This is a genomic window from Arthrobacter sp. QXT-31, assembly GCF_001969265.1.
In the GTDB taxonomy this organism is placed as follows: domain Bacteria; phylum Actinomycetota; class Actinomycetes; order Actinomycetales; family Micrococcaceae; genus Arthrobacter.
Window position 1 is genome coordinate 4,952,719 of record NZ_CP019304.1, and the last position, 57,671, is coordinate 5,010,389.

The following is a 57,671-nucleotide window of genomic DNA, read 5'->3' on the forward strand; positions in this document are numbered from 1 at the left end:
CCTTCGCGAGGGCATCCAGCAGGCTGTTACCACTCGGGAGGTCGCGAGCGTACGTCTCCACGATGCGGCGATGCACATCGTAAGACGGGGCGTCCGGGAACCTCCTTCCCGGTGCGGAATCGCTGTCCATACGTCCGAGACTAGACCCTTACCGCACCATCAGAGATCCCCGGGACCGGAGCCCCGACGCCTTGAGAGCCAGGCCCGGCCACAGGGGGCACAAGGCTGTAGAAAGAGACGCCTTCGGGGCCGTAGATGTGCTTGTCGCCGAACAGCGACGCCTTCCAGCCGCCAAACGAGTAGTAGGCCACCGGGACCGGCAGGGGCACGTTGATGCCGATCATTCCGACGTCCACGGAACGCTGGAACTTGCGGGCTGCCGCTCCGGAGGACGTGAAGATCGCGGTGCCGTTGCCGTAGGGGTTCGCATTGACCAGCTTGATGCCCTCTTCCAGGTCCTGGACACGCACCACCACGAGAACGGGTCCAAAGATCTCCTCCTGGTAGGCACTCACAGGCGCAGTCGGCCCTATACGCACTCTTACGTGTAGCAAGCACGGAGGGTCCTCTCCGCGCCTGGCTAGGCCTTCTTGACCACCGAAGACTTCAGCTGCATCGCGCCGACGCCGTCGATCCTGCAGTCGATGTCATGGTCCCCCACGCCGTCGACAAGTCGGATGTTCCGCACTTTGGTGCCGGCCTTGATGACGAGGGAGTTCCCCTTGACTTTGAGGTTCTTGATGACGGTGACGGTGTCGCCGTCGTTCAGCACGTTGCCCACCGCATCTTTGACCTCGTGCGAGCCCCCGGCAACATATTCCTCCACGCCGTCCGCCAGCGGCTCCCATTCATGGGCGCAGATGGGGCAAACCAGGAGAGCACCCGTCTCGTACGTGTACTCGCTGCCGCATTCGGGGCAAGGGGGAAGGCTATCGCTCACATAGTCAGGATACCGTCCCTCGCACGGGCGTCGGCGGCTGCACGCCTTCGGGTACGGAGCCCGCTCCGGCTGGTCGGCTGCCGTTCACCCCTCAGGCGACTGCCCCGGTCAAACGGGCTTAGGAGTGCGCCAGATTTGGGTTCCGAAAGCCCGTCCGCGGCTCCGGAGGTTTCGGTGACGGAGCTGCTGGCCGCAACCGGCCTGGAATCCTCACACTTGTCCCAGCACCTGTCCGTTCTGCGCCGGTATCAGCTGGTCAGGGGCGAGCGCCGGGCGCTGCAGATGTTCTACTCGCTGGCCCACCCGCAGGTCGCCGAACTCCTGTCGGTGGCAAGGCTGCTGTTGAACGACATGCTCCGCGCCACACAAGAACAGCTTGAGTCATCCGAGGCAGAGACCCCCGCGTCGGATGCAGGGGCCAGTGCGCGGTGAGGGCTCTGGAGGCGGGCCGGGCCCTGCTGCCCGGGAAGCAGGACTACTCCCAGCTGTCGCGAAGCTGGAAGGGTGACCTGGTCGCCGGCGTCACCGTAGGCATCGTGGCGCTGCCGCTGGCGTTGGCGTTCGGGGTCAGCTCCGGTGCAGGTGCGTCCAGCGGGTTGATTACGGCAATTGTCGCCGGGGTGATCGCCGCGGTATTCGGTGGTTCCAATATCCAGGTCTCCGGACCCACCGGGGCCATGGTCGTGGTGCTGGGACCGGTCATCGCTGCCCACGGACCCGGAGCGCTGGCCACGGTCTCGGTTCTGGCCGGACTGATCGTGCTCTTGGCGGGGTTGCTCAAACTCGGGCGAGTCGTGACGTTCCTGCCTTGGCCCGTGATCGAAGGCTTCACGGTGGGAATCGCGGTGATCATCTTCTTCCAACAAATCCCCTCCGCCATCGGGTCTGAGTCCGAAGCCGGCGGCAACGCCGCCATCTCTGCAGCGAACGCCCTCGGCGGGGCATCGCTGGATTCCGCCGTAGCCCCCGCGGCCATAGTGGCGCTGGTAGTGCTGATCATGGTGACCGGACCGCGAATCCATCCCCGGATTCCTGCCTCTCTCATCGCCATCGTTGTCGCCAGCCTCTCCGTTTCATGGCTGGACCTGCCCGTAGCCACGATCGGCGAGCTGCCCCGGTCCTTGCCTTCGCCTCTCCTGCCCTCCCTGGACTGGGTGACCCTGACGGCGCTGGCAGGACCCGCCGTCACGATCGCGGCCCTGGCGGCGATCGAGTCCCTGCTCTCGGCACGGGTTGCTGCATCAATATCCGATACCGGCCCTTACGATGCCGACCGTGAACTCCTTGGCCAAGGCCTGGCCTCTGTCGCATCCGGGATCTTCGGCGGCATGCCGGCCACCGGAGCCATCGCCCGCACTGCGGTGAACATCCGATCCGGTGGCAAGACACGCTTCGCCGCTGTCACCCACGCTCTTGTGCTGCTGGCGGTGGTGTATCTGGCCACCGGCCCGGTTTCACGCATCCCGCTTGCTGCGTTGGCGGGTGTGCTGATGGTTACTGCGACACGCATGGTCTCACCCGCCGCCTTGCGCGCGGTGATCGGTTCAACCCGGGCCGACAGTGCAGTGTTCTTCGTCACCGCGCTCATCACCGTGTCCTTCGACCTGATCGAAGCCGTCGAGATCGGTATCGCCGTCGCTGCATTCTTCGCCCTGCGGGCCATGGTCCGATCCAGCGGCGTCCACCGGGAGGAGATCCCCGGCCCGATCCACGAAGGAGACGAGCACATCGCACTCTTCCGTCTCGACGGGGCCCTCTTCTTCGGCACCGCCGAGCGTGTCCTGGAGCGCGTCAGTGCAATCCAGAACGTCGACGTCGTCATCATCCGCATGTCACAACTGCAGACCCTGGACGCGACCGGCGCCAGGGTCATCACAGACATCGTCAATGCCCTCGAACGCCGCGGGATCACCGTGCTCATAAAGGGCGTCCAGGACCGCCACCTTCGCCTTGTCACCCGGGTAGGGGTCCTGGAGTCCCTGCGCCACCACAAACACCTCTTCACTGAACTGGCCCCCGCAGCCGAACACGCCCGCAGCCACGTGGCCCGTGCCGCAAGCGCACGTGCCGCCCGAACACATGGCCCGGGCATGGATCCAATCCGTCGGCTGCTGCCGGACTCACCGACGAATGATGCCGACGGAAAAACACCTAATAAACATCCGGAACGCCTCCAAGGACTGAACGGACTTTCCCTCGGCCACGATCAAGCCGTGACAGACTGGTGCCATGCTGCTCGACGTGCTCGTGAGGACTTTGGAAGCCGTCGCGGCCACCCGCTCCCGGCTCGCCAAGGTCAACGAACTTGCAGACCTGCTGCTCCGGCTCGACCCCACAGAAATTCCGACGGCGGTCGGCCTCCTCACCGCTAAGCCTCGCCAGGGCCGGGTCGGGATCGGCTGGAGCGGCATGAGGGCGGCCATGGGCGAGTCCGCTCCTGGGCCGCATCTCACTATTGCCCACCTCGACGCTGCCTTGGACCGGCTGCAGGCAGCCGCAGGCGCTGGCTCGACCGTGGAACGCGCCGCCACCCTTCGGACTCTGATGACGGAAGCCACCGAACGAGAGCAGGCCTTCATCGCCGGCGTGCTGCTCGGAGAACTTCGTTCCGGTGCCCTCGAAGGCGTACTGACAGATGCGGTCGCCCGCGCCGCCGGCCGCCCGGTCGACGCCGTCCGCCGCGCAGCGATGCTCTCCGGCGATCTCGGCGGGACAGCCCTACTGGCGATCACGGGCACCCCGGCCCAGCTTGATGCTGTCGGCCTCGTCGTCGGCCGTCCCGTGCAGCCCATGCTCGCCGCAACCGCGGCCAGTGCCAGCGAGGCGCTGGAGGCGACGGGGGAAGCATCGGTGGAATACAAGCTCGACGGCGCACGCATCCAGGTGCACCGTGCCGGCGACGACGTGCGCATCTACACCCGCACTCTGGCCGAAGTGACCCATCGGCTGCCTGAGGTGGTGGAGGTGGTGCGCGGACTGCCCGTGCGCGATGTGATCCTCGACGGCGAGACTCTAGCCCTCGACGAGAACGGCGGCCCCCGGCCGTTCCAGGAAACCATGTCCCGGTTCGGGGCGAACGCGGCGCGCACCACACTGCTGCATCCGTGGTTTTTCGACGTGCTGCACATCGACGGGCGCGACCTGCTCGATGAGCCGCTGTCCACACGCATCGACGTGCTCGAGCGCATCGCCCCCGGTCACCGTATCCCGGGGAAAATCACTGCGGATACGGCTGTTGCCGAGAGCGTGTCGCGCGATGCGCTGGCCGCCGGCCATGAGGGTGTGGTCGTGAAGGCGGTGGGCTCGGCCTACGCAGCCGGGCGGCGGGGTTCGAACTGGATCAAGGTGAAGCCAGTGCTCACCTACGACCTGGTGGTGCTCGCCTGCGAATGGGGGTCAGGACGGCGCACCGGGCTGCTGTCGAACCTGCACCTCGGAGCCCTGGACCCTGTTGGCGAGTTCGGTGAACCCGGCGGCTATGTGATGGTGGGCAAGACTTTCAAGGGCCTCACCGACGCGCTGCTGCAATGGCAGACCGAAAGGTTCCAGGAGTTGGAGGTGCGGCGTACGGCAGGAACAGTCTGGACCGAGCCGGTCACCGTGGTCGAGATCGCCATCGACGGCGTCCAGCACTCTCCGCGCTATCCCGGTGGAATCGCCCTTCGGTTCGCACGCGTCAAGCGCTACCGTGACGACAAGACGGCCGCGGAGGCCGACACCATCCAGACGTTGCGCGCTCTGCTCCATGCCCCGCGGGGCAGCAAGGTATCGCCCGCGCCGGCGGAAGCAGACTCGGGAATCGACGCCCCACTCCCGTAAGACGCCCCACTCCCGTAAATGGATGGTTCGGCGTTTTCCGTGCGGGCGCGTGCACAGGAATCCTACGACCAAAATGGAGTTGATACTGGTAATCCCACCCCGGTCTGGATTCGAGTACTACAGTGGATGCATGGCTGCCAACCGCCATCCGCTCGACGACCTGCGCGAAACCATCGGCCATTTGGCCGATCAGCTCAAGCTGCCCAGTTCGGAGCGCGTCGACGAGCTGGTCGGCGATCTCATCGGTGCGAGGCCCGGGCCGGCCCGGCCGTTGTCCGAGGTGCAGGCTGAGCTCGACGCCCTGGTCGGACTGGAGACCGTGAAGGAACAGGTTCGGGCCCTCGTCGCACTGCTCCAGGTCCAGGCCCGCCGTAAGGCGCACGGCCTGCCGGAGGTGGCCACATCACAGCATCTGGTGTTCCTCGGAAACCCAGGCACGGGTAAGACCACCGTGGCGCGGCTCCTGGCCGAGATGTACCGCGCGGTCGGTCTGCTGCAGAAAGGCCACCTGGTCGAGGTCGACCGTTCGGGCCTGGTGGGGCAGTACGTCGGAGCGACCGCCATCAAGACGGACCGGGTGATCCGGCGTGCGCTGGACGGCGTGCTTTTCATCGACGAGGCCTACGCGCTGGCCCCGGAGGACGGTCGGACGGACTTCGGCCCCGAGGCGATCGAGGTCCTGCTCAAGCGGATGGAGGACCACCGCCACCGCCTGGTCGTGATCGTGGCCGGGTACCCGCGCCTGATGGAGTCCTTTTTGCTCTCGAACCCCGGACTTCGCTCCCGGTTCGCCCGCGAGATCACGTTCCCCGACTACTCCGTCGACGCACTCCAGACGATCTTCCACCAGATGCTGGCCCAGCACGAGTACACACTGGAGCCGGGCGCGGACCAGACGCTGCGCCGTATCCTCACCGGGCTCCACGCGGGCGAGGACTCCGGCAACGCACGGTTCGCCCGCACGCTGTTCGAGCAGGCGCTCAACCGCCAGTCGCTGCGGCTGTCGCTCGACGAGAAGCAGAGTCTCGACGCGCTCGATCGGGAGGCCGTCATGACGCTCACCGCGGACGACATCGTCGAGGCCGCGCAGGCCTTGGGCGAGGAGCCCGAGCCGGAACCGGAACCGACGCCTGAACCGCAACCTTCACGCTGGTGGCGCTGGCTGCTGGCCTGACCGGCTCTGCGGCCGCTGTCAGGCCAATGCCCGTCCCGCCCCAAGCGGAAAAAGCACAACTACACGACCCCGGTTGCGGCCATCCCGTCCGCGAGTGACCGCCCTTTTGGGCCTTCGGAATCCCTCTCCACCTCCGGCCACCGTGACATTCAATGTGACGACGCTGTTGGAAGCTACGGGCCCGCTGTCACATTCGGTTTCTTCGCCTTTTCATTGCGACGGACCTTACGCCAGATGTAATTTGGCTCACATCTTTCCTAATGCGGTACTCAATGTCCGCATTGCGGAAGTTGGTGCCGCTCAAGGGTGAGTGGTGGCTGCTGAGCTCAAAGGAGCAAATCTTGGAAGAACGAATTGCCGAGGCGGGGAACACGAAGACGTCCCTCGCCCAACAAATTGAAGGTGCTTACCACCGGATCGGCGTGACAGGGGCACACCGCCATATCGTGCTCATGATCCTGCTCGGCGTGTTTTTCGACGCGCTCGAGCAGAACGCTGTCGGCATTACCGGCCCGGTACTGCGCGAGTCCTGGGGCCTGGGCGCAGGCGACATCGGCCTGCTGAACACCATGACCTTCACGGCCACGGCTCTGGGACGCATCGCAACGGGACTGATCGTTGACAAGTACGGTCGGCGGAACATGCTGGTCATCAACCTGATCATCTTCGCTGGCGGATCGCTGCTGTGCGCGGTGGCACCGAACTATCCCGTCCTTGCCGCCGGACGGTTCATCGTCGGCTTCGGATTGGGTGGTGAAATCGCCGTCGCCGTGATCATGATGGCGGAATTCTTCGCCGCCAAACATCGTGGCACCGCAGTGGGCCTGATCAACGTCACGGCCGCGGGGCTGGGCAACATGCTCGCCCCCGCCTTCGGCATTCTGGTCTTCACGCTCTTTGACGGCCCGGACAAGTGGCGGTGGGTCTTCGGCCTGCTCTTCATCCCCGCCCTGCTCGTGATGTTCTTCCGCCGCTACGTCCCCGAAACACCCCGCTTCCTCGCCTCCAAAGGCCGGCTGGATGAAGCCAACCTCGTCATCACCCGCCTGGCCAGGGGCAAGCTCTCCGGACACATCGACGACCCGGAAGTCTTCATCACCGGCGTACCCGGCCCGGCCGTTACCGAATCCAAGGGGCACTGGAAAGACGCCCTCCGCGGCCGTCTCCTGAAGCGGACTGTCCTGCTCTGCGTCGCGGTCTGCATGTCCTACGCCGCCCAGATCTCCATGCTGACCCTGATGCCCACCATCCTGGTCTCCCGCGGCTACGCTGTGAACACCAGCCTCTGGTTCACCCTCATCATGCAGTCCGGATCCCTGATCGGCGCAGCAACCGCCGCCTTCCTCGCGAGCCGCCTCCCCCGCAAGAAAGTTCTCACCGGAGCCGCTATCCTGGGCTGCCTGGCAGGACTCGGAATGGCGTTCCTGGCAACCGACATCCTTGTCATCGTCCTCTGCGGAGTACTCTTCAACTTCTCGGTCATCATCCTGAACACCACTATCTGGCTGTTCGCCCCGGAACTATACCCCACGCGCACCCGCGGCTTCGGCACCTCCATCATCCTGGCCGCAGGCTCCCTCTCAGGCGGACTCTTCCCGCTCGTGTCGGGTGTCATCTTCGACGCCGCCGGCCTCACGGGAATGTTCGCCACACTCGCCGGCCTGTTCATCGTTCTCGCCATCGCGGTGCAGTTCCCACCGGAAACATTCGGACAGCCCCTTGAAGAGGACACCAGCGAAGACGAAGGAGCGATCTATGGCCACTGACACCACCCCGAGCCGGAGCCGGGTGCTCTTGATAAACCCCAACAGCAACCGTCGGACCACTGACCTGATGACCGGTATCGCCGAAAAGATCCTGGCCCCGGAAGGATTGGAAGTGGTGGGACTGACGGCCACCGAAGGCCCTGACATGATCATCGATCCTGTGGCCCTGCAGAGCTCAGTCAAGCACGTGCAAACCGCCGTGCATCACTATCTGGATGGGTCGGATGGCTCAGCTGTTGTGGCAGTAATTGTCGCGGCCATAGGCGATCCCGGCCGCGTTGAGCTCGCCCGAAACCTCAACATACCCGTTGTGGGTATAGGGCAAGGGGCTATCCGTGCAGCCGCAGGACCCGGGCGGCGGTTTGGCATGGCCACCAGCACTCCGCTACTCGCCGACTCCCTCGCCTCGCTGGTCGAGGAACACGGACAGACGCAATGGTTCACCGGAGTCAGGCTCACCCCATCCGAAGCACTGGTACTGGCCGCAGAACCTGAAAAGCAGTTCCAAGAGTTGCTCGAAGCAGTAAAGCAATCGAGCCGGGACGACGGGGCCCAGGCGGTCATCATCGCCGGCGGCCCGCTCAGCGAAACAGCACAACGGATAGCTGCGACAGGCACAGCTGAGATCATCCAACCCGTACCCAGCGCGTGCTCGCTGGTTCTGAACGCCATCAACAGACAACCGCTGGCCACCCACGGCGGCGAGTAAGGCAACTTCCAGCCGCTGCTGCGAGTCCAGGCCAGGGGCGCACCTCCGCAAGAAGGCGGGGGTGCACCCCTGGCCTTGATTGCATACCGAACGCCTCGAACGTCTGTCACCAGTGACTGTATGGCCTTAATCGTTGGGGGCTGAATCCACCGGCACCGCCGGAGATCGAAGGGTAGGAGAAGTACGTGCTGGACCTTCATGACGGCGGCCCCGCATGGGGTCCTGGAAGAAGTGAAGGACGACTAGGCCGGGCTCCCTACTCCGGCCGCCTGCCGATGGAAAAGGGACGCAGGGCCGCTCCCCCGGATGATGGAATCCCCCGTATTGCCGTTCAGCATCCCCGAAGATCATTATCGGCGCGCTCGTTCGATGATTCTGAGAACCTCAACAGCGTCGCTGGGATCGACAGGAGGAGCGCTCCCCGTTTGTACGGCATGCGCCAGCTGTGCATAGAACTGAGGATAGTCGCCCCGGCGTGTCGGCTCATCCCGAAAGGATCCAGGGACGCCTAACTTCCCCCATCTTTCCGGAGGTTCAATGCCGTATTCAAGATCGGTTGGGACCATACCCTCCCCCAGCGCCTTTTCCTGTCCATCAAGTCCCCATTTCGTGTAAGCGGCTTGGGAGCCAAGGACATGGAAGCGGGGACCTAACCGGGCAGCGTGGCCGTTCATCCACAGGCGCGATCGTGTGCCGGAGCGGTGCAGAAGCGAGAGGAAGGCATCCTGGTCTGCGTCGGACTTATTGGCATAGTCATATCGGGCGGTTTCCCCGTAGATTTCTGCGACCGGGCCAAACAATTGGATGGCCTGGTCGATCAGGTGGGCGCCGAGGTCGTGAAGAATCCCTCCGCCCTCGGCCAGCAGTGCTGTGTCCCGCCAGTTACGGAACCCACCCGGCATCCACCACTCGAAGCGGGATTCAAAGGTGCGGACTTTGCCAAGCTTTCCGTCGTGAATCAGCTGCTTGAGGGTAAGGAAATCACCGTCCCATCGGCGGTTCTGGAAGACCGTCAGGCACCGGCCGGCGTCAGTGGCCGCGGCAATAAGCTCTTCACCATCTTCAGAGCACGGGACGAACGGTTTGTCGACGACGACGTGGAGGCCTCGTTCGAGGGCTGCTTTAGCCAGTTGTTTGTGGTTGAGGGGAGGTGTGCCGATGACGACAACATCCAGGGCTAGTTCCCCTTCATCAACCTTGGCAAAGAGCTGCTCAGGGGTGGCAATGATCCGGGCATGCGGATAACTTGCCCGGGCAACTTTGACCCTTCCGGGGTCTGAAGTGACGATGGCTTCCAGAACATAAGCGTCGTCTGCCTGAATGAGCGGGGCGTGGAAAACCCGGCCGGATATCCCGAAGCCGATAATTGCGGCTCGTAGTGAAGGTCTGCCGTTTGCTCTTGCCACTTGCGGATGTGATTTGTGGTCTTCGCCGGTTAGCGCTGGCTGGCGGATCATTGGGCATCCTCTTCGGTCGGATGATGAACGCAGTTGAGTAAATGGAATTGGCCGGGGTCCACGAAACGTGTTCCCCGGCCAATTCCCTACGGCTAGGCCTCGTATAAGTCAGGCCTTGTAGCCAGACGGCGGCGTGAGAACACCGCGTTCGATCAGCCTCTCGATATTGGCAGCCCGTGTTGAGTCTTCCCGGGCCAGCCAGTCCTCGCTCGGTGGTGCGTCGAGGTACTGGTTCTTCGGGTAGATCGGGTTGTCGTAAATGACCCGGTACTGCTCTGTGCGCAGGTCCTTGAACTGGTTGTACAGGCCGTTCGAGACACGGGCACGGCGGAGCGCCTCGATGTCGATGGTGGTGCAGACGAACGAGTCGCCCGACGTCCAGCCCTGCTGCTTAGTCAGGATCTGGCCCCGGGGACCGACGATCATGGACTGCCCGCCGAACAGGTCCTGCATGCTCCCGTCGTCACGGACTTCGGGCCCCAGGTTCGGGGCGACGACGTACGCTGAGTTGAACATGGCGTGTGCCCGGTTCTGCAGTTCCCACATGCCGTTCTGCACAGCCGGCTCGATCAGGGTGCCCCGGATAATGATCTCGGCGCCGTTCATCGCGAGCCCACGCGCCACCTCGGGGTAGACACCCTCGTGACAGATGGCGTACCCGATATTGCCGATCTCGGTTTTCGCCACCGGGAAGATGGCGTCCATTGCATTGCCATTGCCCTTCTTTTCAATCCACTCGTCCCACACGTCGTGGGGGTTCATGTTGCCGAGCATGCCTCCTTCGTAGGCATCGCTGGTGGCCTTGTAGCGCTTGTAAATGATCTCGCCCTCCGGATCGATGATGAAGGCGACATTGAAATGGCGGTCGGGGAAGTCCTCATCCTTGACCATGTACAGCTCAGCAGCGATGTAGGTGTTGAGTTCCACGGCCTTTTTCGCCAGTTCGTCCGTCTCCGGACCAGGGATCGTCACGGCAAAGTGGCGCTCCCGTTCGCGGTTACCTGGCGTGTTGGCGATCATGCCCTGGATTGCCATTTCGGGCAGTACTACCAGCTTGACCGGAGAGCCCTCCCAGGCGCCGACCATGACTGCCGTGTCGATGAATTCGTTGATGCGCTTGACGTTCGCTACGCCGTCGCCGGGATTCTTCACATTGATTGTCCGCGGCGAAACCGCAACGACGACAAATGGATCGACCATTGTTCTTCTCTCTTTTCTCTTCTTCGAGTACCTGAGTTAGCGCTAACTCACGGTATTAGGGTTTTGCGGGGAATTGCAAGACCTGTGTCGTTGATTTTTCTAAAATGAGGCAGGAGCCCCTGGTCCCACGGTCTTGACTGCAGCCGTGGGTGCGCGTGCAGGCACGCGCGGGTAGTGTCAGCGCCGGCTGCGCGGCGATGCCGTGGTATCCCGCAGGATGAGGAGCGGTTCCAGCAGGGGGATATCCCCCTCCGCCTCCTCTTTGATCATGGCGAGGATGCGGCCCACAGCGATATGGCCGATGGCTTCGAAATCAAGCTTCACGGTCGTCAATGCGGGCCGGAAGAACGGTGCTTCCTTGACGTCGTCGAATCCCACCACGCTGACGTCGCCCGGCACGTTGCGTCCGGCGTCGTCCATGGCTTTGATCACTCCGAGCGCGAAAGGGTCGTTGGCGGCAAAGACCGCAGTGACGTCCTTCCGTGCGGCGAGTTCACGTCCGGCGCGGTATCCCTCCGCGGCGGACCAATCCGCGGTGGCGAGGGGCGTCGGAACGACACGTCCAGCCGCCCCCAGCTCCGCCGCCCAACCCTGGACCCGGGAGGACGTTGCCATCCAGCCCGGCGGGCCTTGAACGTGCCACACTGTTTCGTGCCCGAGGTCCAGCAGATGCCGCACCACCATCCGGGCACCCCGCACTTCGTCAACGGAAACGCTGGTCGGGCTCGGATGCGATCCTTGCTGGAAGGTCACCACCGGGACACCGATGTCGAGGCCCTCGAGCACCGTGATCGCATCCAGCAGGGGCGCGAGCACGATCACGCCGTCAACGGTGTCCGAGTTGATGGATTCGAATGCAGCCCGGATATCCCGCCGTTCCAGACTGGCCAGCGTGACTAAACGCGTCGCATAGCCATGTTGCCGGGCTTCCTCGGAAATACCGTACAGCGCCACCGTTGGTCCCAGGACCGACAGCTCGAAGCTGACAACACCGATCGTCATAGTCCGGTTGCTGGCGAGAGCCGCGGCCGCCGGGTTCCGCCGGTACCGCAGTTGTGCGATGGCGTGCTCCACGCGTTGACGGATGTCAGGGTCCACGTTGGTCGCTCCCCTGACAACCCGTGACACCGTCTGCTGGGACACCCCGGCCAGCCGGGCAACGTCGGACATCCGGGGAGCCTTTGACCTGGAGGCCAGGCGCTCCCCGCGCCCATTGGAGTTTCGGGCTTCTGAGGGGGCAGGGGTCGTGGACACCACTCCATTATCCCCGGCTACCCCCGACGAGCCCGGGAAGGCGACACCGGTCGGCGCGCCAGCTGTCAGGGGCGCCGGTACCGCAGGACTTCGGGATGCTGGTCGTACGGCCACTCCGCCCCCTCCACCATGTACTTACGGGTCGTGTAGCTGCCGTCCATCGTTGACGCCAGCGACGGGGGTCCGTCGAAGCCGATGACACCCCACCCGACGCGGTTCTCGTTGCCCCCGTACACCGGGTCGCCGTAAAACCCCTGGCGGGTGTTGAGCACCAGCAGCGGGAAGAACTCCAGAAAGTCCTCGTTGACCGGTTGGTTGCCTGCCGGCGCGCCTCCAAGGCCGGCCTCGGAGTGCTCCAGCGAGAATGCGTGTGGCTTCGCCGCACCGGATAGTGTCTCGAGCACCGCGTCCTGGTCCTCTGCCGGGAGGTCGAGGAATTCGACGTCGGCACGCTCTTTGGCCAGCCGGTCCAACTCCACGACGCCCTCGCGGTAAAACTCCCGGCGCTGCTTGATGCGCTCCTGCCACGCGGCCTCGTCGCGGCCCTCCATCCGGAGGAACCCGTTGCCGTCAGCAGCCGGGAAGATGAACTGTGTTCCCGCCAGCATCCGGTCGATGAAGCGTACGACCTTGGCCTCACGCGCGCCCGGATGGTGGTCGGTGGGGATGATCCGGGCGGTTGCGGCCTCGATCGTCTTCCACTCGTGATCGGTGAAGAAGACCGGCCCGTCGACGTCCCGTGTTGAGATGGGCACCGTAGCCCATTCCGCCTGTCCCATGTGAGATGTGTCCTTTCGTATCCTGTGAAGTGAGGGTCAGTTTTCGGACCAGCCGTGGCGGTCGACCTGGAGGATGCGGTCGGAGCACCGCCAGGCGTTCGCCATGATCGTCAGGGCCGGGTTGATGCCGGTCGCGGTCGGGAAGAAACTCGCGTCGAAAACGTAGAGGTTGGGTACCTCGTGGGAGCGGCACCAGCGGTCGACGACGGACGTTGCCGGATCGTCGCCCATGCGGGCGGTGCCCAGTTCGTGGGAGGTGTTGCCCGTGATCCGTTCCATGTTGACCGGAATGACCTTCTTCGCCCCCGCGGCCTCAAGGATTTCCCCGTTTTTGGCGACCTGCCAGCGTTCCTGGGCAAAGTCGTTGGAGTGGGGAGTATGGGTGATACGGGCCACCGGCAGACCCCAGGCGTCCTTGACGTTCGGGTCAAGATCGACCCGGTTGTCCTCAACCGGCAAATCATGCAGCAGGACCCCGATTTTCATGCTGTGGTTGAAAAACTCGCGGTCTGCGTCCTTCGCCGCCTGGCCCCATGTGGGCCGGCCGGGGAAGCTCCAGTTCACCGGGTGGCCGATCATCGACGGGAAGATCAGCGATCCGAGAATGTGGCCGCGGCTTTCGTCCGTCTCGTAGAAGTCGAACGAACACAGGCTCATGTAGTGGCCCGCCCACCCGAACAGCGGGTCGCTGACCTCACGGTCAAACAGGCCGACCGAGAAGGAGTACTGATGGAAGGTCGCGTTCTTGCCGACCATGCCGCTGCCGTTGCCGAGGCCGTCCGGGAAGAGCCCTGACTTGGACATGAGCAGCAGGCGCGGGGTCTCGATGCCGCCGCCGCAGACGATCACGGCTTTCGCGTGCTGGACGAACTCGTCGCCGTCTTCGTCCTGGTAGCGGACACCGGTGGCCCGGCCGTCCTTGCCGACGAGTATCTCGCTGACATAGGAGTCGGGGCGGAGGTCGTAACGGCCGGTGGCAATGGCGTCGGGAATGAAGCTGATCAGCGTGGAGGACTTGCCGTTGCCGGGGTCGGGATACTGCTGCCAGAAGCCGTTTTCGCTGAATGGCTGGCGCCCCCGGTAGGGTTCGGTGACCATGCCCTGCGGCATGGGGAACGTGCCATGGCCGAGCTTGGACATCGCGGTGGCAAAGGTCCGCCCGATCTGGCTCAGCGGTGACGGCTTGGTCGGGTAGCCGCGGCTGCGCCACGCCTCCCACTTGTTCGCCCCTGCCAGGCCCGATGTGCCGAACTCCCATTCGACCCGTGTGTAGTACGGCTCCAGCTCGTCATAGGAGATTGGCCAGTCGACCAGGCTCGCGCCCGGAACATCACCGTGCAGGCTGCGGAGCTTGAAGTCGCTCTCGGCCATGCGCGGAACCATGCCGCCCCAGTGGGTGGTGCCGCCGCCGACGACCTGCGGCGTGGCTGAGAAGTTGGTGATTTCCGCCTCGACCTTGTCGTTGGGGCGGTAGGTCCGGGGCTTGACCTTCGGATCTTGCCAGATGAAGTTCCGGTTGAGGAACTTGAGCTCGTCTCCTGAGGCGTGCTCGGGCTTCAGCCATGGCCCGCGCTCGAGGCCCACTACCTTCAGGCCAGCCTCGGACAGCACCTTTGCCGCGGTTGCCCCGCCCGCGCCTGCGCCGACGATGACGACGTCGACCGGCTCAGGCTGCTTCTTCCTAGTCATTGCTTCGTTTCCTTTCGTGAATTCCTGCTTCGCGCCCTGGTGCTCAGACCGTCGCGGCTTCGATGCCGTTCCGGCCCGCGCTGGCAAGAGGCAGCAGCTGGTCCCAGAGTTCCTGCGGGATGTCATGGTTTAGCAGCCGGAGGGTCTCTTCGACCCGGCTCGGGCGGGACATTCCAACGATGGTGGAGGCCACGCGCTCAGCGCGCACCGAGAATTGCAGGGCAGCAGCGGCCAGCGGGACGCCGTGCTGCCCGCACAGCGCTTCCATGCGCAAGACCCGGTCGAGGGTCGCCTGGTCAACGGGTGCGTAGCAGTAACGCGGAACGGCCCGCGGTCCCTTGACGAGCATCCCGCCGCCGAACGGGGCGGCGTTGACGAAGGCGACCCCGCGTCGGGCTGCGTCCTCGAGGAGCGGCTCGGCGGTCTGTTCGACGAGGGTGTAGCGGTTGTGGCTGATGACGGCGTCGAACGCGTCCGTCGCAAGGTACTGCAGTTCCAGATCGATGGGGCCGCCGGCGACGCCCAGGTGCTGGATAACACCCTGGTCCCGGAGGTCGATGAGGGCTTCGAGAGGGCCTCCCTTGGACACTCCCTCCTCGAACGAGATCTTCTCGGGGGCGTGCAGGTAGACGAGCTGGAGTTTATCGAGGCCAAGGCGCTCAAGGCTTTCCTCGACGGACCGGCGGACGCGGTCACCGGAGAAGTCGGTGCTGCCGGGAAGCGGGTCGACCTTGGTGGCGATGACGTATCCTTCGGGGATGCCGCCGCGCTCGGCGATCGCCCGGCCAATTCGCTCTTCACTGGCACCTCCGCCGTACTCGTTGGAGGTGTCGATAAAGGTGAAGGGTCCGTCGAAGACGCGGTGGATCGTGGCGACGGCGGTGTCCTCATCGACTTCATAGCCGTACTGGGCGGGAAAACTCCCGAGCGCACTCGTGCCGACACAGATATCGGAGACATTCAGGCCGGTGCGGCCTAAGGGGCGAATGGACATGATTCCTGCTTTCTGAAGCTGGATGGATTGGACGGTGGGTAGGCGGTTAAGCGGCCTGGGTTCAAGCAGCTTGGGTGCGCCGGAAATGTTTGGAGAAGAAGGCGGAGATCCTTTGGACGCCGCCTGCGCTGGAGAGAAAGACGGCGAGGATGATCACTGCGCCCTTGATTACCAGCTGCGGTTCGGAGGAGATCCCGACGAGGTTCATGATGTTGATGATGGTCGTCAGGATGAACACGCCGATCACTGCGTTCAGGGGGTCGCCCTTGCCGCCCATGAGGGAGGCGCCGCCCACGACGACGGCAGCGATGGCGTCGAGTTCGTAACCTACGCCAATGAGCGAGCTTCCCTGCCGTAGCTGGGCCGCGGCGACGAGGCCTGCCAGGCCGGCGAGCACGCCGGAGATGGTGTAGGTGACGATCAGGTTCCGCGCGACCGGCAGGCCCGAAAGCCGGGAGGCTTCAGGGTTGCCGCCGATCGCGTAGAGGGAGCGGCCGAACGTGGTGTACTTGGCCACCAGAGCCGCGATCACGGCAACGATGATGAAGATCAGGACGGGGTTGCGGATGCCGAGGAAGCTGCCGCGGGAGAAGGCCTGGATGAGCTCCTGATCGCGGATCTCGATCAGGCTTGTGGACTGGATGATGTAGCTGAAGCCCTTGACGGCGCTCATCATGGCGAGCGTTGCGATGAACGGGGGGATGTTCAACCAAACAACGAGGATGCCGTTGATCAGTCCGGCGACAGCGCAGCAGGCAAGCACGAACACCACTGACGCGCCGGCAGGCATGCCGGCCTGCAAGGTCAGTGCCGTAAGGACCGTGGACATCGCCAGGATTGACCCTACGGAGAGGTCGATGCCGCCCGTCAGGATGACAAAGTATTGACCGATCGCCAGCACGACGACGATTGACGCGGCCGTGATCACGTTTTCAGCGTTCCGGAACGTCAGGAAGTCGTCGGAGACGTAATAGCCCACCGCGATGATCGCGAGGAGCACAAGGATCAGGTAGCTCTTTGGCAGGGCGCGGAGGGCGCTGCCCCGCAGGCGGGAGCCGACGCCGGCGGATGGGGAGGGGACGCCACTCTTGGGAGGCAGGGGCGACAGGGTCCGGGACATGGTTGTTCTCCTGAATAGAAACTGGTCGAGGGGGCGGTCAGGCGAAGCGCTCAAGGATGGCGTTGCCGGAGGGGTCGATGTCGTCGTGGTCAAGTTCGGCGACCACTTGGCCGCGCGCCATCACGAGGACGCGGTCGCACATCATCGCCTCCGTGATCTCAGAGCTCGCCACCACGACGGTTCCTCCGGCCTGCGCGAACTCACGGATGAGCTCGTACATGTCTTCCTTGGCCCCGACATCCACACCGCGGGTTGGTTCGTCGCACACGAGGATGCGTGACTGGCGGACAAGCCAGCGGGCCAGGATGGCCTTCTGCTGGGTTCCGCCGCTCAGCGTCTTGAGCGGCTGGTTCACCCCGGACACCTTCATGCCGAGCCGGGTCACCATCTCCCCGGCCACGCTCCGCTCCCGCTTGGACTGGATCACGCTCAGACGGCTGAATTGCGGCAGGCTGGCCAGCGTAATGTTGCCGGCCACGCCCATGTCCGGGATGAAGCCGGCGGCTTTGCGGTCCTGCGGCAGCAGGCCGATCCCCCGGCGGATCGCGTCGCGGGGGGCACGGAAGTCCACCGCCTTCCCGTCGACGCGGATCTCGCCGGAGGTCCGCCGCCGTGCACCCGCGATGAGGCCAGCCAGTTCTGACTGACCGCTGCCGATGAGCCCCGAGATGCCTAGGACCTCGCCCTCGCGCAATTCGAACGACACCTTGTCCACGTATCCCTGCTCGCAGAGGTCGCGGGCGGAGAGGATGACGCTCTCGCGAGGGCCGGAGCCGAGGCTGGGCGAGCGTTCCCCGCGGAGGGCTGCGTCGGCAATGGACCCTTCGAGGCTCTTCCCAACCATTGCCGTGACGACGTCGGCGGGCCTGGAGTCCGCCGTCTTCAGATCAGCGGCGTTTACACCGTCGCGCAGCACGGTCACGGAGTCGCAGAGCGAGAAGAGCTCGTCCATGCGGTGCGAGATGTAAAGGAGCGTCACACCCTGCTCGGACAGCGAGCGGAGGACGGTGAACAGCCGCTCCACATCGGGCATCGGCAACGTGGACGTGGGCTCGTCCAGCAGCAGGACCCGCGCGTCCTTGTGCAGCGCCTTGGCAAGTTCCACTGCCTGCTGCTCTGCGGTGGAGTAGCTGCCGACGGGGCGACGCACGTCAAGGTCGAAGCCCACCCGGTCCAGGGCGGCCCGTGCCTGCGCCTGCATCCGCTGCCAGTCCACCGCGGCCCCGCCGCGAAGTGGCAGCTGGCCCAGGAAGATGTTTTCGGCTACGGACAGGGAAGGAACGAGCGAGAGTTCCTGATAGATGGTGTGAATACCGGCCTGCTGGGCGTCCATTGGATCCCGGAAACGCTGGAGCTCGCCACCCAGGCGGATGCTCCCGGAGTCCGGGGATTCGGCGCCGGAAAGGATCTTGACGAGCGTGGACTTGCCGGCCCCGTTTTGTCCGGCCAACGCGTGGATCGATCCGCGGCCGACACTGAAGCTGACGCCCTTCAGCGCCTTCACGCCAGGGTAAGACTTGGTGATGCCCTCGAGTTCGAGCTCTGGGGCACTTGAATGGGATTCCCCCGCGGTCCCGGTGGCTGATGTCACCGGGACGTGGTTGTTGGCGGACATAGATGTTCCTTATCTGGGACTTTCGGCGCCGAGCGGGCCGGCTGAAGATTGCTGTCCGGGCCGGCAGGCTTAGTCCTTGGCACGGACGTAGGTGTCTCCGGGGACGTAATATTTGGCCGCCTCAGCGGGCGTGACGACGGTCGTATCGATGTACTTCGTCTTGTCCGGGCACTGGGACTGGTCACCCTGGGCAGCGGCAACTGCCATGCGCACGGCTGCGGCTCCCTGGTCCCACGGCTGGTTGGACGCGTCCGCCTGGAGCGGTCCCTTTGGGTTGTCCACCATCTCCTTGATGGCTCCCATGCCGCCGTCATAGCTGGCCATGATGATCCCATCTCCCCACAGGCCGGCCTGCTGCAGGCCCTGGACGATGCCGCCATGCATGACATCGCTCATGCTGTAAATGACCTTGAGGTCGGGATTGGCGGTGGCGACGTCACGGATCGGGGCCAGGGCCTTGTCCGGCTTCCACTCCCCGTACTTGGTGTCAAGCTTCACGGTGGTGACACCGGGATGCTTCTCCATGACGCGGTTCCATCCGGCCATGAAACCGTTGAACCGAAGGTCGCTGAGCACATCTCCGGGGAAGCCGCCGATGCCTACGAGCTTGATCTGTCCCTGCTCGCCGTACTTCTCCAGCGCCCGCTTTGCAGCTACTTCGCCGGCTAGCGAGCCGGTGTGCTCCTGGTCCTCGGCGACGTAGCAGAACATGTCCGGTACCAGGGACTTGTCTACGCTTGAGTTGACTGTCACAACGGGTATGCCCGCATCCTTCAGCGCCTGAATTGACGGGCCGACCCCAATCGGATCATTTGGGTTCATAACGACCACGTCCACGCCCTTCGTGATCAGGGTCTGCACGTCGGCGTTTTGCCGCACCGTGTCACCGTTGGCGTCCAGCAATTCCAGGCGCGCCCCGATCTTGCCCGCCTCGGCCTGGCCGCCCTCAACGAGGGTCTTCCACCAGTCACTGCCGCTGATGCCGCGCTGGCTCCAACCGATGACCAGCCCCTCGCCGGAGGCCTTCTCACCTCCGCCGTCAGCGGCAGCACCGCCCTTGCAGCCAGCAAGCGCAAGCATCGCGACCGTCAGGACAGAAGCGCACTGAGCAGCCCTGCCAAGTTTCTTATTTCGACGAATACCAGTTGCAGTTCTCTTCATGAACAACACTCCCTTGTGTTCGTGACACCCCACCCTTGGGGTTACGTGAGCCACGTTACAGTCTGAGTTAGCGCACTATCAAGAGCTTCACGGAAATCTATTGAACTTTTTGAAACCACTGGAGTTTCGGCCAAAAATCGCCGAAAATAAGGGCAGCGGGGACGAGACCTCCGTTCAGAAGTGTTAGTAAGCCTGCTGATTTATCGCTAACTCGACTGCTATGGCAGGGATGCCCGCGAAGCGGCTCGCGGCAAACTAGGTAGGACAAATGTGCGCGGATCTTGACGAGAACCTTCCCCCGGAGCAACAGGGGCGATTGGAAAGTACAGACTGGATTCCCGCCCGTCGGCTCCGCGCGGACGGCCGGCCGAAAGGCGCGGTTGCCGGGCCTTCGAAGACAGCCATTAACCGTGTATCGATGGTGGACGTGGCGGTGTTGGCGGGGGTCTCGACCCAGACCGTGTCCCGGGTGGCGAACGGGAGCCGTGACGTGCGCGCTGCCACCAGGCGGCATGTCATTGCTGCGATGAATGAGCTGGGGTACCGGCCCAACAGTGCCGCACGGGCACTGAAGCGGGGCACTTTCCGGACCATCGGGGTGATCACGTTCCCGCTGTCTTCACAGGGGAACATGCGCACCCTGGAGGCTATTGCCCTTCACGCAGCCCGGCAAGACTTCGCTATCACGCTGATCCCGGTCACCGCCCCGACACAGGCCGGCATCCAGGGCGCGTTCTCGCGCCTGGGTGAACTTGCCGTTGACGCGGTGATCGCCATCATGGAGGTCCATCTGCTCGAGGCGGCCACGGTCACCTTGCCGCCGGGGGTAAAGATTGTCGTCGTCGATGCCGACGCCGGTGACCAGTACAGCGTGGTGGACATAGATCAGGCCGATGGCACCCGCAAGGCCGTCCAACACCTCCTGGACCTCGGCCACGAGACCGTCTGGCACGTCGCCGGCCCCAAGGAGTCCGTCACCAGCGAACGCCGCGCAGCCGCTTGGAGCACCACCCTCAGCGCCGCGGGCCGACCCGTCCCGCCCGTCATCCGCGGCGACTGGTCAGCGGACTCAGGCTACGCTGCCGGGCTGCGGCTCGCCGACGAAACCGGCTGCACAGCAGTGTTCGCCGCCAACGACCACATGGCCCTGGGCCTGCTTAGGGCCTTCCGCGAAAAAGGGAAAGCCGTCCCCGAAGACATCAGCGTGGTCGGCTTCGACGACGTCCCCGACGCCTCCTCCTACCCTCCCCCGCTTACCACCGTCCACCAGGACTTTGCCGCCGTCGGCAGGCAATGCGTCGACAACGTCCTCCGGCAGATCCACACCAACACCATCGAACCGCGCGTCACCCTCGACCCCGCCCGACTCGTGATCCGACAAAGCACCGCAGCTCCCCTGGCCGCCTCCCGCGCAACCATCCAGCAGCGCTGCTAAGGCGCCAGCGCTCCGAAACGGCCCCAATCAAGACAGTCCTCGGGCGCAGCATTTTTGCAGCACTTCACACGAACCCCCCCCTGTTGCCTCATTGCAATACCTCCGGGAAGGGTAATACGTTGCCTCATGTGAAATCCTCCGGATGCGTGGCTTCGTTGCCTCGTTGAAAAGCCTCCGGATGGTTCAGCCGTTCCAGGCGCGGTTGACGGGTTTGCTGGGTGCAGGTTTCTTGGCCAGGGCGAGTGTTTCAAGCTCGGCCGTCAGGGCCAGGATCTGGCGCGAGAGGGCGCCGGGTTTGATGCGTTTGAAGGCTGCGTTCATCTGGATGACCGGGCGTTTACGCATGCGCTCGTGCCTGACGGCACGCTGGTGGGGCGTGGCCGGCGCGTCGTGTTTCTTGATGACCTTCGCTCCGTGCCGGTGCTTTTCGATGAGCTTTTGCTGGGGCAGCAGGTAATTGGTGAAGACGCGGTCCAACTCCCAGATTTCGTTGAGCTTGTCCAACTCGGCGGGCGTGTCGTAACGCAGGTAACCGACCAGTTCCCGCACCCGTGCCCAGTTCTTCTGCTCCACGTGGGCGCCGTCATTCTTGTTCCCCGGCCGGGAACGGGTGAAGGTGATTTCGTGCGCGTGGCAGTAAGCCAGCAGGTGCTCGTTGATGAACTCTGAGCCGTTGTCCGAATCGATGCCGTTGATGGGGAACGGGAACACCGCGGTGACGTGCTCAAGGGCCTCAAAGACCCATTTGGCAGCCTTGTTCCGCACCGACCGGTTCACCGTCCACCCGGTGCAGACATCGGTCACCGTCAGGGTGAAGCAGAACTCGCCGAAGCTGTTGCCGCCCTCGTGACCGACCAGATCGATCTCCACAAACCCCGGGACCGCGTCGTCCCATTCGGCCCAGGTGCGGACCGGGATCTGGGATTTGAGCAGCGTGCCCGGCTTGGTGTGCGAGCGTCCCCGCGGGATCAGTCTGGCCCGCTCCTCGGCGAGTTTCCGGTCGATCGTGGCCGCACTCATCCGCATCAGCAGCTCCGCCTGCTCATCGGTGATGTCAAGCTCCCCGTCCCGGCGCAGCAACGGCACCAGCACCGGCAGCATCGGAGCCAGCAGCCTGCCGGCCGGGGCGCGCAGCACCGCCCAGCACCTGATCAGCGCCGGCAGCAGGTCCGGCCCGTAGACCGGCGTCCTGCCTGGCCGTGGCCTGACAATTTTCAGAACCAAGGCATCCCGCAGCGCCGCACGCGCATAGTCGCGGTGCCATCCGGTCAGATCGACCAGCTCGTCCAGGATCCGGGACTTCCCTGCACGGTCAGCGCTCTGATAGGCGAGGGCCTTCTTCTTCGTCACAGCTTGCCGCTGGGCCATCGTTACCTCCATGAAAACGGGCATAGCCCGCAACCGCCGCCAACACCCTCAACCACGCCGCTACGCGGAGGTATTCAAATGAGGCAACGAATCCGGCTACGCGGAGGTTTTCAATGAGTCAACGCGCCCCCTCGACATCCTTACTAAGTGTGCTTAGCATTAGGGTTCGTTCAGTATCTATTTCGCGAAGGGGCTGGCCAACCCGCTTTCCAAGGCAGCCAGCTACCTCAAATCCTCGGGTCGTCAGTCGCCCATTCGGGTGGACTCAGAGGTCCTATACATATCCCACTCCCTCGCGGCTTGCACACGTACCTAGGTGACTTGTGCCTTGGACGACAGATGTGTGCAGTCGCTGGATGGACACAGGAAAAGAGCGAACAATGAAGGCAGTAGTTTACAAGGGACCCAACGACGTCAGTGTCGAGGAGATCCCCGACGCCAAAATCGAGCACCCCGCCGACGTACTGGTGCGCATCACCTCAGCAAACATCTGCGGCTCGGACCTGCACATGTACGAGGGCCGCACGAGCTTTGAACCCGGTCGCTCCTTCGGGCACGAGAACCTTGGTGAGGTGGTGGAGACCGGCCCCGCGGTGAGCAAGGTGAAAGTGGGTGACCGTGTGGTGCTGCCGTTCAACATCGCCTGCGGATTCTGCAAGAACTGCGACCGTGGCTTCACCAACTACTGCCTGACCATGCAGCCCGAACCCCAGCTCGCCGGCGCGGCCTACGGATTCGCGGACATGGGCCCGTACCAGGGCGGACAAGCCGAATACCTGCGCGTGCCGTACGGAGACTTCAACTGCCTGCGCCTGGGCGAGGACTCCGTAGAAAAAGAACTCGACTACGTCATGGTCGCCGACATCTTCCCCACCGGCTGGCACGCCACGGAACTGGCCGGCGTGTACCCGGGGGACTCCGTGGTCATCTACGGTGCAGGACCGGTCGGACTCATGGCCGCCTACTCAGCCATCATCAAAGGCGCCGGAAAAGTCATGGTGGTGGACCGCCAGACTGACCGCCTGAAGCTGGCGGAACAGATCGGTGCCATCCCTGTGAATGATTCGGAAGTGGATCCGGTGGAGTTCGTCAAGGACCAGACCATGGGCTTCGGTGCGGACCGGGGCTGCGAATGCGTGGGCTACCAGGCGCACGATCCCGGCGGAACCGAACATCCCAACATGACCCTGAACCGGCTCGTGGACTCCGTGCGGTTCGTCGGCGGCCTCGGCGTGGTGGGCGTGTTCCTGCCCCAGGACCCTGGCGGCCCCGACAAACTTGAGCAGCAGGGCCAGGTGGCCTTCGACTACGGAAACTACTGGTTCAAGGGACAGACGATGGGCTCGGGCCAATGCCCGGTCAAAAAGTACAACCGCGCCCTGCGCGACCTCATCGCCGGCGGAAAGGCCAGCCCCTCCTTCATCGTCAGCCACGAACTGCCACTCGACCAGGCTCCCGAGGGCTACCGGAACTTCGACAGCCGCGAAGACGGCTGGACAAAAGTCGTCCTCCACCCGGCCGGAGCCTGAGAAAGGTCAAATGTCGATGTCGAAACGAGCGATTTCCAGGACGTGGTACTGATGCGGGCAATGGTTTACCGTGGACCGTACAAAGTGCGCGTCGAAGAAAAAGACATTCCCAAGATCGAGCACCCGAACGATGCCATTGTGCGGGTCAGCAGGGGCGCGATCTGCGGGTCCGACCTGCACCTCTACCACGGCATGATGCCGGACACCCGGGTGGGGATGACGTTCGGGCACGAGTTCGTGGGCACCGTGCATCAGGTGGGCTCCTCCGTGCAGAACCTGGCGGCCGGCGACCGCGTCATGGTGCCGTTCAACGTCTACTGCGGCTCCTGCTACTTCTGCGCCCGCGGCCTGTACTCCAACTGCCACAACGTCAACCCGAACGCGACGGCGGTCGGCGGCATTTACGGCTACTCCCACACCTGTGGGGGTTACGACGGCGGCCAGGCGGAATTCGTGCGTGTCCCCTTTGCGGACGTGGGGCCTTCGAAGATTCCGGAGTGGATGGACGAAGAGGACGCGGTCCTGCTGACCGACGCCTGTCCCACGGGCTATTTCGGTGCCCAGCTCGGCGACATCGCCGAAGGCGACACCGTGGTGGTGTTCGGCGCCGGCCCGGTGGGCCTGTTCGCCGCCAAGTCCTCCTGGCTGATGGGCGCCGGGCGGGTGATCGTGATCGACCATCTGGAGTACCGGCTGGAGAAGGCCCGGTCCTTCGCGCACGCCGAGACGTACAACTTCGCCGAGCACGACGACATCGTGGTGCACCTGAAGAAGGAAACCGACTACCTGGGCGCCGACGTCGTGATCGACGCCGTAGGGGCCGAAGCGGACGGCAACTTCCTCCAGCACGTGACAAGCAGCAAGTTCAAGCTGCAGGGCGGCTCCCCCATCGCCCTCAACTGGGCGATCGATTCCGTCCGCAAGGGCGGCACCGTGTCCGTGGTGGGCGCCTACGGGCCGATATTCAGCGCGGTGAAGTTCGGCGACGCGATGAACAAGGGCCTGACATTGCGGATGAACCAGTGCCCGGTCAAACGCCAGTGGCCGCGCCTCTTCGAGCACGTCCGCAACGGCTACCTGAAACCCAGCGACATTGTGACCCACCGTATTCCGCTGGAACACATCGCAGAGGGCTACCACATCTTCTCCGCCAAGCTGGACAACATCATCAAGCCGCTCGTTGTCGCCGGCCAGTCCTGAAGGGAAAGCGCACCATGACTGACACAGCCACACCATATATCGCCGGCAAACGCACCCCGCAGCAGTCCGCGGAAGACCTGCGGGCCCGGATCCCGGGATGGGGCGCTGACCTCGACCCGGCCGACCGGCCCTCCTACCCCCGTGAACAACCCGGGATCGAGACGGGCGCGCACTGGGACTTCCCGGAGCGCCAACCGGAGAAGTGGCCCCGGGAACGGTCCGTGGAGCACGCCATGCTGCCACCCGTTTTCGGGACCTCGACACCTCCCGCCGGGGTGTCGGGGGCCATCCGGAAATACGCCTACAAGTACAGCGAGGGACGGGCCGCGCACTGGCTGCTGCTCATCGCCGCCGACCGCGTGGACGCCTGGGAACACCACCTGAAGTCCCTTGCGACCCTGCGCCCCGACAACCCCGTCACCGAAACCGGCGTGCTCAGCGAGTTCTCGGCCCACGGTGTCCGCTCACGGTTCGGCCAAAAACGCGCCGACCTCAGCCACCAGTGGATGGACCCGATCATCGTCGGTGCCCCTTGGGTACTGGCGGCCGGAGGAGTCGTAGCCGCTTTCAGGGCCCTGCGAAAGCACCGCAGAGTCTGACACCCCTCTGTGACGGCGGACGACATGTTTCCCAAGGCCGATCTCTCTCAGGAAGTCAACCCAACGACGGCCCATCAGGCCTTGTAACGATCGCGCCTTGGGGAACGAACCTTGCCCGGCTGCGATGCCCCGGGGCCAGGGCTGACGCACAACACCCCCTCGAGGAGCACCAATGAACGGTCGGATCCTGTCAGCCCGCCGTGCTCTCGTATGCGTCGCGGTCGGGACGGTGGCCGGCATCATCGCAGCGGTGGCCGTATCACCTGCCCTGGCGCCCCTGGTTGCGTGGTGCACCGCTGGCGTCATCGCTCTGGTATGGGTATGGCGGATATGCTGGCGGCAGGACCCGGCGGGGACTGAACGCCTCGCGCGCGAGGAGTCCGCCTCCCGTGTGACCGACAATGCGATTGTCACCGCCTGTATCGCGAGCATCGCCGCCGTGGTGGTCGCATTGATCCAGTCGAGCAGCCAGAAGGGAGATCCAACCTCGGTGGCGTTGGTCATCTTGGGCGTCCTCGGCACGATTGTTGCCTGGGCGCTCGTCAACACGGTCTATGCATTAAAGTACGCCCGCATGCACTTCCTCGATAACCCTAACGACGGGCTCAACGTCAAGCATGAGACGCAACCTACCTACAGCGACTTCGCCTACTTCGCCTTCACAGTCGGGATGTCCTACGCTGCGCCTGAGGTCGAGCCGAGCAACAGTGAGATCCGGCGCAAGGCTCTTCTGCACGCTCTCCTGTCGTATTTCTTCGGCACAGTCCTGATCGCGGTCTCGATCAACCTGGTCACGAACCTCGGCCAAGGATGATGGGAGAGATCCGGCCAACACCTCCTCGAGTCTTGGGTCCCACCCGGCGCCGGCGGGCCAGGCCGAGTGCGTCATTGTTTAGGTTGCGGCTGTCAGCGCTGAGCTAGCCTTCCTGGTGCGCGACACGCTTGATGAAGTAGGACGCGACGATTGAGACAGTTGCGCAGCTGGCTACATACACCGCGATCGGCCACCACTGTTGCCCACTGACTTGGAAGAGCCAAGCCGCGACGATTGGGGCTGTGCCGCCGAAGACGGCTGCACCGAGCTGGTAACCGAGGGACGCGCCGGTGTAGCGCACCTCGGGGGCGAAGTTCTCGGCGATCAACGTGCCGAGAATCGCATTAACGCTGCCCCACAGCAGGCCGAAACCGACGACGGTGGCGGCGAACAGTGCCCACGTCGCGCCTGTGTTGATCACCAGGTAGTAGGGCACTACAAGGACAATCGTCGCGGCGGCCGACCACCGGTAGAGCACGGCCCGTGAAACACTGTCGGAAATGCGGCCAAAAATGGGCATCCAAATCGTCGCAACGAACGCGGCAGCAGCAACGGCGAGGAGGACGGTGTTCTCCCGGGCTCCCAAGACACCCGTAGCGTAGGCAATGACGTACGTGCCGAAGATGTAGAACGGGCCCGTCTCTGCCGCCTTCGCGCCGATAGAGACCAGCACGGCCCCCCAGTGCTTTGTGACAACCTCTTTGATAGGCAGTCGCAGCCGGGCGCCCGACTCGCGCACCCGCTTGAACTCGGGAGTCTCGTCGAGGCCGTTGCGGATCCAGAGGCCGACCAGGACAAGCACAACGCTCGCCACGAACGGCACTCGCCATCCCCAAGTCAGGAACTGCCCATCCGGGAGCAGGGTCAGCAGAGCGACAACGCCGGCAGCCAGCAGCATTCCCAGGCTAATACCCATCTGCGGCACCGCACCGTACAGGCCGCGGCGGTTCTTTGGTGCGTACTCGTAAGCGAGCAGGAGCGCGCCGCCCCATTCACCGCCGATGCCGAGGCCCTGAAGGATGCGGAACAGAATGAGCAGGATCGGCGCAGCCATGCCAATGGTGTTGTAATCAGGCAGCAGGCCGATGGCCACCGTGCCACCACCCATGAGCATGAGGGTGATGAAGAGAGTCTTCTTCCGACCGATACGGTCACCGATATGCGAGAAGATAACGCCGCCCAGCGGGCGGAAGAAGAATGTGAGCGAGAACGAGATGTAAGCCAGCAGTGTCGACACGAACGCGTTGTCGCTCGGGAAGAAGAGCTTGTTGAAAACCAGGGCAGCAACAGTGCCATAAACAAGGAAGTCGAACCACTCAATGACGCTGCCGCTGAGGCTGCCGATCAGCACGCGATAGTTCAGTTTCTCGCCGGTCGTTGTCTTTTCGGGGGCTGTGGTACTCAAGTCTCTCCTTCGAGAACGCCAAAATTATGCGGCCCGACCATGTGGTCCGACCACAAAGAAGTGTAGGGGTGTGACACGGGGCACGTCAAAGGTGGATGCGGACGGACGCAGGCGTGGCGGGTACGCCGTTTAGTTTGCCGTCTCCAGGTAGTATCCGCGGATGTGTTGGCGCAGAAGCTCTGCCGCCAATGTGCGGTCGCCAGCGCGAAGGGAGTTGCAGATCGCAAGGTGTTCAAGACGCAGTCTGCTGGCGGTTTTCTCCCAGTCAGGGAGAGCCTGGGCGCGGGCCAGGGTATGGTCGGCAATAGAAGTGCGCATGGCATCCATAAGCGTGCTGATCAGCGGATTACCTGCGGCCCGTGAAACCAGCACGTGGAACTCGGCATCGAGCCGGAGGAAATCGGCAATGGCGATCCCCGGGTCATTCATGAGCTCCAGGAGCCGCTCGGCGGAGTCCCAATCTGCCCCTGCGGGATCCGAGTGTTCGGCGGCCCATGTTTCCAGCAGCAAACGGACTTCATATACGTGCGAGTGTTCGACGTGGCTCGTTGCCAACTGCAAGTTGAGGGCCAGTGCCAACGCCTGCTCCGGCGCAGCCGTTATCACGGTCCCTGATCGCGGTCCGGAGCCAGTGGTGGCCTTGATTGCGCCAAGTGCCTCAAGCACGCGCAATGCCTCGCGCAGAGAACTGCGGGACACCTTGAGGGTTTCAGCGAGCGTCCGTTCACTGGGAAGATGATCACCTATGTGCAAGCGGCCGCTTGAAAGTTCGCCGGTCACCCAATTCATAACTGTCTCGTGCGCTTTCATCGTCATCGATTATTGCAGGACAGCACGAGCACCCGCTCCCTACCGTCGAAGTACACCCGAACCTGACACACATATGCCCCCGTCTAGAAACCCACCGTGGGTGTGGCCCGAAAGGCGTTAACAGCCCTGTCTGCGATAACTTGGGCGTCTGTTCCGGAATCAAGGATCGTATTCCTCGCCGATCCGGGATCGACCACGACGGCCGCAACGGCGAGGCTGTCGGAGGACCCGGTCGTCAACAGGGCGTCCACCTGGGACTCGAAGCAGGAGTCACTTGTCTTGGAGGCAACGTCCTTCGCCACCACATGGTTGTTGGAGACGAAGTTGCCAACCCCGCCCATCAGCCGGATGATGACAGGCATCCCACCCGTGGGCCGGATGCTCTGTGAGTCGATGATCTGGGAGAAGTGGTTGCCGATGACAGAGTTGTTGCTGCCGGTGACACAGAGAAGCCCGGTGAGGTCGTCCAATCCGTTGTCGACTCCCAGGAAGGGCGTCCAGGGCTCATGGTCACGCAGGAAGTGGTTCGTGGCCACGAGGTTTTCCGAACTGTTCGCCGCGAGAATCACCATCCCGGGGTAGAACGAATGCAGACGGTTGTTTGTGACGCTTGAACGCGTGACGCCGTTGAGATGGACGCTGCTCGCACCACGGGGGAAGACATTGTTCGCGGTGATCAGGAGCCCGCCATGGTTCTCGGCGTAGATCGAGTGCCCCTTGGGGCCCGCCCCGACCAAATTATCGGTGATCTTTGAGGCCTGTCCCCACCCGCGCAGTTCGATGCAGCTTCCACATTCAGCGATGAAGTTGTGATGGATGGATAGCGCGTCCGCTTTGTGGATGGTGAGCGCGTTCTCCAAGTAGACGAACCCCATATCGGTGACCCGGAACGAGTCATTGGCGCTGGCTACATATATGCCGGTTTTGCCGTTGACGTAGGTGTTCTCGGGAGGCATCGCGGAACCGTCCGGGATGAAATGCAGGCCGTCAATACAGAAGTTGGAGAACTCGACCGAGCTGATCCGCGGGCTCCCGCTTCTCTCAACAAGGAAGGCAGCTCCCTTGGATTCCTCCCCCTCACCGGCGGAGGGAAGGTCGACGATGATGCGGCTCCCCCCGGGCCAGAGCTCATGCAGGTCGGGCCATTCGTCTCCAGGAACGTTGAACCGGATGCTCGACGACGTGAACCCGTGTCCCGAGCCTTCGATCCGAAGGAAGCTGACGTCGATCACCACCTGCGTGCGAAGGTGGTAGTCCCCCGGCGGAAGGTAGATAACAGCACCGGGCTTTCCTCCGTTGTTCACGTCGGCGGCGTACTGCCGTTCCTTGATGTCGGCGATGATGCTGTTGATGACTTCACCGACGTCCTTGGCCGGGTTGCCGACGGACCAGGCCGTCACGTCGTAGTAGTTGTTGCTTGGCATAGCTTCTTCCCTTGATGTTGTTGTTCCTCAGCCGTTATTTCAGCGCCCCGGCGAGGTCAATGTCGGTGTGCTGAACTGTTGGCATTTGGGGACCCTTTCCTGTTTATCCGTTCGTTGGCGCTAGCCGAGCGCCGTGACAGTCAGCGTCCGGATGGTGGCCGGCCCGCCCTCAATCGTCAGCCGGTTCTCCGCATGCCCCTGGGCGGGAAAAACAAGGTCGGTCAAAACCACCTTGCCGTCCTGTGCGAACACCTCCACGGAGCAATGGTCCACGACGATGTGCAGCTTGAGTGCGCCGTCCTCAAGGACCAGCGGGGCCGACTCCACGGAGGGAAACTTCCCGTGAAAGCCGGTGTCGCCTGACCGCCTGCGGTCCAGGAGAAGTTCGGCCGTGGCGGCGTTGTAGCTCAGCACGGTCCCCGCACTGCCGTCACCAATTCCTAACAGGTGGAAGGTCACTTGTTCGGCGTCTCCGGGCAGAATCTCCGTCTCAATGACCTGGGCGCTGCCGGGTACCGCATCCGGCAACCGAAACACTGAATCATGCAGCTCAAAGGTGCCTGCGTCCATGACATTCTGGGTCGCCGCCGGCTCTTCACCTGCGCAGAGGCCGGCCAGGACCGGCTGCTGGATCAGATGTGCGGAACCATTGACTGCTGTGAGGCACACTTCGCGGGCGAGGGTCATCGAGGACCGCCAGGGGGCGGTGGGCAGCTCGTTGGCGTAGTCCCAGTTGTTCATCCAGCCGATGATGATGCGCCGGTCATCCGGGGCGTTGCTAAAGGATACGGAGGCGTAGCAGTCGCGTCCCCAGTCCAGCCACAGGCATTGCTGCAAGGCTGCAGAGCCCGCCTTGGGGTCGGGCAGGGAGGCCAGCCCTTCGGGCGCCACGACGGAGCCGGGATCGGGGGTGAAGCTGACGCCGTTGAAGTGCCCGATGAAGTACTGGCCACCGGAGCCTCCTGCCACGGCGCCTGGGTTCACGTTGACGATCAGTACCCATTTGATGTTCTCCGGGTCCCCGTCCACTGCCAGGGGAAAGAGATCAGGGCATTCCCATTCTCCGGCGTCGGCGTTGGCCGGGCCGAAGTCGCTCAGGAAGTGCCAGGTTTTGAGGTCTTCGGAACGGTAGAGGACCACCTTTTGGTGCTGGGCTTCGACGGCGGCCATGACCCAGCAGGCGCCTTGGTCCCCCTGGTAGCGGAAGACTTTGGGATCACGGAAGTTTGCGGAGTTTCTGGTGAGGACCGGGTTTCCTTCGTATTTTCGCCACGTCATTCCTGCGTCCGTGCTGTAGGCCAGAGACTGGGCCTGTGTGCCGCTGTGTTCGGACCCGGCTTTGTAGGCACTGGTGTAAATGGCTACGAGGGCGGGTGAGTCCGGCGTGCCGAGACCGGACGTGTTGCCGTGGTCAACGACCACGCTGCCTGAGAAGATGTCCTCTGTCTCGTCGCAGGCGATAGCAACGGGGTGTTCCGACCAGTGCAGTAGATCACGGGAGGTGGCGTGGCCCCAGGACATGTTGCCCCAGGTGTTGCCGTGCGGGTTGTTCTGGAAGAAGAGATGGTACATGCCGTCGTAGAAAACCAGGCCGTTGGGATCGTTCAGCCAGGTATCCCCTGCCGTGAAGTGGATGGCAGGCCGGAACCTGGAGGTTTCTGCCGGGGCTGTTTCCGGGCGTGCGTTATCAAGGCAACTGGACATATGTGGCGTTCCCCTTGGGAAGTGGAAGGGTCTGGTTGCCTATTTCCGCGGAGCCGCGATGGAATCGCGTCTCACGAGGGGGCAACCCAGGATGGTCGGGTGAAGTGCCATGAGGGTAAGGTCGGTCTTCCCCTCGACGGCGTCAATCAGGTGCTCGGTGGCCCAGGCACCCATCTCGTAGTGGGGCAGGGCCACCGTGGTGAGGCCCGGGTGAAGGTTGGCGGCGATCAGCTCCTGGTCATCGAAGCCAACAATTGAAAGGTCAGCAGGAATGTTCAGTCCCAGCTCAGCAGCTGCGCGATAGGCTCCCATCGCCATCCGGTCGTTGTAGCAGAACAGTGCCGTAGGCATATCGGCCCGGTCCTCGCGTGCCAGGATCCGGCGGGCCGCCTCATAGCCGCCTTGCACCTCAGACACCTCGGACTCGACAGGTGCCGCATCGCCGTCGAGCCCTGCTTCAGCCAGCGTGGCCCGGAAGGCCTGGAGCCGCTGACTGGTTGCGGGGACGTCGTCGGTGTTGTTGATGAAGCCCACCCGGGTGTGGCCCGCTTCGAGGAGCGCGCCCACGGCGGCGCGTGCACCACCTTCCTCGTCCGGGATCACGGCTGTGATGTTTCCACCTGTGGCCACCGAGTCGACCAGCACGGAGGGCACGCTGCCGAGGTTGGCCGGCAGCTCCACGTCGCGGTGGTACATGGTGGCGTAGAGGATTCCGTCCACCCGGCGTTCCAGGAGGGCCTCGACGTCGGCCTGCCGGGATTCGAGGCTGGCTGAACCTGAGGTGTTGATGATCATGAGGTTGTACCCGCGGGCCTTGGCGGCCTCGTCAGCGCCGAGGATGATCCGTCCGGCGTGGGGCGTGGTGGCGATGTCCTCGCTCACCAGCCCCAGCATGCCGGTCCTCTGGGTGCGAAGGGCCTGGGCAAGGCGGTTGGGACCATAGCCCAGTTGCTCGGCAACGGCCCTGACCTTGTCCCTGGTTTCGGGCCTGACCCGGGCGTAGGAAACCTCGTTGAGGACATGGGAGACAGTCGTCACGGAGACGCCGGCGGCGACGGCCACGTCCTTGATGCCGATGTTCCTGCTGCTCATCTCTCTCCCACGTCCTTATGGTTGGCGATGCCCCTGGGGGCTATCAGTAGGCTACTCGTACTGCTGGTCTAGCCCTTGACGGCGCTAGCCCTTGACTGCCCCCAGCGTCATGCCGGCGACGATCTTGCGCTGCAGCAAAAGGGTCAGGAGGATGACCGGGATGGAGTAGACGGCGGCCAGCGCCGTCATGGATCCCCAGTCCAGGCCGAACTGGGTCTGGAAGTTCGCGATCACGACTGGGGTTGTCTGGGAGCGGATTGCTGTCATCAGGAGCGCAAAGAGGAACTCGTTCCAGGAGGCCAGGAAGGCGAAGATCGCGGTGACGGCGATGCCGCCGGAGACCACCGGGATCACCACTCGCCACAGGGCGCCGAGCCTGCTGCAGCCATCCACAGTCGCAGCTTCCTCCAGGTCTTTGGGGACCGCCTCGAAGAAGCTGGACATCAGCCAGATCGAGAGCGGCAGGGAGATGGTGGTGTGGGCAATGGACAGAGCAATGGGAGTATCTGAAAGGCCAACGGCTGCCATCATCGAAGCCAGCGGAATACCGATCGCCACCGGGGGCACCATGCGGGTAACCAGGGCGGCCATGATGAAGATCCTGCCGCTTATTGTTTGGTACCGGGTGATGCCGTAGGCAGCCGGTACCGCCAACACGAGCGAAAGCACGGTGCTGATGATGGCCGTCTGGATGCTGTTGATGAAGGAAGCGAGGACTCCGTTGCGGCCCAGCGCGTTGGTGTAGTTCTCCAGCGTCCATTCCCGGGGGAGGATGGTGGGTGGCACCGCGATGGTGTCAATCGGCGTCTTGAAGGAAGTGAAGATCAGGTAGAGGAACGGGAATCCATAGAGCACCAGCGCTGCTGCGAGCAGGATCCACAGCAGGGTCCGGGTGCTGCGGCGGCCGGCTTCCAGGCCCTCGCGGTTGGTGCCTCGGCGCCTGCGGGACCCGGGTGTGGTGACAGCTACGGAAGGTTCCGCGGGCACGTCGACCGGTATCCCGGCGTCGTGCCTGATTCTCTCGGCGACGCGCATCAGTTGTCCTTTCCTGGCCGCCAGATGGTGGCCACCGCGACGAATGCGACGGCGAGCATCGCCAGCAGGTAGATAGTGCCCATGGCGCTTGCCAGCCCCGGATCGCCGAATCAAATCATGGTCCGGTAGATCAGCAGGCTCATGGTTTCCGAAGCGGACTGGGGGCCGCCGTTAGTCTGAATGAGGATGGTGTCGAAGGCCCTGGCGGCGTCGATTCCGCGGACCACCAGGGCGACGGCGATGACGGGCCGCAGCAAGGGCAGGATAATGCGGAACAGCAGCGCCGGTGCGCGTGCACCGTCAAGGCGTGCTGCTTCGATCAGATCCCCCGGAATGTTCTGCAGTCCTGCGAAGAGGACCAGGCACATGAATGAGGTGGTGAGCCAGATGTCCGGGATGGCCACCGAGTAGAGCACAATGCCCGGGTCCGACAGCCAGCCGATCTGGTTGGGGTTGGACAGAATGCCGGCCTGGTGCAGGAGGGTCCCGATGAGGCCGAAGTTATCGATCATGAGGAACTTCCACAGCAGACCTGCCACGATCGGGGCGATCATCAACGGATACATAAAGACGGTCCGCCAGATTTGGGAACTGCGGCCCAGCGTGGTGAACAGCAGGGCCATGCCCAGGCCGAGGGCGAATTCGAGGGTGACCACCACCATGGTGTAGGCCAGTGTCCGCCACCCGGCACCAGTGAACGCTTCGGAGGCGAAGACCCGAAAATAGTTATCCAGGCCCACGAAGTCCCGGGGCCCGCCGGCGATCGGCGAGATCTTGAAGAAGCTGTCCGCCACCAGGCGGAACAGCGGGAAGGCGACAAAGACTGCCAGGAACAGCGCCGCTGGTGTCATCAGGAACAATGCGGAGCGGCGATCGGAGATGCGCACGGTTTTCTCTTCCGCTGGTTGGGGCCGCGGCCGGCACCGGACTTGCTGTGCCTCTTCGGCAGGCGCCGGCCGCGGGGGTCTTACTTAAGGAGATCCTCGATCTGCTTCTTGGCGTCGGCAAGGAGGGCGGCGGTGTCACCGCCGGCCACAGCCTTCTGCAGCATGGGAACCAGCACGGTGTCCACGATCTGCTGCCACTTCTCGGTGGCGGGGCGGGTGGCCGTGGCCTTGCCGTTAAGGGTTTCGATCAGCGGCTTGAAGCTCTCGTAGCCTGCCTTGTCCTGGTACTTCTCGAAGGCGGAGATGCGGGAGGCCAGGCCCAGGCTGGATTCGAGGCCCTTGTCGTTGTAGTCGTAGGCGCACTTCACGAATTTCTTGGCCGCTTCGGTGTTCTTGGTGGCCTTGGGGACGGTGAGGTACCACGGTCCGGGGACGGCGCCGACACCGGCTGACCCGGCGATCATCGGAGCCGCACCGACCTTGCCGGCCACCAGTGAATCCTTGGGGATCTGCCGGTAGGCGTGGGCCCAGAACCGGGTCATCGCCGTCTTCCCCTGGTTGAACAGGTTTTGTGCAGCGGCCCAGTCCACCTGCGCCGCGCCGGAGGGAGCGGACTTGGCAAGGCCGACATAGAAGTCCAGTGCTTCCTTGTGGGCGGCATTGTCGATAACCACCTTGTTGTTCCCGTCCACGACCATGGGTGAGCCGGCCTGCAGGACATGGGCGAGCCATTCCGTTTCCACACCGCCCTTGACGTCCGTACCGTACATGCCGTCCTTGGTGAAGAAATCTGAGATCTCCTGGTACTGCTTCCAGGTGGTGGGGGCGGCCAGGTCGTAGCCGTACTTGGTCTTGAAGTCCGCCTTGTTCTTGGCGTCCTCAAACAGGTCCTTGCGGTACAGGATGATCTCGGCGTTCGTCCAGGCAGGCATGCCGATGAAGTGCCCGTCCACGCTTGCTTCCTTGACCAGGGCCGGGAAGATGTCCTTCTTCGCGTCGTCGGTGAAGAGCTCGTCAATCGGCTGAACGGCGTTCTTGAAGCTGGGCAGCCAAACGGAGTCCAGTGCGGCGACGTCGAAGGAGACATTGCCGGAGGAGAACTCACTGGAAAGCCTGTTGAACATGCCGTCGTAAGGCAGCTCGACGAAGTTGGCGTTAACGCCTGTTTCTTTCTTGCACTGTTCGGCAACGCCTGTAAGTTCGGCATGGCCGCCCGCCTCGACGAGTACGTTGACCGTGCTGGCACCGGCACTACCCGGCGTTGCTGCCGGGCCCCCTGCGCCGCAGGCAGTTGCTGCCAGAAGCACCGCGGTGGACAGACCGCCGATGGCGGTGATCCGGGAAATCGTGGTTCGAGAGGACATCGCTGTCGACTCCCTTTCTTTTGACGGAATCTACGTTGGTAAGGATGGGAAAAGTAAGACCGAAAAGTGAAAAATCGTTTTGCCAAATCGACTTGGCACTCAGGTTAGGCGCGGACGCAGAAAGGTGTCAAGCGTCACACCCAGTTTTTCGAAACCCTTGACTGCTGCCGGAGAGCGGCCATCAGAGACGTCCCGCCCTCTGGCGTAAGGGTTGCGTGAGACTTTGCCTGTCTCGCTGAATGAGACCATAATGCTCTACGTGAATTCCACTGATTCGAAGCCGGCTGCCAGCATGATTGAGCGGGTTTCACTGATCCTTGACGTATTCAGTCCTGAAGAGCCGGTCCTGACGGGAGGGGAGATCGCTCGCAGGGCCGGACTTTCCCGGGCGACGGCGGCGCGGATACTCTCGGAACTCGCCAAGCACGACTTTGTCGACCGGGTTCAGTCCGGATACCAGATCGGTATCCGGTGTTTTGAGTTGGGGCAGATGGCGCAACAGCCAAAGGATCTTCGGCGCCTGGCTCTGGCAACGATGTTCGACCTCCGGCGGGCTACGGGCTTGACTGTTCAGCTGGGCGTTCTCGAAGGTAATGACGTCGTCTATATCGAGATTTTGCGCGGCCAGTATCGGGACCTAACAATCCCATCCAGGGTTGGTGGACGTGTACCGTGCTATGCCACTGCTGGTGGGAAGGCCCTGCTTGCACACGCCCCTGACCAGCTGGTCGAGGATCTCCTGAACGGCCAGCTGGAGAAGATCGGACCCAACACTGTTACCGATCCCCAGGAGCTTCGCGCCGAACTGGACCTGGCCCGACGTGAGGGTATTGCCTATGAGCGGGAGGAATCCCATGCTGGCCTGGCATGCGCGGCGAGCCCCATTCTCCGGGGCGATGGTACCGCTGTGGCCGCTATTTCCATCACCGCTCCGGTGGGCGTGGTGGAGATGAGACTGGTTGGTCCCGCTGTCCATGCAGCGACACTGGGGCTGAACCGCCAGATGGCGGCAGCCCCGCATTGGGCCAAGCTATAGGTGTCTCATTGAGTGAGAGGAAGATTTTGACGACGGCGGCCCGCGCCTGATGCTTATGCCAGTCCCCGTGATCTGAAGCACGGGGATGTGAAAGCTAAGCAACAAGGAGTGACCGGTGAAGGCCGCAATCATGAACCAAGCAGGCGCACCGCTTGCCGTCGTCGATCTGGATCTACAGCCCCCTGGTCCGGGCGAAGTCCGCGTGCGGGTTGACGCGGCAGGCATCTGCCACAGTGACTACCACTACATGGTCCAGGACCTGCCATGCCGGACGCCTATCGTGCTGGGCCACGAGGGCGCGGGCATCGTGCAGGAAGTCGGAGTCGGGGTCACCCATGTCAGGCCGGGCGATAAGGTCATACTGACCTGGCGGCCAAGCTGCGGCAGGTGCGAGTACTGCACGAGCGGGTCGCCTGCGCTCTGCCGCCTCGGCGCGGTGCACGCTACCCATAACGAACTGCTGCGCGGCGGAACACGGCTGTCACAGGACGGACAAGCCGTCCATCACCTGATGGGGGTGTCCTGCTACGCCGAGGAATGCGTCGTCTCCGGCGAATCGGTGATCAAGATCCCCCAGGAGGTTCCCCCCGCTGTAGCAGCCATCATGGGCTGTGCCGTGATCACAGGGATGGGAGTTGTGCTGAACGGAATGGGGGCTCCGGCCGGGGAGTCGATCCTTGTCGTTGGAGCCGGCGGAGTGGGGCTTTCGGCGGTCATAGGCGCAGCAGCAGTCGGGGCCTACCCGGTGATCGTTGCCGACATTGACGACGAAAAGCTCGCAAAGGCGCGGGAGCTTGGAGCAACCCACACGATCAACACGCGCGAACACGACCTGGCCGCCACTGTGCACGAGATCACTGGCGGAGGAGCCCACTGGGCTGTCGAGGCAATCGGCCGGCCCCAGACCATTCGCGAGGCAGTCATGGCGCTTCGCCCCCGCGGCACGGCTTTCGTGGTGGGACTGTCCAACGCCGAGGCCGAGATCAACGTGCCCTTGAACCAGGTTGTCCAGCAGGAGAAATCGGTGAGGGGGAGTCTGTACGGCTCCTCCAATCTGTCAGTGCAGATCCCTCAGATCCTGGACATGTATCTGGCCGGCCGTTTGCAGCTTGATGCCCTTGTCGGTGAGAAGTTCAGCCTGGTCCAGATCAACCAAGCATTCGACTCGCTGGCCAAGGGAAACATCGGTCGTTCGGTGATCCTGATGGGCAGCAACTAATCCATACCTTCAACGTCGAAGGTCTTCCCTTAGGAGAGAAACATGTCATCAACTGTCGCAGCGCCACAGATCGTGGTCTCCGACGAGGACCGGAAACGCGCCCTGTGGGGCAGCGCAGTCGGTAGCACAATCGAGTGGTACGACTACTTCCTTTACGGCACCATGTCCGGGCTGGTATTCGGTCCGTTGTTCTTCCCGTCCAACGATCCGACCGTCAGCCAGCTCTTGGCCTTGGCGTCCTTCGCCCTGGCCTTCTTGATCCGTCCGATCGGCGGCATTCTTTTCAGCCATGTCGGAGACCGGATCGGCCGGAAGAAAACACTGGTCGTCACGCTGACCCTGATGGGCGTCTCTACTGTCGCCATGGGTTTGATGCCGACCTATTCGGCTATCGGCGTCGCGGCGCCCATCATTCTGACTGTGCTCCGCCTGCTTCAGGGCCTTGCCCTGGGCGGCGAATGGGGAGGGGGCCTGCTTCTGGCCGTCGAGTACTCCCCCAAGAACCGGCGCGGATTCTTCGGTGCAGTCCCGCAGACCGGTGCTATGCTCGGGCTTGCACTCGGCAACATGATCACTTTGGCCGCGGGCGCGGTCTTCTCTGATGAAGCTTTCTTGGCCTACGGGTGGCGGATACCGTTCCTTCTGTCGGTTGTCCTGTTGGCTGTCGGCCTGTGGATCCGTCACAAGGTCGACGAGACACCGTCATTCCGGATGGTGAAAGCCGCGGGAGCGACGAAACAGGTTCCCCTCGTCGACACCCTGAAGCACCACTGGCGTGAAGTCCTTATCGCAACCGGCGCCAAGATCGTTGAGACCTCGACGTTCTTCATGTTCGCGACGTTCACCGTCTCCTACGCCATGACCCTGGGCTACGACCGCGAAGCCGTACTCGCCGTGCTGCTGGTCTGCGCCGTGATCGGCGTCTACTCGATGGTCAAGTTTGGTGCGCTCTCGGACCGAATCGGCCGGAAAAAGGTTTTCCTCTGGGGCACCGTGGCCCTGATGGTGTTTATCCTCCCGTACCTCTGGATGCTCAACCAGAAGTCCCTGCCGTTCCTTGCCGTTGCGCTTTTCATCGGGTTTGCCGTCATCTGGCCCACCTATGGGTCACTGATCGGCACCGTGATCGCAGAGAGCTTCTCCCCCGACATCCGCTACACAGGCGCTTCCCTCGGCTACCAGCTTGGAGCAGCTATCGCGGGCGGGCCCGCTCCGCTAATCGCCACGGCACTCCTCGCAGCCTTCGGCGGCAGCTATCTTCCGGTGGGCCTTTTCATCGTCCTTTGCGGCGCCATCTCACTGGTGGCTGTGTTGTTCGCCAAAGAAAAGAGCAACCAGGAGATCGACTAGGGCCCACGCGTCCACCGACCACCCTGGATACAAACAAGAGAGCAAGCCAAGATGACCACCGAAACTATTGGAACCCTGAACCTGGACGAGGTCCTGAGCGCGGCCGAAACCGCTTTCGAGAGCTGGTCCGCGATGCCCTCCGCTGGCCGTGCCCGTCACCTTGAGGCGATGGCTGCAGCCATGGAGACGCATGCCGACGAGCTCATCGAACTCGCCATGGCAGAGACGCACCTGCCCGATGCGCGGCTGCGGGGTGAATTGAGGCGGACGGTTTTTCAGATGCGGCTCTTCGCCGAGGAACTGAGGATCGGCCGCTTCGTTGACGCACGCGTCGACCACTCCGATCCCCAATGGCCGATGGGTGCACCCCGCCCCGATCTACGACGGATGCTGCTCCCGCTGGGGCCGGTGCTGGTCTTCGCCGCCAGCAACTTCCCCTTTGCCTTTTCCGTCGGCGGCGGCGACACAGCTTCAGCCCTGGCGGCAGGCTGCACCGTCATCGTCAAGGCGCACCACGGACATCCAGAGGTCTCGGCGCGCACCGCCACGATTCTCCTCAGGGCCTTGGAAGAGTCCGGGGCACCTGAAGGCGTTCTGGCCCTGATCCACGGAACAGAAACCGGCGTCCGGGCACTGAAAGATCCCAAGATCCAGGCGGGCGCCTTCACCGGAGGAATCCCCGGCGGACGGGCACTGTTCGACATCGCCCAACAACGGGATGTTCCGATTCCGTTTTACGCGGAGATGGGCAGCAACAACCCGGTTTTTGTTACCCCCGCGGCGGCAGGAGAACGTCCGGCTGCCATCGCTGAGGGATACCTGGGCGCAGTGACCGGCAGTGCCGGCCAATTGTGCACCAAGCCGGGAACCCTCTTTGTTCCGGCGGGAAGCCAGATCATCGAACACCTGCGCAGCGCGGAACTGCCAAGCGCCACAAGGCTCCTGACCGAACGGATAGAAGCGGGTTACACCCGGGAAGTTGCCGAACTCGCAGGCCACCGGCAGGTGCGGATTCTTAACGGGAACATTCCCGGCGAGGCCGCCGGCCCGGCGCCGCTGATCCTGGGCACCGACATCGCAGCAGTCCTCGCGGATCCGGACCTGTTCCTGGCCGAGCGGTTCGGGCCGTTCTCCCTGGTGGTTGAGTACGAGGACATGAACCAACTCCTGGCGGTTGCCCGGAGGATGGACGGCCAGCTCACCACGACGGTACAGGCCACAGACCAGTGCGACGTCCGCCATCTGCTCCGTGTTCTGGCCGGCAAAGCAGGACGTGTCCTGTGGAACGGCTGGCCCACGGGGGTCTCTGTAACACATGCTCAGCAGCACGGCGGACCATACCCGGCAAGCACCGCCGTCCAAACCACCTCTGTCGGGACGGCAGCGATTCAGCGGTTCCTGCGCCCGGTGGCACTGCAGGGGTTCCCCGACCATCTCCTCCCCGCGGAGTTGCAGGACAGCAACCGGCTCGGGATTCCGCGGCACCTAGGATAATCCCTGGCGGCTTGAACCCTCCGGGTTACGTGGACCGGGCCGGCCAGCGGACACAATGAACAGATCTCGTAGAAGGATGACCAGATGCACGACAACCCCGTCAAGGAGGCTCTGCGCTCCGGCGCCACCACGACCGGAACGTGGTTAACCCTGGGTTCAACTGCGGTGGCCGAGGCCCTGGCCCATTGCGGGTTCGATTGGCTAGTAGTCGACCTTGAGCACGCCCCCAACAATCCCGCCAGCGCTGTGGAACAGTTGAGGGCCGTCGACGCCGCCCGGGCTAACGGCGCGCGTGCCGAGGCAATCGTACGCCTCGCCGAAAACGATCCCGTGCTGGCCAAGCGGGCCATCGACATTGGTGCGCGGACTCTTATCTTCCCCAATGTCAATAGCGCGGACGAAGCGCAGGCGGCTGTCCGTGCGATGCGTTACCCGCAGAACGGTAACGCCGGCGTGCGGGGCGTGGCAGGGTTGGTCCGGGCCGGCCGGTACGGTCTTGACCCGGTGTATGTAAAGAATGCCAACGAACAAGTGTGCACCATCGTGCAGATCGAATCCCGGTCCGGCGTGGACAACGCTGCGGGCATCTGTGCAACCGAAGGTGTCGACTGCGTTTTCCTGGGCCCGTCCGACCTAGCCGCTTCCCTGGGCCACCTGGGTGACACCTGGCATCCAGAGGTCGTCGACGCCATGCGGTCGGTTGTGGCCCAGGCACGCGAGGCTGGAAAGGCCGTCGGCGTTTTCGCGAACGACGCAGACGATGCCAAGCTGTTTACCAGCTGGGGAGTTACTTTCATCGGGCTGCACTCCGACGTTCGCTGGCTATGCCAGGGAGCGAAGCAAGAGACCGGGCGGCTGGCAGCCGGACTGCAGGCAGAGCAGGCGACCGAGGTCCACTCCGCGTCATAACCCGGCGGCAAGGAAAAATCCCTTGCAGTAGCTGTGGGTACGTCGAGGATTGCCATACGGCCCGCTCCCAAAGGGCGGGACCGCCGTCGCCCGCTTCAACCACCCAGGGCAGCTCTCGCACTAAAGGAGGCCGACGACGACACCCAGTGTCGTCGTCGGCCTCCTTTCTACGCCGCTTGGTGCCATCCGCAAAGTCGCTTGGGCTTAGGCTGCCGTCGGAAGCGTTATGTAGCTGCCCTCGACGAGGCCGGCGGCAACAGCGGGAGCGCCAGCTACGGTGACATAGCTGCCACGGGTGACGGGAAGCATGTGCCGGATGGCGGGGACGGTGACGTAGGTGCCTTCAACACCGGCCGCGGCGCTGCCGACGGGCAGAGTTACGTAGCTGCCGCCGCGCAGTGCGGTGCCGACGACAGTGATGCCGGGAGCGGTCTCAGGGGCGGCGGGTTCGGTGGTTGCGGGGCGTTCGGCAAGCAAAGTCATGGGTTCTCCTCGGGGTTCAGGATAAGGGCCAGTTTCGGGTTCCAGTGCCGCTCAAGCAGAAGAGCGTTGCGGGGTGTCGCTTGCCCTGCCGGCCCGGGGATGTTCACCGGTGCGGTACTCGAGGGCTACTCTGGCCTACATCCAAGTTTAATGTCTTATTGATAGCTACTCAAAATAACGTGGGGAGACTCACGCTGCAGTGGCAGCGCGTCGACGAGCTTGTCGCGGTCGGAGAAGCGAAAGCCTTGCTGGGCTGCCTGGATAATTGAGCTTGGTTCTTCCGCAAGGCGCCGTCCGGCCAGCTGCACTGGTTTTGACACAAGTCATCCTGGCCTCCCCAGCCCCCGCGATAAAGAAGCAGCCCCTGCACAGGGAACATGACGAGCCCCGGCACGTTCGAACGTGCCGTTCGACGGCGATACTTACAAAACGCTGTTAATTCCCTGTGATCGCTGGACTTCAACAGGGGTAGGCCTGCATGCTTTATCCTGCATGCTGAGGCGAGATCGTAGTTGCTGAGTTGCTTGATCCGGGACCGGATGGTCCCAGTATGAGTCCTTGGCAGTGCTCTTGGGGGTGGCGGTGCTATTGGCCGAACTTTTATCCCTGCCACGAAGCCCGAGGTGACGCAATTGTCTATCTCCATCCACCCTCCAGATTTAATCTCTGCGTCGGGCAAAGCGTCCGTAAGCATTGTGATGCCCACCCCGAACAAGGAACAACGCATCCCCGGGCTCTTGTGCCCCGTGCCCTTGTGTGTGGATGAGGTGGTCATTCTTGACCGCCGCTCCACGGACGATACAGTTCGTGTTGCCAGGGCAGTGCGTGGTTATGTGGGCCGGGTTCCTGCTCGATAGCGGCCGCGCCACGTTCAGGAAGATCGTGCGTCCGGCTGCGGAAGGTCGCTCTCTTGCGGGCAGCACACTTTGGCTTACCGCCGCCAGAGTCACGCCCATGGCCACCGGCTTTCTGTTCTGGTTCCTGGCCGCACTCACATTGGCGCCCAAAGACCTAGGTCTCGGGTCGGCGGTCGTAGCAGCGGCGCTGCTGACAGTACAGGCAGGAATGCTCGGAGTCGGCCCGGCGACGCTAACCCTTCTGCCCTCGCAAGACGACGCCGGGCGCCGTCGGCTCATGGCTACATCCTTGGCCACGGTAGGGCTTTCGTCGCTTGCAGTCGCCACCGCACTGCTTTTGATTACCCTGGGCCTCGGGCCCGGCGTCGGCCAGGCTTGGGATGACGCTGCGGTAACCGCGGGGTTCCTGGCCGCCGCTTTATTCGCCTCCACCGCTTATCAGCTTGACCATATCAACGTCGCCCAGTCCCGGGCCGACTTGGCGTTGGTGCGCAGCCTGCTGCAAGGGCTCACCCAGTTAGCGGTTCTGCTCTTTTGCCTGGCCAGCGGCTACCGCACGGTCATGGCCGTGATCGGCGCCGTCGCTGCCGGAGCAGTAGGCAGCGTAATTCTCGGAATGCACCAACTGCACCGGGCGGGCATTGGTCCTCGATGGAAAGACGGGGTCAGGCTTTCGGAAGCGACGAGATTATTGGGCCCGGCACTTCGGAACTACCCCCTCATGCTCGCAGACAGGGCTCCCGGCTACCTTCTACCTCTCATTGTCGCCGCAACACTGAGCGCCTCGGCGACAGCGGCTTGGTACGTAGTCTGGATGATGGCGTCGGCGGTCTTTTTCGTGCCGCAATCGGCCGGTTACTCGCTCCAAGCGAAACTCGCCGCCCCCGGCTCCGAACTGGCGCTGGCGGGACGGGCATTGAAAATCAGCCTCCTACTCACCCTTGTTTCCGGGGGAGTTTTGCTGGGAGCGGGCCCCATCTTCTTGAATGTGCTCGGTCCGCAGTATGCACCGCACTGGATTCTATTGCCGCTACTCGTTCCGGCCCTGATCCTAAGCTGCACAACCCAGATTTATTACGGTATTTGCCGGGCTTACGCCCGCTTCGCTGAGTCAACGGCCGTCGCGGTCCTGGCGGCCGTCGTCGCGGTAATCCCGGGCACGGCCGTAGCGCATGCCTATGGGTTACCCGGCATATCAGCGCTGTGGCTCTTTGCCCAGTTATCGGCTGCTGTCATCGCGGCCACGCGGTTGAAGTATTTGGCCCGCGGGCCGGGAGGCTAGCACCCGAACGCTTTACGGAAACGCCTATCCGAATACTTCCAACCGGGCTCGGTCCGGTCTAGCGCGGGAGTAAGTGCCGCGATATCAGCGCGGCAGACTTCCGCAGATTGAGGTCGCCGGCGGCCACACCGACTATGAGGTCAAAGCCGCCGTCGGTCGTGAAGTCATGACGGTAACCATTAATCCACAACAGCAACACCGTAAGCGTCCAGGCAGTACGTTTGTTGCGTAAACCAGAGGGTCGAACCGCGCCACCGATTCGAGCCACGCAGCCGCCTTCATCGAAAAATCGGGATAGGCTTCGGCGCCCATCACAGCCGTCCCGGGCCGCGCCAGAGCCGAGGCGAGCAGTCCGACGTCCCGGATGTGAATGCCGTACCGGTCAACAACCTGCAGAGCATCCTCAATATCGAGGTACGCTGTCACGCGTCTTCAAGACGGGTAAGCAATTCAGCGTCATGGCTCATCACAAAATCCAGTCCTTCACTGATCTCCCGACGGCGGGCGTGGCGCTGCAAAACCAATTCAGCCCCGTGGAGCAGGAGCGCGGACTTGGAGGTGTGCTCCTCGGCTGCAAGCTGCTCAAGACGGCGATCAAGGTCTTCGGGAACGCGGAGATTCATGGCCATACTCAATGGCACCAATCTAGTACCAATCTGGTACCAGTCATCGAGCCCCGAGTGACGTCGACTGGGGACCCGCCCGCTTCAAAGGCTGCCGTCATCTTTTTCACGTGCGCCGTGAACGTTTCAGGGGTGTGCCGTCGGTGCAGCGCGAAAAGACGACCGTGGCTGTGACCGGCACGGAATATCAGCTCGGTCCCCAGCTGCGGGACGTGAGCTTTCAGCCGGCCCAGCCGATCCCCGGCGACACGATCCGCGCTACATTCCGGGCACAGGATCTGCAGGGCATCCGCAGCCACCATGTCTACACCAGCAGCTCCTCGCCAACTCGGCCTGCCCCTGGGCGAACTCTGGAAACTCGGTCCCCTCGCCCGGCAGGCTGCCGGGGAGCGGGACGCGCTCGTAGCATCAAACCGCTGAACATTACCGACGCCCCGGGATCGCCCACCAACACGACCACGATCACCTGAGAACAGCCAGTCCCCCAAGGCAGCTTCGGCTCTAAGCTCTTTCAAAGAGACTTCAACGCGTGGAAGGGACCAGTCATGGTAGGTAGTACGGCTCATGAGACAGTCACCAAGGTGCACGCGGAGCACCAGGAGAAGTTTAGGGCTCATCATGAGCGGTTCGCCGCACAATCCTGGTACGACGTCGATCCCCGTCTGGCGCTGCTGCTGGCCCCGATCTTCAAAGGTGATCCGGACGCGACCATTGAGCTAACTGTGGTCGCGGACGGCACCGTCATCTCCGGATCCGTCGTATCCGAACAGGCATGGGCAAGACGGCAGCATGACCAGATCCGCCCCGGCAGTCCCGCCATCGCGGACGCCCTCGATGCCTTGGAATCGGCAATGGACGAACAGCGGCACCAGGCAGCGGCAGAAACGAACGCCAACCCGCAGCTGAAAACCCAGGACCGGTACATCCATTTCCTGGGCCCGCTGCTGCTGTCCGGCGGAGACCATGTGCACCTACAGGCCACCAGGGTCGACCTCCGCAAAGTCTCCGCGTGGAGCATCGGTCGGGTGCCTGCGGACCAAGAGCTGTAGCGCTTCTCTGGTAAAGCCGAACGGCATCCGGCGGGTGGAAGACGATGGCCGCCGAGCAGGTAGGCTACAGCCGTGACCAACCCACCGCCCCCTGCGCCGGCCTATACGATGACCGAGAAAGCGTCCTGCCGCTTCACCTGGCTCACTCTAAGAGAGCTGCTGTTCCACCGGAGCAGCTCCGACCGACCCATGATCCACTGGACGACCCTCGCCTTCTCCTTCTCCTCGGCGTGGTCGGCTACATGGAATTTTTCCTAAGTCATGCTGGCCGCACAGTGAACGTCCATAAACAGGTGTGGAACGACAAACCGACTGTGCCCGAGGTGGGACTCGAACCGGGCGCCAACCCCTGAAAACCCGCCACTCCCCCGAAAACATCCCCAATCCGAACCAGTCCAACACCGGAACGGGCGCGCACGGTCACTCCGCCTGATGTCCGGAGAAACCGGGCCTAACCGAGCCCGACGCACGGCCTTGCCCGTGCATTTCTGTCCGGGGCAAGCCGGGGACAAGAATTCCATAAACGTCATCGCGTGGTGACCTCCTTCGAACATCTCATGGGCGAACATCACAGAAGAGGCATGACCGAACGTCGACCTACCGGGCACCGGAGTGCCACAAGGCCCCGCACGCTCCGACATGACGGAATCACCATTATCGGCGCATCAAAATGAGCTGCGTAGACGCCATTGGCCACGATGGTGTCCCGGCCCGGCGACATTTCTAAGTGACGCGGTTGTGGAGGCTGCCGGGTTCGTGGCGGACTTCATCTTGGCCTGCAGCCACATCCAGGCCCGATCCGGGTCCTTGGCCGCCGCTACAACAATAAAGCCCCGGACCAGGCAGGTCCGGGGCTAGCTACTACGTTACGCTCGATGATCACGCTGAGATCCACGTGTATGTCATTGTCTGCTTGGAGGCGGGTCTCAAGGTAGCGGGCCAGGCGTGTGTCGCTGGCTGTGTGCTCGCCCTGCGGGATCGCACCGCTAAAAACTGCTTTGGTCTCTGTGGACTTCAGTACGTCCAGCGGCGCCCAGCCACGACGGGTGGAAGTCATCCGCTCGATGTCGGTCCGGAAGGATAACTTGTGTCCTTCGCGGGCTGTGGCGCGCATAGTGAAGGGGATAAAAGTTATTGACAAGGGGTCCTTTCATAAGGGCTGCCAGTCTTCGGCGCCCGCATATAACAAGGCCTCCTGCCGGGGCTCTTATTCCCTTCCCGTACTCAAAGAGTCGAGCATCACTACGGTTCGGGTGCTTCCTTTTCCCGCTCCGGATCAACGCGCTTCGGGCGCCCGCACGCATACCCGGCGCCAGTACCTGTGGTCCTGCGGGACCAAGCTCGGGCAGGCACGGATGTATGGTTGTGCTGGCTAATAGTTGCCGCACGTCCTACACGAGGAAGCCACGAGGTGCAGGTGTGAACGAGTACGAGGCTTCACTGGTCATCAAGTCCGGAGCGGAACTGCTGTCTTCGGCTTCTTCCGACCCCCGCTCGGAGGAAGGCTACGCGGCTGTCAAGGCCAACATCTCGGAAGCACTGGAACGCATAGCGGAAGCTCTTGACAACTTTGAATCCAGTTCGGGAGCGCCCAGCCGTTCAACCGGCTGGGTCCAGGACCTCCACCGCGTAGCGGACGACCTGGCGGAACGATAAGGCCGAAACGCCGATGACAGCGAGTGACCCGGACCGGCCACCTGCAGCACGTTTTGATCGCGCCGTGCTGGTCTTCAACCCCGGCAAGCCTGGCATGACCGCCACGATCATCGAGCTGCAACGCGAGCTGGCCGCCGGAGCCCCGGATCTGCAGGTTGACTTGCTGCCCACCGACTTCGCCGGGCACGCACGGGACCTTGCACGGTCCGTCGCGGCCGTAGGGTCCCCACTGATTGTTTCGGTCAGCGGCGATGGCGGGTACAACGAGGTTGTCAACGGGGTGATGGACGTTCCTGGCAGCAAGGCCGTGTGCACCGTCGTCGCGGCAGGTAACGCCAACGACCATCACCGGAGCATGCCCGAAAGACCCTTGCTGGAGGCTGTCCGGGAAGGCCCGGTCCGGCAGATCGACCTTTTGCGCATCACGTTTGGGGAGGGACAGCCGGAACAGGTTCACTACGCCCATTCCTATGTCGGTTTCGGGCTTACGCCGTTGATGGCCATCGGTATCGAGAGCGGCGGAAAGGGGAAAATCCTCGAACTTCTGTCCGTCGCCCGCACACTCTCGCACTTGCGCCCGTTCGAGCTTGTCCGGGCCGACGGGGCGACCGCCCGCTTCGACAGTCTGATCCTGGCCAACATTTCGCGGATGGCCAAGTACGGGACGGTTAGCGAGTCGGTCGGTCCCGATGACGGCAGGTTCGAGGTTGTGACGCTCCCCCACTCCGGGCGCTGGAAGATGGTACTGATGACTCTCCGGGCGGTGACGATGGGACTGGGGAATCAACCGAGCGTCAGCAGCTACGCCTTCACCACGCGTGATGCTGTCCCTTGCCAGATTGACGGCGAGGTCAGGCATCTTCCCGCAGCCACCCATGTTCTGGTGGAAAGCGCGAAGGGCGCCCTGGCCGTTATCTGACCCAGGGGCGCCCCTGCTTTATCTGATGACTCGCGGGCTTGCCGCTCCGCGCGGACCTATTTTTAGTGGAAGTGGATCTCGGCGGCGGCCCTGCGGACCGATTCGAGCCGTTGTTCCTCGATGAGGCCGAGGGCATCGAGCTCCTCGGCCCGTTCGGTGCGCTCCAGCGCCGCTTGGGTAGTGACCTCGTTCAGGATTATGCCAAGGAGGTGGGCCAACCCTGCCTTGAGATCCATCAGGTTCGTGTTCGTGATGAGGAGGCGGCGGTCTGAGACACGGAGCTCGACGTCGCTGTACCCGGCATCTGCGAGCCGCCGGCTGATGTTGCTTCCCTGGAGCAGCTCGAGTTCCCGGGGCTCGGGCCGGCGCGAGAACACTACCGGAACGGTGTAGCGGGAGGCGGCCCGTGCTGTCCCGAGATCATCCGGTAATGCGGAGGCGAGGATCCCACTGAGCGATAGCGGCGAATCGGTGCGTGCCGGAGGAGGGATTTGTGTGGTGGTCATGGCGTTCTGCCAACGTTCTTGAGGATGCACTGCCGGACCCGCGGGAGCGTGGACGGCTGTGACTGAGGTTCAGTGACCCGGGACCGGGCCAGCTGGAGGGAGGACTTTGCCAGCGGGCGCAGAAGCAGCGCGCTTATGTCCGCCCTCTTTGTCCCAGCTCTCGGCCGCATCAGAGTCGGAGTGGCTCGATGCCGTGTTCCCGGTTCTACGGGGCTGTGCGCAGAGGAGTTGGGGACGTTCACCGGAAGCGGATGTCCAATCACGACTTCCCGATAGCTCCGAGCATACAGGCGGAACGTTGTTCGTGGTCATGTATGCGGCAGATTCCGTGGGAGTTGGGCTAACAGCTTAAGATGCGGCGTCCAAGGTTGATGTCCGGCGCCTGGTTCTGCCCGTCCCGCTGATCGGTGATCTTGACTCTGGAACCGGGCAGCTGCCCGGCCCCGGCCGCCATCAGCTCGCACGCCTCGACCAGGGTCTGTGCGGCCAAGGGGCGAGCTTGGTCTGGTCGTTGTGGTGCTTGCAGCCTGGGCACGCCACGCGCACCGGGTACTTCGCTGGACCTTTCGATCCAGGAACTCGCCCCGGCAGGCGCCCACCTCCATTTCCGCCGGCGGGTGCACTGGAACCGACACCACGACAGGAACAGCACGCAAAAGCGCTGGAAGTATCCAGGTGAAGCCGGTGTCCGGGCTGGTGTTCTTGCGCTGCCGGCAGTCCATTCGCTTTCGGGCGGGATTTCTTCCCGCGCGCACAGATTACCGTCCCCACAGCGTTGCCGTCCGGCCTGACTGCGCCGGCGCTTTGCCTCCCGGGCAAGACGTCCTCACTTTTCGCCCAGATTGCCACAGGACTCCTCCAGAGGCAGAGCATCCCAGGGATGCGGGCCGACAGCTCCGCGGCTGCGTTAGGCCGGTACCTGTATCGTTCGAAGTCAGGAACCCCTTCGGTTCCGCGACAGGAGCAACCATGGCTGACAAGTCCCCCCGCCAAGCAGCATCCAAGAAATCCGACAAAACCATCAAGCAAAAACGCGCCGACAAGAAGGCCGCCGCGGCAGCCTCCAGTTCAGGAGACAAGGCCACCGCGGCCAAGGCGACGAGCCCTAAAAAGTGAGTGTTTTGACAGATCACCTCACCCTCGGCGTGCTTTCCAGCACCAGAAAACCTGACGAGCAGCGCCTTCCGATACATCCCCTGCACCTGAAGCGCGTTGCCCCTGAAATCCGGCAGCACCTGATTTTGGAAGAAGGCTACGGGGAGCGTTTCGGCGTTCGGGAATCCGATCTCGCACCACTTGTGGGGCGCATCGTCCCGCGCGAGCAACTGCTGGCGGAGGCCGACGTCGTTCTTCTGCCCAAACCGCAACCCGAAGACCTTGCCGAACTCCGCGACGGGCAGGTCCTATGGGGTTGGCCGCACTGCGTCCAGGACCGGGCCATCACCCAGCTGGCAATCGATAAGAAACTCACGCTGATTGCCTTCGAGGCGATGAACCACTGGGCCAGCGACGGCGGCTTTGGCCTGCACGTGTTCCACAAGAACAACGAACTGGCCGGCTACTGCTCGGTGCTGCACTCCCTGGCCCTGACCGGCTCCACCGGGGACTACGGCAGGAGGCTGAGCGCCGTCGTCATCGGCTTCGGCGCGACGGCGCGCGGGGCCGTCACCGCCCTCAACGCCCACGGCATCCATGACGTCCAGGTCCTGACCAACCGGAGCGTGGCCGCCGTGGGTTCGCCCATCCATTCGGTACGGATTGCCCAGTTCGATCACGACGACAAAGCACCATTCCTCAGCGAGGTCATCACCGAACGCGGACGGGTACCGCTGGCGCCGTTCCTGGCCGAAAGCGACATCGTGGTCAACTGCACGCTGCAGGACCCCAACGCACCATTGACCTACCTCCGCACCGAGGACCTGGACGCTTTCCGGCCCGGCAGCCTGATCGTGGATGTTTCCTGCGATGAGGGATGGGATTCAGCTGGGCGAAGACCACCACGTTCGCCGAGCCGATGTTCACGGTCGGGGACCACATCGACTACTACGCAGTGGACCATAGCCCCTCCTACCTCTGGAATTCCTCCACTTGGGAGATCAGCGAGGCCCTGCTGCCCTTCCTGGAAACGGTCATCACCGGTCCCACTGCCTGGACCGGAAACGACACCATCAGCCGCGCCATCGAAATCCGCGAGGGCGTGGTCCTGAACCAGGACGTGCTGCGGTTCCAGCAGCGGGAACCGCAGCACCCGCACTTCCCATTGCCCGCCTAAGGCACGTCACCGCATTGCCCGCGTTGGGCGAGGGGTTGTTCGCCCCCGCTCGGGTGCGGCGGTCGGCCTGATGACCGGAGACCGGCGAAAGAGCCGGGACTAGTGACCGGGAAGTGCTGCATCATCGAAAACCATGAAGCCATAAACGTCTTTATCCCTGGGCAATGCCGGTTAATCGGCCCCGCGCGCAGCAGCATTCATGATTGAAGGACGCTGCCCGGACCGGTAGGCAGATGCATGACGGGTTCGAGTTCGTCGATCACGGTACGGTTCCCGGGGAGAACCACATGGGCGAGAAATTCCGATTCGAGCGTCGCAACACCGGCTGCCACGGCTGCGAGTTTGGCGTCTGTGGACAAGGCGAAAGAATGCCAAAATCTGCGGGCAGCGAGCTCCAAGGCTTTTGCTGTATCTTCCCGGCTACGGGACCCTTCGACCTCACCCCGGACAGGAGGGATTCGGTCAGGTTGCGGTATAGAGATGACGATGCGGAACTGCCTTCCGCAGGCCCTGAACGCAATGGCGCTGAGCCGCCCGCGTTGACTGAAACGAACATCGGTCGCCCCAAAGTTCAGGAGCGCACGCTCGACATGTTCCCGTGCATCCCCAACGCTGAAGGAGTCACCACGGGGGCAAAAAACTCCGGCTATCAAAAGTTGCCATCGTCTAACTATGCGCCCCCATGCCGCCCTCGACTGCTTCAGCCCATCGGCGGGCCGAAGAAAGCTACAGGACCGATTTTTTGGGGACTTTAGGTGCAGTGGGGTTAACCGGGCCTAGTGTTGGGTGTGTCGGCACATGCCGCGCAACTACCCTCAGGGAGGGTGCATGAACTCCAAGCAGTCCAGGTCCGAACAATTCATGCTGTACCTGAAAAGTCTGGGTGGTTCGGAAGCTGACGTTACCGGATCTGCCTGCGCGGTCAGCGATGAGGACACCGTGGAGACGGTAATCTCGCGGCTCAGGATGGAGAAATACGCTCAGGGCAGTAAACTCGTGGACCCCTCGATTCTTCAGGCCTGCGCCCAGGTCCTAATTAGCAGGCGCGACGAGAACAAACCCCTCCACCTGCCGCGACATCCCCAAGAAGGGGACTATCAGTTGGATATCCGCCTCGCCGGGTCCCTCACAACCAGGGAACCCATTCCTGTGAAGAGCCTGAAAGACGCCAAAGTCTGGGCCACGGAACGACTCGACGCCATCGGCGCCCAAGCCGGTGTTATCTACCTCTCCACCCCTGGCAACACTGGAGCGGGAACGGGGACGCTCGTTTCCAACTTTGAACGCTCCGTCGGCTGGCTGGTACCGATAACCACGCCGCCCGCCACCGCAGAATGAAGGACATCATCGACTGGATCGGGCGAAAAGGAAAACAATCTCCACATCCCGGCTGGCCATCTGGACCTCGGTCACCCATGCAACGACGCTATATGAGTGTCGAAAGTCTCGTGCGAACGCTCCCGATCGGACTCCGCGGTCGCTTTAAAAACGCCATTAGGCCCTGACCTGCAGCGTTACGGGGCTCTCACCACCACGTAGCAGAGTCACTGCGCCGTCCATGAGCGGTGACTAACTCCAGTCAACAGCCCTGATAGCAGCTGGGCTGGCAATTAGGGGTTAATGCGCCCATGCTGGTCAAGAGCAGAGCGATGAATCGGTCAAGCCAACGGCCCCTGAATCGTGAACCTCAGGCGCTGATTAACGACCAGTTCACAGTTCCCGGTCAGAGCCGTTATGCAGTCAGCGGCTCTGATGGACCACGTCGCAGCCCCTGGCAGCGACGTTTCTCGCGACCCAACATATTGGGTGTGCTCCACACAGGCGGCAGCAAGAACGAGTCCCAATTTTCATGACCGGGCCTGCCATATGTGGAACACTCCCCACAAATCCTTGGACAGCTTCGTGATCGAAACCTCGGCCCGGACTGTCGCTGTTCCAACTCCGGAATCGACAGTGAACTGCCTGGAGCTGAACGGTGCACTGAAAACGTCCACGAGCAGCTGGGCCCAAGGTAACTTGAAGGCTATAAGAGCATCGTCGAAGCCTCGAAGCAGGAAAATCGAAGCCAAAGAACTTGGATGGCTGGGTGAAGCTGGAGGGGATAGACATCAGGCGAGGCAGGCCTCCAATGCGTGCAGGTCCGAAAGTAAGCAAGCTGGGTGCGCCGATTGCCGCTGCCGGTACTCGTCCACCAGACAGCGCTCCTTGGTCCCTAAGCCGGGGACTGTTGGAAGAGGCTTCTGTCTAACCGGGAAGTCGCCGCGTACCCCTTACGCCACCCGCATTCCCGCCCTGACGGGCGGCGAGCTCCCGCTACTTCCGGAAAGTCGCTTCACGGGACGGTGTCCTCGCACACTGCATGACTGCCCGCGGCCGAGCCCGGCCGCGGCGCATGGCCTTGTGTTTTAGGATGGCCAAACAAGCCAACTCTAAAAGGGCAGGGGCCATGTCATCGTCTTCCAAGGACTACTGGACCCAGGACGAAATTGCGGCGCACGAGGCGCGAGGTGGAGGGTGGGGCGGCGGTGGCCGGCCCATTCCGGGCATTGATTACTCCACTGCTCCGTACTTCATGCAGCCTGTGAAGACCAACCGCGACCGGAACCGCGAATCCAGCCCGGAGGGTGACAGCGATGATGATTGGGCGTGAGGCCACAACGCCAGGATCTGGCTCGATAGGGTGGGTTGCTAAAGAATATCTCTGAGAGGTTGCGACCCCAAGCTGCGTTCTAGCCCTTCTGATCGTCCATTGCCGCCGGGCGAGTTCCGGACCGCGGGCTTTGGGATACGAAGCCACGGGTAGCTTGCTGCCGAACTTTACCTGGGAAGTTGAAAGCACTCCTCCATGGAACGCCGCTCCTACAGGGCGTCCAGGCAGAATTCCTCGACCTGGCCGCGCTCCTGTCAGTGACAAACCCAGTGGCATGTCCTCCAAGTTTGGCTGGGCGTGTAGACTTGCTCAAACGCGTCCACGCAGATGGTGGTCCCGTTCAGGACGCCCTACCCGGCTTCTCTTTTCTTATCTCGAAGCGCTCGACTAAGAGATCGGTGCCGCGCTGCTCACCGCAAAACGCAAGGTTCCTCAGCGGACGCGGCACCAACTCCCAAACCCGCATGTGCGCCCGCACACCCTGTGGGGACACCTCTGCACCGCGCCTTGCACGTCCCGCTCGCCGTCCTTATCGGGGCTAAGCGGCGAAATCCGTCCGGTCTGCTTCGAAGAGTCGGGCGGCGGCAGGTCCCTGCCGTGCCCGGTTCCAACACAGTATTGTTTCCCGATTGCGCTTGTGCGCACGTAGCCTGAAATGGGTGTTCCGATCACCACCACCGTCCCCAGTCCCTCCCTCCTGCCCGCTCGCGGGCCTCACGCCTACTCAGGCGCGCAGGCGTTCCCTGTGCTGACCAAGGCGTACCTCCAGCTCTCCCAACAGGTCCGCGAGACGGGCCTGCTGCGCCGGACTCCGTGGTTCTACGCCCTTGTCGGCGGCGTTCTTGCCATCGGGATCGCCGGCTGTGCCGCCTTGTCGGTTCTGCTCGGGCCGAGCTGGTTCCAGCTATTGATCGCCGCCGCGCTCGGAATTCTGTTCACGCAAGTGCCTTTCTCGCGCACGAGGCAGGGCACCGCCAAATCCTGGCAGGGGGGCCGGCCAACGACGTGCTCGCCCGCTTTCTGGGCGCTGTGGCGGGGATGAGCTATTCGTGGTGGGACTCGAAGCACTCCCGCCACCACGCGAACCCCAACAAGGTAGGCCGCGACCCCGACATCGAGGTGGACACGATCTCTTTCCTCCACGTGGACGCGGCGAAAGCCAGGGGCATTCGTGCCCTGGTCACCCGCCGTCAGGGCTGGCTGTTCTTCCCGCTGCTGACACTGGAGGGCCTGAATCTGCACTATCTCAGCCTTCGCCACCTGCTCTCCCGAGGACCGGTCAAGGGCCGCAGGTCGAGCTTGGCCTGCTGGCGCTGCGCTTCGCCGCTGTCCTCCTGCCGCTCTTCTGCTGCTCCCGCCCGGCATGGCGTTAGCGTTCCTTGGAGTCCAGCTGGGAGTTTTCGGCCTGTACATGGGCGCGACGTTTGCCCCCAACCACAAGGGCATGCCTGTGATCGACCGGGATGTGAAGCTTGACTTCTTCTCCAAGACAGGTGCGCACGTCACGGAACATCTCCGGAGGTTGGTGGGCCACGTGGCTCATGGGCGGTCTGAACTACCAGGTGGAGCACCACCTCTTTCCGAGCATGCCGCGCCCGCACCTGGCCAAAGCCCGCCGGCTTGTGCGTGAGCAGTGCACCCGGCTTTCGGTTCCCTACACCGAAACCAGCATCTGGAGCTCGTACGGCACCGTAATCACCTACCTGAACAGGGTGGGCCTCGCCGCGCGCGACCCCTTCGAGTGCCCCATGACCGCCCAGTACAGGCGCAGGTAGTGGCCTGCAGGGGGACAGAACACAAGCATCGAGCAGTCCGCATCACAGCGCGGTGCTTGAACAGCACGTTCTGGCCCGGCTGGTGCCCCCCGCTCAGATCCTGCCGAAGGGCGTACGCTGAATCATGACTAGCAACTACGTTCGGGGCGCTTCCCTCAGCTGCTCCTCGCTCCAAACGGACATCCAGCAAATGCTCGACGGGGCCGGGGCCCATTATTGCCGTATTACTTCCGAGCACGGCAACGGAGCGGTCACCTTTAGCTTCGGAGACCATCAGTTTCGTCTGGTCCTGCCGCACCCTGAGCCGACCGATCCGCCTAGGGTGCCTCGGCACCAGCCAGCGCGGCGAAACATCAACGGTCAAGAACACCCGGCCGATCTGGAAGCCGCGCGCCATTCCTGGCGTCAGTTGTCTCTGCTGATCAAGGCCAAGCTCGAAGCTGTCGCAGCCGGCATCGTCACTTTCGACGAGGAGTTCCTCGCCTACATGCTCATGCCCGAAGGCGGGAACGTCTTCCAAGCCACCTCCCCCACGATCGCTTCTTCCTACGCCGCCGTTGAAGTCCTTCACATGAGCGGGCCGGCTACCGCTGCTGTGAGGACAAGCTCCGACTAACACACCTCAACATCCTGGCTTTCGATCCGATCGTCCGGACCCACGTCTTTCATAACTTCTCCCAGGCGTGCGCTCCCAAGTCGGTGCTGGCCATCATCCCGGCGCAGAAATACATTTATCGAAACGAGCAAGTTCCGATAAGGAGTGAAGTGAAAAGGTGACACCTGATTCCACGGCCCGCCTGGCAAGGATCGAAGCCACCCGGGATCTGCAGGACGCGTTGGCGCTGTTCGATGAGCTGCCGGCCGTGAAGATCGCTGAAATGCATGGCACATGGAAGGGATCAGGAGTCGAAACGGGCAACGCCTTCGACGGCCTCCTAGAAACGTTCGGCTGGTGGGGGAAGCGGTTCGACGACGCCGACAACGCGCACCCTCTGGTCTTCGAAGACAAGCGCGGCAAGTTCAACGTGAACCCAGCCGGCTTGCCGATAGGGTTCGTGGTTCGGAATGCCGCGGTCTTGCACAACGGCGCGGTGGCGGCCATCGCCAAACGCGTTCTTCGACTGCGATGGACTCACGAGCCACGTGCGCGGCTGCGGATGATCGAGTACCGCGGAGTCGTGACCGGGACCATGTCCTACGATGCGCTGCCTATCAATGATCACTTCCGCAAGGTCGATGACAAAACGC

At 63.2% G+C, this 57,671-nt stretch carries 48 protein-coding genes and 4 pseudogenes (2 of these 52 only partly in view); 27 read left to right on the plus strand and 25 right to left on the minus strand.

What is annotated here, in order from left to right; genetic code table 11:
• The 3 genes and pseudogenes from BWQ92_RS22605 to BWQ92_RS22615 form a co-directional block, all read right to left on the minus strand.
• Nucleotides 1-130: the start of a hypothetical protein gene (locus BWQ92_RS22605; RefSeq protein WP_157365244.1), read on the minus strand. Its footprint begins 908 nt before the window's first position; 130 of the gene's 1,038 nt are visible here — the first part of the coding sequence; the start codon lies at nucleotides 128-130; the stop codon falls past the left edge of the window.
• A 94-nt stretch (nucleotides 131-224) separates the two neighbouring features.
• Nucleotides 225-641, minus strand: a pseudogene (locus tag BWQ92_RS23285) (aldehyde dehydrogenase family protein); the annotation flags it as partial.
• A complete protein-coding gene (locus BWQ92_RS22615) occupies nucleotides 581-940 on the minus strand; it encodes a zinc ribbon domain-containing protein YjdM (protein WP_076803358.1) in 360 nt (119 codons plus the stop codon). The gene BWQ92_RS22615 and the pseudogene BWQ92_RS23285, both read right to left, overlap by 61 nt.
• 135 nt (nucleotides 941-1,075) lie before the next feature.
• On the opposite strand from BWQ92_RS22615, the gene BWQ92_RS22620 reads away from it, so the two are divergent.
• The 6 genes from BWQ92_RS22620 to BWQ92_RS22645 all read left to right on the plus strand — a co-directional run bounded on the left by BWQ92_RS22620 (nucleotide 1,076) and on the right by BWQ92_RS22645 (nucleotide 8,408).
• Nucleotides 1,076-1,372 (plus strand): transcriptional regulator, encoded by a 297-nt coding sequence (locus tag BWQ92_RS22620; protein ID WP_236783033.1) that lies wholly within the window; start codon nucleotides 1,076-1,078, stop codon nucleotides 1,370-1,372.
• Complete coding sequence (locus BWQ92_RS22625; protein WP_335633082.1) at nucleotides 1,369-3,312, plus strand: SulP family inorganic anion transporter; 1,944 nt, start codon at nucleotides 1,369-1,371, stop codon at nucleotides 3,310-3,312. The genes BWQ92_RS22620 and BWQ92_RS22625 overlap by 4 nt, the downstream gene beginning before the upstream one ends.
• A complete protein-coding gene (locus tag BWQ92_RS22630; RefSeq protein WP_335633109.1) occupies nucleotides 3,197-4,759 on the plus strand; it encodes an ATP-dependent DNA ligase in 1,563 nt (520 codons plus the stop codon). The genes BWQ92_RS22625 and BWQ92_RS22630 overlap by 116 nt, the downstream gene beginning before the upstream one ends.
• A 130-nt stretch (nucleotides 4,760-4,889) precedes the next feature.
• A complete protein-coding gene (locus BWQ92_RS22635; protein WP_076803360.1) occupies nucleotides 4,890-5,933 on the plus strand; it encodes an AAA family ATPase in 1,044 nt (347 codons plus the stop codon).
• 341 nt (nucleotides 5,934-6,274) lie between these two features.
• Nucleotides 6,275-7,699, plus strand: a complete 1,425-nt coding sequence (locus BWQ92_RS22640; RefSeq protein WP_076803897.1) for an MFS transporter — start codon at nucleotides 6,275-6,277, stop codon at nucleotides 7,697-7,699.
• The gene (locus BWQ92_RS22645; RefSeq protein WP_076803361.1) at nucleotides 7,689-8,408 is read left to right on the plus strand and encodes an aspartate/glutamate racemase family protein; all 720 of its coding nucleotides are present in this window, start codon (nucleotides 7,689-7,691) and stop codon (nucleotides 8,406-8,408) included. The genes BWQ92_RS22640 and BWQ92_RS22645 overlap by 11 nt, the downstream gene beginning before the upstream one ends.
• A 350-nt stretch (nucleotides 8,409-8,758) precedes the next feature.
• Here BWQ92_RS22645 and BWQ92_RS22650 read toward each other — a convergent pair whose 3' ends face one another.
• The 9 genes from BWQ92_RS22650 to BWQ92_RS22690 all read right to left on the minus strand — a co-directional run bounded on the left by BWQ92_RS22650 (nucleotide 8,759) and on the right by BWQ92_RS22690 (nucleotide 19,596).
• Nucleotides 8,759-9,865, minus strand: a complete 1,107-nt coding sequence (locus BWQ92_RS22650; protein ID WP_083706406.1) for a Gfo/Idh/MocA family protein — start codon at nucleotides 9,863-9,865, stop codon at nucleotides 8,759-8,761.
• Nucleotides 9,866-9,973: 108 nt separating this feature from the next.
• The gene (locus BWQ92_RS22655) at nucleotides 9,974-11,065 is read right to left on the minus strand and encodes a nitrilase-related carbon-nitrogen hydrolase (protein ID WP_076803362.1); all 1,092 of its coding nucleotides are present in this window, start codon (nucleotides 11,063-11,065) and stop codon (nucleotides 9,974-9,976) included.
• 177 nt (nucleotides 11,066-11,242) lie between these two features.
• The gene (locus BWQ92_RS22660; RefSeq protein WP_076803363.1) at nucleotides 11,243-12,235 is read right to left on the minus strand and encodes a LacI family DNA-binding transcriptional regulator; all 993 of its coding nucleotides are present in this window, start codon (nucleotides 12,233-12,235) and stop codon (nucleotides 11,243-11,245) included.
• A 149-nt stretch (nucleotides 12,236-12,384) separates the two neighbouring features.
• Nucleotides 12,385-13,098: a gluconate 2-dehydrogenase subunit 3 family protein gene (locus BWQ92_RS22665; protein WP_076803364.1), complete on the minus strand. Its 714-nt coding sequence runs from the start codon at nucleotides 13,096-13,098 to the stop codon at nucleotides 12,385-12,387.
• A gap of 36 nt (nucleotides 13,099-13,134) precedes the next feature.
• Complete coding sequence (locus tag BWQ92_RS22670; RefSeq protein ID WP_076803365.1) at nucleotides 13,135-14,787, minus strand: GMC family oxidoreductase; 1,653 nt, start codon at nucleotides 14,785-14,787, stop codon at nucleotides 13,135-13,137.
• 43 nt (nucleotides 14,788-14,830) lie between these two features.
• Complete coding sequence (locus tag BWQ92_RS22675; protein ID WP_076803366.1) at nucleotides 14,831-15,781, minus strand: aldo/keto reductase; 951 nt, start codon at nucleotides 15,779-15,781, stop codon at nucleotides 14,831-14,833.
• A gap of 61 nt (nucleotides 15,782-15,842) precedes the next feature.
• Nucleotides 15,843-16,901: an ABC transporter permease gene (locus tag BWQ92_RS22680; RefSeq protein ID WP_083706407.1), complete on the minus strand. Its 1,059-nt coding sequence runs from the start codon at nucleotides 16,899-16,901 to the stop codon at nucleotides 15,843-15,845.
• Nucleotides 16,902-16,938: 37 nt separating this feature from the next.
• Nucleotides 16,939-18,516, minus strand: coding sequence for a sugar ABC transporter ATP-binding protein (locus tag BWQ92_RS22685; RefSeq protein WP_076803367.1), 1,578 nt, complete (start codon nucleotides 18,514-18,516; stop codon nucleotides 16,939-16,941).
• A 69-nt stretch (nucleotides 18,517-18,585) separates the two neighbouring features.
• Entirely contained in the window at nucleotides 18,586-19,596 is a 1,011-nt protein-coding gene (locus BWQ92_RS22690; RefSeq protein WP_236783034.1) for a sugar ABC transporter substrate-binding protein, read from the minus strand.
• Nucleotides 19,597-20,095: 499 nt separating this feature from the next.
• Between BWQ92_RS22690 and BWQ92_RS22695 the strand changes: the two genes are divergently transcribed.
• A complete protein-coding gene (locus BWQ92_RS22695) occupies nucleotides 20,096-21,112 on the plus strand; it encodes a LacI family DNA-binding transcriptional regulator (RefSeq protein WP_076803368.1) in 1,017 nt (338 codons plus the stop codon).
• A 183-nt stretch (nucleotides 21,113-21,295) separates the two neighbouring features.
• Here BWQ92_RS22695 and BWQ92_RS22700 read toward each other — a convergent pair whose 3' ends face one another.
• Nucleotides 21,296-22,480 carry an integrase catalytic domain-containing protein gene (locus BWQ92_RS22700; RefSeq protein ID WP_172804330.1) on the minus strand — a complete coding sequence of 395 codons (1,185 nt, stop codon included), beginning with the start codon at nucleotides 22,478-22,480 and terminating at the stop codon, nucleotides 21,296-21,298.
• A 380-nt stretch (nucleotides 22,481-22,860) separates the two neighbouring features.
• On the opposite strand from BWQ92_RS22700, the gene BWQ92_RS22705 reads away from it, so the two are divergent.
• From BWQ92_RS22705 to BWQ92_RS22720, 4 genes are all read left to right on the plus strand, one after another.
• Entirely contained in the window at nucleotides 22,861-24,009 is a 1,149-nt protein-coding gene (locus BWQ92_RS22705) for a glutathione-independent formaldehyde dehydrogenase (RefSeq protein WP_076803370.1), read from the plus strand.
• A gap of 51 nt (nucleotides 24,010-24,060) precedes the next feature.
• On the plus strand, nucleotides 24,061-25,209 hold the full coding sequence (locus tag BWQ92_RS22710; protein WP_076803371.1) for a zinc-dependent alcohol dehydrogenase: 1,149 nt from the start codon (nucleotides 24,061-24,063) through the stop codon (nucleotides 25,207-25,209).
• A gap of 14 nt (nucleotides 25,210-25,223) precedes the next feature.
• Nucleotides 25,224-25,808 (plus strand): hypothetical protein, encoded by a 585-nt coding sequence (locus BWQ92_RS22715; RefSeq protein WP_076803372.1) that lies wholly within the window; start codon nucleotides 25,224-25,226, stop codon nucleotides 25,806-25,808.
• A gap of 172 nt (nucleotides 25,809-25,980) precedes the next feature.
• The gene (locus tag BWQ92_RS22720) at nucleotides 25,981-26,622 is read left to right on the plus strand and encodes a DUF1345 domain-containing protein (protein WP_076803373.1); all 642 of its coding nucleotides are present in this window, start codon (nucleotides 25,981-25,983) and stop codon (nucleotides 26,620-26,622) included.
• A 103-nt stretch (nucleotides 26,623-26,725) separates the two neighbouring features.
• Here the strand turns inward: BWQ92_RS22720 and BWQ92_RS22725 are convergent, their stop codons facing one another.
• The 8 genes and pseudogenes from BWQ92_RS22725 to BWQ92_RS22760 all read right to left on the minus strand — a co-directional run bounded on the left by BWQ92_RS22725 (nucleotide 26,726) and on the right by BWQ92_RS22760 (nucleotide 36,343).
• Nucleotides 26,726-28,027, minus strand: a complete 1,302-nt coding sequence (locus BWQ92_RS22725; protein ID WP_076803374.1) for an MFS transporter — start codon at nucleotides 28,025-28,027, stop codon at nucleotides 26,726-26,728.
• A 129-nt stretch (nucleotides 28,028-28,156) separates the two neighbouring features.
• Nucleotides 28,157-28,837 (minus strand): FadR/GntR family transcriptional regulator, encoded by a 681-nt coding sequence (locus BWQ92_RS22730; RefSeq protein WP_236783035.1) that lies wholly within the window; start codon nucleotides 28,835-28,837, stop codon nucleotides 28,157-28,159.
• Nucleotides 28,838-28,920: 83 nt separating this feature from the next.
• Entirely contained in the window at nucleotides 28,921-30,261 is a 1,341-nt protein-coding gene (locus tag BWQ92_RS22735) for a right-handed parallel beta-helix repeat-containing protein (RefSeq protein WP_076803376.1), read from the minus strand.
• A gap of 120 nt (nucleotides 30,262-30,381) precedes the next feature.
• Nucleotides 30,382-31,965: a glycoside hydrolase family 32 protein gene (locus tag BWQ92_RS22740; RefSeq protein WP_076803377.1), complete on the minus strand. Its 1,584-nt coding sequence runs from the start codon at nucleotides 31,963-31,965 to the stop codon at nucleotides 30,382-30,384.
• Nucleotides 31,966-32,004: 39 nt separating this feature from the next.
• On the minus strand, nucleotides 32,005-33,057 hold the full coding sequence (locus BWQ92_RS22745; protein ID WP_076803378.1) for a LacI family DNA-binding transcriptional regulator: 1,053 nt from the start codon (nucleotides 33,055-33,057) through the stop codon (nucleotides 32,005-32,007).
• Between the two features lie 84 nt (nucleotides 33,058-33,141).
• On the minus strand, nucleotides 33,142-34,092 hold the full coding sequence (locus BWQ92_RS22750; RefSeq protein WP_076803379.1) for a carbohydrate ABC transporter permease: 951 nt from the start codon (nucleotides 34,090-34,092) through the stop codon (nucleotides 33,142-33,144).
• Nucleotides 34,092-34,979: pseudogene (locus tag BWQ92_RS22755) on the minus strand (carbohydrate ABC transporter permease). Before BWQ92_RS22755 ends, BWQ92_RS22750 begins: the two are co-directional and overlap by 1 nt.
• Before the next feature lie 80 nt (nucleotides 34,980-35,059).
• Nucleotides 35,060-36,343: an ABC transporter substrate-binding protein gene (locus tag BWQ92_RS22760; RefSeq protein ID WP_076803380.1), complete on the minus strand. Its 1,284-nt coding sequence runs from the start codon at nucleotides 36,341-36,343 to the stop codon at nucleotides 35,060-35,062.
• A 259-nt stretch (nucleotides 36,344-36,602) separates the two neighbouring features.
• Between BWQ92_RS22760 and BWQ92_RS22765 the strand changes: the two genes are divergently transcribed.
• From BWQ92_RS22765 to BWQ92_RS22785, 5 genes are all read left to right on the plus strand, one after another.
• Entirely contained in the window at nucleotides 36,603-37,379 is a 777-nt protein-coding gene (locus BWQ92_RS22765; protein ID WP_172804331.1) for an IclR family transcriptional regulator, read from the plus strand.
• 115 nt (nucleotides 37,380-37,494) lie between these two features.
• Complete coding sequence (locus BWQ92_RS22770) at nucleotides 37,495-38,598, plus strand: zinc-binding dehydrogenase (protein WP_236783037.1); 1,104 nt, start codon at nucleotides 37,495-37,497, stop codon at nucleotides 38,596-38,598.
• A 42-nt stretch (nucleotides 38,599-38,640) separates the two neighbouring features.
• Nucleotides 38,641-39,948 carry an MFS transporter gene (locus BWQ92_RS22775; RefSeq protein ID WP_076803381.1) on the plus strand — a complete coding sequence of 436 codons (1,308 nt, stop codon included), beginning with the start codon at nucleotides 38,641-38,643 and terminating at the stop codon, nucleotides 39,946-39,948.
• A gap of 51 nt (nucleotides 39,949-39,999) precedes the next feature.
• Nucleotides 40,000-41,442, plus strand: coding sequence for an aldehyde dehydrogenase (NADP(+)) (locus BWQ92_RS22780; RefSeq protein ID WP_076803382.1), 1,443 nt, complete (start codon nucleotides 40,000-40,002; stop codon nucleotides 41,440-41,442).
• 84 nt (nucleotides 41,443-41,526) lie between these two features.
• The gene (locus tag BWQ92_RS22785) at nucleotides 41,527-42,351 is read left to right on the plus strand and encodes an HpcH/HpaI aldolase family protein (RefSeq protein ID WP_076803383.1); all 825 of its coding nucleotides are present in this window, start codon (nucleotides 41,527-41,529) and stop codon (nucleotides 42,349-42,351) included.
• Nucleotides 42,352-42,555: 204 nt separating this feature from the next.
• Here BWQ92_RS22785 and BWQ92_RS22790 read toward each other — a convergent pair whose 3' ends face one another.
• On the minus strand, nucleotides 42,556-42,834 hold the full coding sequence (locus BWQ92_RS22790) for a hypothetical protein (protein WP_076803384.1): 279 nt from the start codon (nucleotides 42,832-42,834) through the stop codon (nucleotides 42,556-42,558).
• Between the two features lie 954 nt (nucleotides 42,835-43,788).
• On the opposite strand from BWQ92_RS22790, the gene BWQ92_RS22795 reads away from it, so the two are divergent.
• Nucleotides 43,789-44,973, plus strand: a complete 1,185-nt coding sequence (locus tag BWQ92_RS22795; protein ID WP_157365245.1) for a lipopolysaccharide biosynthesis protein — start codon at nucleotides 43,789-43,791, stop codon at nucleotides 44,971-44,973.
• 422 nt (nucleotides 44,974-45,395) lie between these two features.
• Here the strand turns inward: BWQ92_RS22795 and BWQ92_RS22805 are convergent, their stop codons facing one another.
• Entirely contained in the window at nucleotides 45,396-45,596 is a 201-nt protein-coding gene (locus BWQ92_RS22805) for a ribbon-helix-helix protein, CopG family (protein WP_076803903.1), read from the minus strand.
• 545 nt (nucleotides 45,597-46,141) lie between these two features.
• Here BWQ92_RS22805 and BWQ92_RS22815 point away from each other — a divergent pair.
• The 3 genes from BWQ92_RS22815 (at nucleotide 46,142) to BWQ92_RS22830 (ending at nucleotide 49,220) form a co-directional block, all read left to right on the plus strand.
• Complete coding sequence (locus BWQ92_RS22815; protein ID WP_157365246.1) at nucleotides 46,142-46,645, plus strand: hypothetical protein; 504 nt, start codon at nucleotides 46,142-46,144, stop codon at nucleotides 46,643-46,645.
• A gap of 1,419 nt (nucleotides 46,646-48,064) precedes the next feature.
• A complete protein-coding gene (locus BWQ92_RS22825; protein WP_236783038.1) occupies nucleotides 48,065-48,301 on the plus strand; it encodes a hypothetical protein in 237 nt (78 codons plus the stop codon).
• 13 nt (nucleotides 48,302-48,314) lie between these two features.
• Nucleotides 48,315-49,220 carry a diacylglycerol/lipid kinase family protein gene (locus BWQ92_RS22830; protein WP_076803388.1) on the plus strand — a complete coding sequence of 302 codons (906 nt, stop codon included), beginning with the start codon at nucleotides 48,315-48,317 and terminating at the stop codon, nucleotides 49,218-49,220.
• A 62-nt stretch (nucleotides 49,221-49,282) separates the two neighbouring features.
• On the opposite strand, the gene BWQ92_RS22835 is transcribed toward BWQ92_RS22830, so the two are convergent.
• Both BWQ92_RS22835 and BWQ92_RS23740 read right to left on the minus strand, forming a co-directional pair.
• On the minus strand, nucleotides 49,283-49,726 hold the full coding sequence (locus BWQ92_RS22835) for a hypothetical protein (protein ID WP_076797746.1): 444 nt from the start codon (nucleotides 49,724-49,726) through the stop codon (nucleotides 49,283-49,285).
• 340 nt (nucleotides 49,727-50,066) lie between these two features.
• On the minus strand, nucleotides 50,067-50,216 hold the full coding sequence (locus BWQ92_RS23740) for a hypothetical protein (protein ID WP_157365058.1): 150 nt from the start codon (nucleotides 50,214-50,216) through the stop codon (nucleotides 50,067-50,069).
• A gap of 479 nt (nucleotides 50,217-50,695) precedes the next feature.
• On the opposite strand from BWQ92_RS23740, the gene BWQ92_RS23915 reads away from it, so the two are divergent.
• The 7 genes and pseudogenes from BWQ92_RS23915 to BWQ92_RS22870 form a co-directional block, all read left to right on the plus strand.
• Entirely contained in the window at nucleotides 50,696-50,842 is a 147-nt protein-coding gene (locus tag BWQ92_RS23915) for a hypothetical protein (RefSeq protein ID WP_172804230.1), read from the plus strand.
• Nucleotides 50,839-51,998: pseudogene (locus tag BWQ92_RS22840) on the plus strand (N(5)-(carboxyethyl)ornithine synthase). The gene BWQ92_RS23915 and the pseudogene BWQ92_RS22840 overlap by 4 nt, the downstream one beginning before the upstream one ends.
• Nucleotides 51,999-52,826: 828 nt before the next feature.
• The gene (locus BWQ92_RS22850; RefSeq protein ID WP_076803389.1) at nucleotides 52,827-53,336 is read left to right on the plus strand and encodes a hypothetical protein; all 510 of its coding nucleotides are present in this window, start codon (nucleotides 52,827-52,829) and stop codon (nucleotides 53,334-53,336) included.
• Nucleotides 53,337-54,444: 1,108 nt separating this feature from the next.
• The gene (locus BWQ92_RS22855; RefSeq protein ID WP_076803390.1) at nucleotides 54,445-54,648 is read left to right on the plus strand and encodes a hypothetical protein; all 204 of its coding nucleotides are present in this window, start codon (nucleotides 54,445-54,447) and stop codon (nucleotides 54,646-54,648) included.
• Nucleotides 54,649-55,303: 655 nt separating this feature from the next.
• A pseudogene (locus BWQ92_RS22860) lies at nucleotides 55,304-56,423 on the plus strand (fatty acid desaturase family protein).
• Nucleotides 56,424-56,547: 124 nt separating this feature from the next.
• A complete protein-coding gene (locus BWQ92_RS23745) occupies nucleotides 56,548-57,039 on the plus strand; it encodes a hypothetical protein (RefSeq protein WP_157365247.1) in 492 nt (163 codons plus the stop codon).
• A 157-nt stretch (nucleotides 57,040-57,196) separates the two neighbouring features.
• Nucleotides 57,197-57,671 carry the 5' portion of a DUF4334 domain-containing protein gene (locus tag BWQ92_RS22870; RefSeq protein WP_236783039.1) on the plus strand. 86 nt of this gene lie beyond the right edge of the window, so the window shows 475 of its 561 coding nt (coding positions 1-475); it begins with the start codon at nucleotides 57,197-57,199; its stop codon lies off the right edge, out of view.

Coding starts and splice junctions, on each gene's coding strand:
- BWQ92_RS22650 (WP_083706406.1), bottom strand. CDS start 9,865: ATGATCCGCCAGCCAGCGCTAACCGGCGAAGACCACAAATCACATCCG.
- BWQ92_RS22835 (WP_076797746.1), bottom strand. CDS start 49,726: ATGACCACCACACAAATCCCTCCTCCGGCACGCACCGATTCGCCGCTA.
- BWQ92_RS22790 (WP_076803384.1), bottom strand. CDS start 42,834: ATGACTTTGCTTGCCGAACGCCCCGCAACCACCGAACCCGCCGCCCCT.
- BWQ92_RS23745 (WP_157365247.1), top strand. CDS start 56,548: ATGACTAGCAACTACGTTCGGGGCGCTTCCCTCAGCTGCTCCTCGCTC.
- BWQ92_RS22645 (WP_076803361.1), top strand. CDS start 7,689: ATGGCCACTGACACCACCCCGAGCCGGAGCCGGGTGCTCTTGATAAAC.
- BWQ92_RS22670 (WP_076803365.1), bottom strand. CDS start 14,787: ATGACTAGGAAGAAGCAGCCTGAGCCGGTCGACGTCGTCATCGTCGGC.
- BWQ92_RS22785 (WP_076803383.1), top strand. CDS start 41,527: ATGCACGACAACCCCGTCAAGGAGGCTCTGCGCTCCGGCGCCACCACG.
- BWQ92_RS22740 (WP_076803377.1), bottom strand. CDS start 31,965: ATGTCCAGTTGCCTTGATAACGCACGCCCGGAAACAGCCCCGGCAGAA.
- BWQ92_RS22850 (WP_076803389.1), top strand. CDS start 52,827: ATGAACTCCAAGCAGTCCAGGTCCGAACAATTCATGCTGTACCTGAAA.
- BWQ92_RS22745 (WP_076803378.1), bottom strand. CDS start 33,057: ATGAGCAGCAGGAACATCGGCATCAAGGACGTGGCCGTCGCCGCCGGC.
- BWQ92_RS22855 (WP_076803390.1), top strand. CDS start 54,445: ATGTCATCGTCTTCCAAGGACTACTGGACCCAGGACGAAATTGCGGCG.
- BWQ92_RS22675 (WP_076803366.1), bottom strand. CDS start 15,781: ATGTCCATTCGCCCCTTAGGCCGCACCGGCCTGAATGTCTCCGATATC.
- BWQ92_RS22655 (WP_076803362.1), bottom strand. CDS start 11,065: ATGGTCGATCCATTTGTCGTCGTTGCGGTTTCGCCGCGGACAATCAAT.
- BWQ92_RS22660 (WP_076803363.1), bottom strand. CDS start 12,235: ATGTCCGACGTTGCCCGGCTGGCCGGGGTGTCCCAGCAGACGGTGTCA.
- BWQ92_RS22695 (WP_076803368.1), top strand. CDS start 20,096: ATGGTGGACGTGGCGGTGTTGGCGGGGGTCTCGACCCAGACCGTGTCC.
- BWQ92_RS22710 (WP_076803371.1), top strand. CDS start 24,061: ATGCGGGCAATGGTTTACCGTGGACCGTACAAAGTGCGCGTCGAAGAA.
- BWQ92_RS22735 (WP_076803376.1), bottom strand. CDS start 30,261: ATGCCAAGCAACAACTACTACGACGTGACGGCCTGGTCCGTCGGCAAC.
- BWQ92_RS22665 (WP_076803364.1), bottom strand. CDS start 13,098: ATGGGACAGGCGGAATGGGCTACGGTGCCCATCTCAACACGGGACGTC.
- BWQ92_RS22730 (WP_236783035.1), bottom strand. CDS start 28,837: ATGAAAGCGCACGAGACAGTTATGAATTGGGTGACCGGCGAACTTTCA.
- BWQ92_RS22805 (WP_076803903.1), bottom strand. CDS start 45,596: ATGAATCTCCGCGTTCCCGAAGACCTTGATCGCCGTCTTGAGCAGCTT.
- BWQ92_RS22700 (WP_172804330.1), bottom strand. CDS start 22,480: ATGGCCCAGCGGCAAGCTGTGACGAAGAAGAAGGCCCTCGCCTATCAG.
- BWQ92_RS22635 (WP_076803360.1), top strand. CDS start 4,890: ATGGCTGCCAACCGCCATCCGCTCGACGACCTGCGCGAAACCATCGGC.
- BWQ92_RS22815 (WP_157365246.1), top strand. CDS start 46,142: ATGGTAGGTAGTACGGCTCATGAGACAGTCACCAAGGTGCACGCGGAG.
- BWQ92_RS22760 (WP_076803380.1), bottom strand. CDS start 36,343: ATGTCCTCTCGAACCACGATTTCCCGGATCACCGCCATCGGCGGTCTG.
- BWQ92_RS22715 (WP_076803372.1), top strand. CDS start 25,224: ATGACTGACACAGCCACACCATATATCGCCGGCAAACGCACCCCGCAG.
- BWQ92_RS22780 (WP_076803382.1), top strand. CDS start 40,000: ATGACCACCGAAACTATTGGAACCCTGAACCTGGACGAGGTCCTGAGC.
- BWQ92_RS23915 (WP_172804230.1), top strand. CDS start 50,696: ATGGCTGACAAGTCCCCCCGCCAAGCAGCATCCAAGAAATCCGACAAA.
- BWQ92_RS22680 (WP_083706407.1), bottom strand. CDS start 16,901: ATGTCCCGGACCCTGTCGCCCCTGCCTCCCAAGAGTGGCGTCCCCTCC.
- BWQ92_RS22690 (WP_236783034.1), bottom strand. CDS start 19,596: ATGCTTGCGCTTGCTGGCTGCAAGGGCGGTGCTGCCGCTGACGGCGGA.
- BWQ92_RS22750 (WP_076803379.1), bottom strand. CDS start 34,092: ATGCGCGTCGCCGAGAGAATCAGGCACGACGCCGGGATACCGGTCGAC.
- BWQ92_RS22685 (WP_076803367.1), bottom strand. CDS start 18,516: ATGTCCGCCAACAACCACGTCCCGGTGACATCAGCCACCGGGACCGCG.
- BWQ92_RS22720 (WP_076803373.1), top strand. CDS start 25,981: ATGAACGGTCGGATCCTGTCAGCCCGCCGTGCTCTCGTATGCGTCGCG.
- BWQ92_RS22775 (WP_076803381.1), top strand. CDS start 38,641: ATGTCATCAACTGTCGCAGCGCCACAGATCGTGGTCTCCGACGAGGAC.
- BWQ92_RS22795 (WP_157365245.1), top strand. CDS start 43,789: ATGGCCACCGGCTTTCTGTTCTGGTTCCTGGCCGCACTCACATTGGCG.
- BWQ92_RS22830 (WP_076803388.1), top strand. CDS start 48,315: ATGACAGCGAGTGACCCGGACCGGCCACCTGCAGCACGTTTTGATCGC.
- BWQ92_RS22705 (WP_076803370.1), top strand. CDS start 22,861: ATGAAGGCAGTAGTTTACAAGGGACCCAACGACGTCAGTGTCGAGGAG.